This is a genomic window from Actinomadura chibensis NBRC 106107, from assembly GCF_001552135.1.
GTDB lineage: Bacteria > Actinomycetota > Actinomycetes > Streptosporangiales > Streptosporangiaceae > Spirillospora > Spirillospora chibensis.
The window spans coordinates 1-57,505 of record NZ_BCQP01000043.1 but is presented as its reverse complement, the minus strand read 5'-3'; the positions used below and the strand labels follow the sequence as shown (position 1 = coordinate 57,505).

At 70.8% G+C, this 57,505-nt stretch carries 48 protein-coding genes (1 of these 48 cut by a window edge); 26 read left to right on the top strand and 22 right to left on the bottom strand.

Annotated features, from left to right (window positions below):
• The 3 genes from ACH01S_RS24985 to ACH01S_RS24975 all read left to right on the top strand — a co-directional run.
• On the top strand, positions 1-155 hold the end of the coding sequence (locus ACH01S_RS24985) for a DUF6375 family protein (protein WP_067896183.1). 280 nt of this gene lie to the left of the window's left edge; 155 of the gene's 435 nt are visible here — the last part of the coding sequence; the start codon falls outside the window, past its left edge; its stop codon occupies positions 153-155.
• Positions 142-4,200 carry an NACHT domain-containing protein gene (locus ACH01S_RS24980; protein ID WP_067896180.1) on the top strand — a complete coding sequence of 1,353 codons (4,059 nt, stop codon included), beginning with the start codon at positions 142-144 and terminating at the stop codon, positions 4,198-4,200. The genes ACH01S_RS24985 and ACH01S_RS24980 overlap by 14 nt, the downstream gene beginning before the upstream one ends.
• 376 nt (positions 4,201-4,576) lie before the next feature.
• Positions 4,577-6,646 carry a hypothetical protein gene (locus ACH01S_RS24975; protein ID WP_067896177.1) on the top strand — a complete coding sequence of 690 codons (2,070 nt, stop codon included), beginning with the start codon at positions 4,577-4,579 and terminating at the stop codon, positions 6,644-6,646.
• Between the two features lie 731 nt (positions 6,647-7,377).
• Here the strand turns inward: ACH01S_RS24975 and ACH01S_RS44585 are convergent.
• Entirely contained in the window at positions 7,378-9,474 is a 2,097-nt protein-coding gene (locus ACH01S_RS44585; RefSeq protein WP_067896172.1) for a hypothetical protein, read from the bottom strand.
• A gap of 375 nt (positions 9,475-9,849) precedes the next feature.
• Here ACH01S_RS44585 and zwf point away from each other — a divergent pair, with 375 nt between their 5' ends.
• From zwf to ACH01S_RS24945, 4 genes are all read left to right on the top strand, one after another.
• A complete protein-coding gene (gene zwf, locus ACH01S_RS44575) occupies positions 9,850-11,682 on the top strand; it encodes a glucose-6-phosphate dehydrogenase (protein WP_187414053.1) in 1,833 nt (610 codons plus the stop codon).
• Between the two features lie 267 nt (positions 11,683-11,949).
• On the top strand, positions 11,950-12,327 hold the full coding sequence (locus ACH01S_RS24955; RefSeq protein WP_218010390.1) for a YccF domain-containing protein: 378 nt from the start codon (positions 11,950-11,952) through the stop codon (positions 12,325-12,327).
• A gap of 953 nt (positions 12,328-13,280) precedes the next feature.
• Positions 13,281-13,556: a MerR family transcriptional regulator gene (locus tag ACH01S_RS46160; RefSeq protein ID WP_083981114.1), complete on the top strand. Its 276-nt coding sequence runs from the start codon at positions 13,281-13,283 to the stop codon at positions 13,554-13,556.
• A 297-nt stretch (positions 13,557-13,853) separates the two neighbouring features.
• Positions 13,854-14,423 carry a dihydrofolate reductase family protein gene (locus ACH01S_RS24945; protein WP_067896156.1) on the top strand — a complete coding sequence of 190 codons (570 nt, stop codon included), beginning with the start codon at positions 13,854-13,856 and terminating at the stop codon, positions 14,421-14,423.
• A gap of 34 nt (positions 14,424-14,457) precedes the next feature.
• Here ACH01S_RS24945 and hypE read toward each other — a convergent pair whose 3' ends face one another.
• The 8 genes from hypE to ACH01S_RS24910 all read right to left on the bottom strand — a co-directional run bounded on the left by hypE (position 14,458) and on the right by ACH01S_RS24910 (position 21,050).
• The gene (hypE, locus tag ACH01S_RS24940) at positions 14,458-15,504 is read right to left on the bottom strand and encodes a hydrogenase expression/formation protein HypE (RefSeq protein ID WP_067896154.1); all 1,047 of its coding nucleotides are present in this window, start codon (positions 15,502-15,504) and stop codon (positions 14,458-14,460) included.
• The gene (gene hypD, locus ACH01S_RS24935) at positions 15,501-16,589 is read right to left on the bottom strand and encodes a hydrogenase formation protein HypD (RefSeq protein WP_067896150.1); all 1,089 of its coding nucleotides are present in this window, start codon (positions 16,587-16,589) and stop codon (positions 15,501-15,503) included. The genes hypE and hypD overlap by 4 nt, the downstream gene beginning before the upstream one ends.
• Positions 16,586-16,855: a HypC/HybG/HupF family hydrogenase formation chaperone gene (locus ACH01S_RS24930; protein ID WP_067896292.1), complete on the bottom strand. Its 270-nt coding sequence runs from the start codon at positions 16,853-16,855 to the stop codon at positions 16,586-16,588. The genes hypD and ACH01S_RS24930 overlap by 4 nt, the downstream gene beginning before the upstream one ends.
• A gap of 5 nt (positions 16,856-16,860) precedes the next feature.
• Complete coding sequence (gene hypF, locus ACH01S_RS24925) at positions 16,861-19,191, bottom strand: carbamoyltransferase HypF (RefSeq protein ID WP_067896147.1); 2,331 nt, start codon at positions 19,189-19,191, stop codon at positions 16,861-16,863.
• Between the two features lie 32 nt (positions 19,192-19,223).
• A complete protein-coding gene (locus tag ACH01S_RS46155) occupies positions 19,224-19,355 on the bottom strand; it encodes a hypothetical protein (protein ID WP_255220348.1) in 132 nt (43 codons plus the stop codon).
• A gap of 80 nt (positions 19,356-19,435) precedes the next feature.
• Positions 19,436-20,077, bottom strand: coding sequence for a phosphoribosyltransferase (locus ACH01S_RS24920; protein ID WP_067896143.1), 642 nt, complete (start codon positions 20,075-20,077; stop codon positions 19,436-19,438).
• Positions 20,078-20,136: 59 nt separating this feature from the next.
• Positions 20,137-20,340: a DUF1918 domain-containing protein gene (locus tag ACH01S_RS24915; RefSeq protein ID WP_067896140.1), complete on the bottom strand. Its 204-nt coding sequence runs from the start codon at positions 20,338-20,340 to the stop codon at positions 20,137-20,139.
• Positions 20,337-21,050: an SRPBCC family protein gene (locus ACH01S_RS24910; RefSeq protein WP_083981113.1), complete on the bottom strand. Its 714-nt coding sequence runs from the start codon at positions 21,048-21,050 to the stop codon at positions 20,337-20,339. Before ACH01S_RS24910 ends, ACH01S_RS24915 begins: the two co-directional genes overlap by 4 nt.
• Before the next feature lie 288 nt (positions 21,051-21,338).
• Between ACH01S_RS24910 and ACH01S_RS24905 the strand changes: the two genes are divergently transcribed.
• The 10 genes from ACH01S_RS24905 to ACH01S_RS24860 all read left to right on the top strand — a co-directional run bounded on the left by ACH01S_RS24905 (position 21,339) and on the right by ACH01S_RS24860 (position 29,692).
• On the top strand, positions 21,339-21,923 hold the full coding sequence (locus ACH01S_RS24905; protein WP_148344488.1) for an Rv1733c family protein: 585 nt from the start codon (positions 21,339-21,341) through the stop codon (positions 21,921-21,923).
• Between the two features lie 158 nt (positions 21,924-22,081).
• Positions 22,082-22,636: a hypothetical protein gene (locus tag ACH01S_RS24900; RefSeq protein ID WP_067896132.1), complete on the top strand. Its 555-nt coding sequence runs from the start codon at positions 22,082-22,084 to the stop codon at positions 22,634-22,636.
• 1 nt (position 22,637) lies between these two features.
• Positions 22,638-23,267 carry a class F sortase gene (locus ACH01S_RS24895; RefSeq protein ID WP_067896130.1) on the top strand — a complete coding sequence of 210 codons (630 nt, stop codon included), beginning with the start codon at positions 22,638-22,640 and terminating at the stop codon, positions 23,265-23,267.
• Positions 23,268-23,462: 195 nt separating this feature from the next.
• Positions 23,463-23,945 carry a Crp/Fnr family transcriptional regulator gene (locus tag ACH01S_RS24890; RefSeq protein ID WP_218010384.1) on the top strand — a complete coding sequence of 161 codons (483 nt, stop codon included), beginning with the start codon at positions 23,463-23,465 and terminating at the stop codon, positions 23,943-23,945.
• Positions 23,942-24,787: an FAD/NAD(P)-binding protein gene (locus ACH01S_RS24885; protein WP_067896127.1), complete on the top strand. Its 846-nt coding sequence runs from the start codon at positions 23,942-23,944 to the stop codon at positions 24,785-24,787. Before ACH01S_RS24890 ends, ACH01S_RS24885 begins: the two co-directional genes overlap by 4 nt.
• Positions 24,788-24,789: 2 nt before the next feature.
• Positions 24,790-25,581 (top strand): NADH-quinone oxidoreductase subunit B family protein, encoded by a 792-nt coding sequence (locus ACH01S_RS24880; protein ID WP_067896125.1) that lies wholly within the window; start codon positions 24,790-24,792, stop codon positions 25,579-25,581.
• A complete protein-coding gene (locus tag ACH01S_RS24875) occupies positions 25,565-26,860 on the top strand; it encodes a Ni/Fe hydrogenase subunit alpha (protein ID WP_067896122.1) in 1,296 nt (431 codons plus the stop codon). The genes ACH01S_RS24880 and ACH01S_RS24875 overlap by 17 nt, the downstream gene beginning before the upstream one ends.
• Complete coding sequence (locus ACH01S_RS24870) at positions 26,857-27,318, top strand: hydrogenase maturation protease (RefSeq protein ID WP_218010383.1); 462 nt, start codon at positions 26,857-26,859, stop codon at positions 27,316-27,318. Before ACH01S_RS24875 ends, ACH01S_RS24870 begins: the two co-directional genes overlap by 4 nt.
• A complete protein-coding gene (locus ACH01S_RS24865) occupies positions 27,315-28,454 on the top strand; it encodes a 4Fe-4S dicluster domain-containing protein (protein ID WP_067896119.1) in 1,140 nt (379 codons plus the stop codon). Before ACH01S_RS24870 ends, ACH01S_RS24865 begins: the two co-directional genes overlap by 4 nt.
• A gap of 98 nt (positions 28,455-28,552) precedes the next feature.
• The gene (locus ACH01S_RS24860) at positions 28,553-29,692 is read left to right on the top strand and encodes a site-2 protease family protein (RefSeq protein WP_067896117.1); all 1,140 of its coding nucleotides are present in this window, start codon (positions 28,553-28,555) and stop codon (positions 29,690-29,692) included.
• Positions 29,693-29,739: 47 nt separating this feature from the next.
• On the opposite strand, the gene ACH01S_RS24855 is transcribed toward ACH01S_RS24860, so the two are convergent.
• Positions 29,740-31,386 (bottom strand): efflux permease Rv1217c-related protein, encoded by a 1,647-nt coding sequence (locus tag ACH01S_RS24855; RefSeq protein WP_067896114.1) that lies wholly within the window; start codon positions 31,384-31,386, stop codon positions 29,740-29,742.
• Complete coding sequence (locus tag ACH01S_RS24850) at positions 31,383-32,207, bottom strand: ABC transporter ATP-binding protein (protein WP_246236821.1); 825 nt, start codon at positions 32,205-32,207, stop codon at positions 31,383-31,385. Before ACH01S_RS24850 ends, ACH01S_RS24855 begins: the two co-directional genes overlap by 4 nt.
• Positions 32,208-32,581: 374 nt before the next feature.
• Here ACH01S_RS24850 and ACH01S_RS24845 point away from each other — a divergent pair, with 374 nt between their 5' ends.
• Complete coding sequence (locus ACH01S_RS24845) at positions 32,582-33,787, top strand: NAD(P)/FAD-dependent oxidoreductase (RefSeq protein ID WP_067896108.1); 1,206 nt, start codon at positions 32,582-32,584, stop codon at positions 33,785-33,787.
• A gap of 39 nt (positions 33,788-33,826) precedes the next feature.
• Complete coding sequence (locus ACH01S_RS24840) at positions 33,827-34,180, top strand: hypothetical protein (protein ID WP_067896105.1); 354 nt, start codon at positions 33,827-33,829, stop codon at positions 34,178-34,180.
• Positions 34,181-34,351: 171 nt separating this feature from the next.
• Here ACH01S_RS24840 and ACH01S_RS24835 read toward each other — a convergent pair whose 3' ends face one another.
• From ACH01S_RS24835 to ACH01S_RS43810, 3 genes are all read right to left on the bottom strand, one after another.
• Positions 34,352-34,867, bottom strand: coding sequence for a hypothetical protein (locus tag ACH01S_RS24835; protein ID WP_148344489.1), 516 nt, complete (start codon positions 34,865-34,867; stop codon positions 34,352-34,354).
• A gap of 214 nt (positions 34,868-35,081) precedes the next feature.
• On the bottom strand, positions 35,082-37,766 hold the full coding sequence (locus ACH01S_RS24830; RefSeq protein ID WP_067896100.1) for a cation-translocating P-type ATPase: 2,685 nt from the start codon (positions 37,764-37,766) through the stop codon (positions 35,082-35,084).
• A 12-nt stretch (positions 37,767-37,778) separates the two neighbouring features.
• Entirely contained in the window at positions 37,779-37,961 is a 183-nt protein-coding gene (locus ACH01S_RS43810; RefSeq protein ID WP_148344490.1) for a hypothetical protein, read from the bottom strand.
• Between the two features lie 205 nt (positions 37,962-38,166).
• On the opposite strand from ACH01S_RS43810, the gene ACH01S_RS24825 reads away from it, so the two are divergent.
• From ACH01S_RS24825 to argF, 4 genes are all read left to right on the top strand, one after another.
• Entirely contained in the window at positions 38,167-38,541 is a 375-nt protein-coding gene (locus ACH01S_RS24825; RefSeq protein WP_067896096.1) for a hypothetical protein, read from the top strand.
• A 127-nt stretch (positions 38,542-38,668) separates the two neighbouring features.
• Complete coding sequence (locus tag ACH01S_RS24820) at positions 38,669-38,893, top strand: hypothetical protein (RefSeq protein ID WP_067896094.1); 225 nt, start codon at positions 38,669-38,671, stop codon at positions 38,891-38,893.
• 15 nt (positions 38,894-38,908) lie between these two features.
• Positions 38,909-39,760, top strand: coding sequence for a universal stress protein (locus ACH01S_RS24815; RefSeq protein ID WP_067896091.1), 852 nt, complete (start codon positions 38,909-38,911; stop codon positions 39,758-39,760).
• Positions 39,761-39,782: 22 nt separating this feature from the next.
• Positions 39,783-40,718: an ornithine carbamoyltransferase gene (gene argF, locus ACH01S_RS24810; RefSeq protein WP_067896086.1), complete on the top strand. Its 936-nt coding sequence runs from the start codon at positions 39,783-39,785 to the stop codon at positions 40,716-40,718.
• A gap of 42 nt (positions 40,719-40,760) precedes the next feature.
• On the opposite strand, the gene ACH01S_RS24805 is transcribed toward argF, so the two are convergent.
• From ACH01S_RS24805 to ACH01S_RS24795, 3 genes are all read right to left on the bottom strand, one after another.
• Positions 40,761-42,479: a GAF domain-containing sensor histidine kinase gene (locus ACH01S_RS24805; RefSeq protein WP_067896082.1), complete on the bottom strand. Its 1,719-nt coding sequence runs from the start codon at positions 42,477-42,479 to the stop codon at positions 40,761-40,763.
• 159 nt (positions 42,480-42,638) lie between these two features.
• Complete coding sequence (locus ACH01S_RS24800) at positions 42,639-43,136, bottom strand: flavodoxin domain-containing protein (protein ID WP_218010382.1); 498 nt, start codon at positions 43,134-43,136, stop codon at positions 42,639-42,641.
• Positions 43,133-44,014, bottom strand: coding sequence for a universal stress protein (locus ACH01S_RS24795; RefSeq protein WP_067896074.1), 882 nt, complete (start codon positions 44,012-44,014; stop codon positions 43,133-43,135). Before ACH01S_RS24795 ends, ACH01S_RS24800 begins: the two co-directional genes overlap by 4 nt.
• Positions 44,015-44,154: 140 nt before the next feature.
• Between ACH01S_RS24795 and ACH01S_RS24790 the strand changes: the two genes are divergently transcribed.
• On the top strand, positions 44,155-44,439 hold the full coding sequence (locus ACH01S_RS24790) for an SHOCT domain-containing protein (RefSeq protein ID WP_067896069.1): 285 nt from the start codon (positions 44,155-44,157) through the stop codon (positions 44,437-44,439).
• A 34-nt stretch (positions 44,440-44,473) separates the two neighbouring features.
• Positions 44,474-44,986, top strand: coding sequence for a CBS domain-containing protein (locus ACH01S_RS24785; protein ID WP_067896063.1), 513 nt, complete (start codon positions 44,474-44,476; stop codon positions 44,984-44,986).
• A gap of 68 nt (positions 44,987-45,054) precedes the next feature.
• On the opposite strand, the gene ACH01S_RS24780 is transcribed toward ACH01S_RS24785, so the two are convergent.
• Complete coding sequence (locus ACH01S_RS24780) at positions 45,055-48,456, bottom strand: hypothetical protein (protein ID WP_148344491.1); 3,402 nt, start codon at positions 48,454-48,456, stop codon at positions 45,055-45,057.
• Positions 48,457-48,552: 96 nt separating this feature from the next.
• Here ACH01S_RS24780 and ACH01S_RS24775 point away from each other — a divergent pair, with 96 nt between their 5' ends.
• Positions 48,553-48,735 (top strand): hypothetical protein, encoded by a 183-nt coding sequence (locus tag ACH01S_RS24775; RefSeq protein WP_067896057.1) that lies wholly within the window; start codon positions 48,553-48,555, stop codon positions 48,733-48,735.
• A 651-nt stretch (positions 48,736-49,386) separates the two neighbouring features.
• Here the strand turns inward: ACH01S_RS24775 and drmC are convergent.
• From drmC to ACH01S_RS24755, 4 genes are all read right to left on the bottom strand, one after another.
• Positions 49,387-50,091 carry a DISARM system phospholipase D-like protein DrmC gene (drmC, locus tag ACH01S_RS24770; protein ID WP_067896054.1) on the bottom strand — a complete coding sequence of 235 codons (705 nt, stop codon included), beginning with the start codon at positions 50,089-50,091 and terminating at the stop codon, positions 49,387-49,389.
• On the bottom strand, positions 50,081-52,138 hold the full coding sequence (drmB, locus tag ACH01S_RS24765) for an MrfA Zn-binding domain-containing protein (protein ID WP_067896051.1): 2,058 nt from the start codon (positions 52,136-52,138) through the stop codon (positions 50,081-50,083). The genes drmC and drmB overlap by 11 nt, the downstream gene beginning before the upstream one ends.
• Positions 52,138-55,902: a DISARM system helicase DrmA gene (gene drmA, locus ACH01S_RS24760; protein WP_067896049.1), complete on the bottom strand. Its 3,765-nt coding sequence runs from the start codon at positions 55,900-55,902 to the stop codon at positions 52,138-52,140. The genes drmB and drmA overlap by 1 nt, the downstream gene beginning before the upstream one ends.
• An 82-nt stretch (positions 55,903-55,984) precedes the next feature.
• Positions 55,985-57,265, bottom strand: a complete 1,281-nt coding sequence (locus ACH01S_RS24755; RefSeq protein ID WP_067896047.1) for a recombinase family protein — start codon at positions 57,263-57,265, stop codon at positions 55,985-55,987.
• Positions 57,266-57,505: the final 240 nt, after the last annotated feature.

Below are 57,505 nucleotides of genomic sequence, written 5' to 3'. Positions count from 1 at the left end.
TTCGCATTCGGACCGAAGAGTCTGAAGTCCAGGGATTTTTGAAGGTCCTCATCCACCTTGGGGCGCGGGTCGAGGTGTTCTCTCGCCACGATTGGAACGAGGACGGAACGCCACGACCGAGGCAGGCAGCAGAGGCCGAGGGTGGATCTGACTGATCTGGAGCGCCTTCCTGGCGCCGCCGACAAGAACTTCGAGGTGCTCACCCGGGCGATCGTGTCCCGCCGCTACGGAGGGCTGGGCACTCTCCGAGAACGACGCAATCAGCCCGGTGTCGAGTTCTACCTGCGGATCGAGCACTCCGGAACACTCGGGGATCCGGGCCGAATATGGGGCTGGTCGTGCAAATGGTTCATCCTCGCCAAAGATCACGAGTTTACGGCGGGCCAACGCAAACAGATCGAGGACTCTGTCGATAAGGCGATCAATTACGTCGGCGGGCTGACCGACTTCGTGCTATGCCTTCCTCAGCGTCCGGCAAAAAAGGACGAGGAGTGGATCGATGGCCTTGGCCCCGCCCGGGGCATTTCCACGAAACTGTGGGCTGCGGAGAACTTCGACGCTGAACTCTCCGGGTATGACGAACTCCGCTCCACTTTCTTCGGGGAACTCGTCCTAGCCCCGGACACGCTTGCGAGGGCCCATAAGCGTTCTGTAGCACCGGTCGAGGCCCGGTGGGTGCCACGGCTGCATACCTCCCATCATGTGGAAGATCGGATCGACCGGCTTCTCCTGCGTCCTGCATCGTTCGGCTGGCTGTATGAGCGCGCCGAGGGCATCAACTTCCGAACGGGCGCGCTCCGGGACGCTCTCGCCGGCATCAGCGACGACGTGCGTGCCAACGCCGAAGAAATCGCCGATGACCTGGACCGGTTTGTCCGCGACCTGCGGGCGATCATCGATGCCGGACGAAGCCTCCGGCCGAACGAGGTTCGTGAGCGTATCGCCGACCTCCAGCCACCCGCCACATCACCGCGCGCTCTTCGCCGCTTCGTGCTCGAACTACGAAGACGGCGCCTGCCGGTGTCTCTGGCCGTTACCGGGCTCGGTGCGGAGATCCGTGACGTCGTCCAATGGCTGCGGGATACGCAAACGGACGCCCAGGCCCCATTGATCGCAGTCGTCGCCGCTGCCGGGCAAGGCAAAACGCATCTAGCCGCCCAGTTGACCGCTCCGGCTGACCGGCCAACAGCTGGGGTATTTATCCAAGGCGGACACCTGCAAGCCGGTGGAAACCTCAATGACCTGGCACGACGGATCGCTGGGCTGAGGGTCGAGCGCTTCGACGACCTCTTGGAGGCGCTGAACTCAGCTGGCGCCCGTGCTGGCTTCCGGATTCCCCTAATCATCGATGGGCTGAACGAAGCCGAGCGGCCTTCGCAGTGGCGTGTGCTCCTCGCTGAGCTGGCACCGGCACTTGGCGACTACCCGAACGTGATGGTGATCGTCACTCTCCGCGAGGTACTCGCAGCTCATGTCGTCCCGGACACGGCCACGATCATGGAGCTCGAGTGGTACCAGTCCGAAGCCAGAGACCTTGTTCAGGCCTACTTCAATGACTACCTGATCAACACTACTGATACCTGGCTACCGATCAGGATGTTCCGCAACCCGCTGTTCCTCCGCATGTACTGCGAAGCAGCAAACCACGATCGGAAGGAGCCGGTGGGGGCCGAGAAACTCCCAACCTCCCTGGTCGGCGTGTTCGAGCGCTACCGCCACGGCGTGACCCAGCGACTTGCCCAAGACCCCGCCCGTAGGACGGTGCCCGCTGACCAGATCAAGCGGCGCCTCGCCACGCTAGCCATGCGGATGTGGACGCGCCGCGTCCGCCGACTCCCGTCCGATGAGGCCAAGGCGGTCCTCGACGCGAACGAGAGCAACTGGGACGAGAGCCTGTTCCGGCGTCTAGAAGAGGAAGGGGTCCTCTTCCGCGAGGAGGTCGACGGAGGTGACGACACTCAGACCGGAATCCTGTTCGATCGCTTCGCCGGGTATCTCATCGCCGACGCGTTCCTTGAGCAGATGACCCGTGCCGAGACGGAGGAGCGACTCGCGGAACCGACCTTGTGGAAGTCCCTCCTCGGCGAAGGCGGCCACCCCCTTGGCGAGGACGTCGCCATCAACCTCGTCGGGCTGGTGCCCCGCCGGTTCACCACGCACCATCTCTGGCGCCTCGCCCCGGAACAGCATCGGTCGTGGGCGCTCGCGCAGGAACTCAACTCAGAGTCTGGATTTCTCGATGACGGTACGGTCGATGAACTCGCGACGTTGCTCACCACCACGGACTGGCGGCCCCCTGAGCCTCGCGGGTACGGGCGCCGACATCCGTTCGACCGACTCTGGGAGATCCGCAGATCCCCGGCGCACCGGCTGAACGCCAACTTTCTCGACCGGATCCTTCGCCTGGTGCCGCTACCGGAACGTGACCGCAGATGGACCGAATGGGTCCGCCATCGCACCGGTAACCCGCTCCAGGACGACATCGTGGACGACATCCAACAAGCGACCAGGCGCTGGAGCGAAACCCTGGACCGCCACGACAGCGACGATTTGGACGCGCTCGCGATGGCGTGGCTGCTGACATCCACCAATCACGACGTGCGGGATCTAGCGACGAAGGCACTGCAGCGCTACGGCCGCCCCGAGCCGAAACTACTGTTCGATCTCGCTACCCAGATGCTCGATGTGGACGACCCCTACGTTGTCGAACGCGTCGTCGGAGCCGCATTCGGTGCCGCCAGTGCCCACCAGATGCCAGATCCCGGTGGGCCGTTCGAGCGCGCGCTCGCCGGATGGCTCGTCGAACTACACGACCACTTCCTCACCGGCGGGTCAACCCCAACTTCCCATGAGCTGCTGCGCAGCTACGTACGGGCGACCTACGAGCTCGCCGGAACCTTGCACCCGGGTGCGGTCCCCAGCAGGTGCGATCCATTCGTGCTGACGTTTGCGACCAAACCGCCTGCATCGGTGATGGCCGACGACGACCCGAACGCCAAGGAAAGCGTTAGCACCTTCGGCATGGACTTCGAGAACTACGTGATCGGGTCCGCATTCGAGGACAGAGGAAACTACGACTTCGACCACGTTGACTTCCGTCGCGCCCGCGGCGAGGTCATGGCCCGCGTCTGGGAACTGGGATGGCGTACTGCGTTGCTAGGCGACATCGACCGGGCAATTGCCGAAGACTCGAGCCGGTTCGGGCGTGCCCGCGCGAAGGTGGAGCGCTACGGCAAGAAATACGGCTGGATCGCCTACTACGAACTCGTCGGCCGTCTCGCAGACGCAGGGCGTAACCGGGATCGGTGGTGCGTCGGAGGCGGGCGTCACGTGCAACCCGACATCGACCCGACCTTTCCTATTGAGCCACCAGCGGCGACCATCCAGCTTCCAGCGTGGGCCCCCACCAGCCCAATAGACAACGAGGTTTGGCTCCGGACCGGTGCCGTGAACGTGCCAGCGGAGCTGTGGTCGCCGGAAGAAATCCACGGCGTCACTGGGGGTTGGCTACTGGTCGAGGGGTTTCTGCAGCATCGACGTGAGGGACGAGCGGTATTCGCATTCTTCCGCACCCTCTTGCTGGACCCGGCGGATGTGGATCCCGCGCGTGACCTCGCCCGCGGGCTCGACTACCTCGGTAATCATTTCTTCCCCGAACTCCCGGCAATCCGGGGCGTGTTCGCAGGAGAGATGCCCTGGAGCCCAAGGTTCGCGGTGCACTTCGACGAAGATGACGCCTACTCGCGTCCGACGTTGCGTCACCGCCAGCAAGGCGAGGGCATCGCGCTGGGTCAGTTGGCCGTAACACTAGCGACCGGCGAAGGAGAGTCACCGACCGCCCTAGAGCGGTCCTACGACGTGGCGTCCTTCGAGTTCGCAGACCGATTCCGACTTCGTCAGCTCCCCGGCACCCTGGATCTCGTCGGCTTCGACGGTAGATGCGCCTCAGCAACCTTCCGCACGGAAGAACCGTGGCGCGGACACCTGCTGTTCCTCCGCCGTGACCTGGTTGACGACTTCGCCGAAGACCGTCAGATCATGCAGGTCGCCTGGGGCGAGCGCGAAGTGACCGTCGACTGGCGCTCGGTGCCTTCCTGGATCCATGACGTGCATCAGACCTTCGCGCACATGTGGCGTGAAGTCAGGGTGCTCGATAAGCCCGAACCACCACTCGGGTTTCCCCCAAGGCCAGCTAGTTGAGAGACCACCGAGTCACCGCCCCAATCGCTCGGCCAGTTCGGCTGGGCCGTCTGTACCGTCCCGATGATCGATACATGTTCATGGATGGGCCGCGGCGACAGCATGTCGGTTCGTTGTCGGCTCGGCGGTTTCGGGAACGGGACGCTGCGACATCGGGCTGCACCGCAACGGGGTGGATGCGGACAAAGCGGCGCAGCACGGCATTGGACCTGTCGGGCTGCTACGTCGGAAGCGCTCTTGATCCGTAGGTTGCGTGTTCGAGTCCCACGCAACCCGCCCCGACTGACCAGGGTCGACGTGGTACCGCTGGCGGTAGTGCGGTTTTGGGGATGGATACGTGCTTGCTTCCCGGTGGGTGAGCCGATGGAATTGCTCGGTGGACACGCAGCTTTCGTTCCCCAAGCTCGTCACGGCGCTGGGAAGGGTGGGCTTCTCCGGCGTCCCGCAGGCTGCATTCAAGGTTGCCGATGGCGGGCCTCTCTTCGTCCCTCCGACCATGGTGCTACGGGAGGAGTATCTGGGGCCCGGCGGGCTTGAGGCACCGGTGGTCCTGGTCTCCGCGCGCGGCGCGGCTGGCAAAAGCCGCACGGCCGAGGAACTGTCGTACCGGCTGGGGGCACCACTGTGGAAGTTGGAGCAGGACAAGGCCGTCAGTGGCACGTCGCTGTTCTATGTCCTTGGGCAGTATCTCGGTTCCGCAGACGTACCGGGGACGCTGGCGCAGCAATCTAGCCCGATGATCCTGATCGACTCGTTGGATGAGGCTCGGGCCCTGGTGTCGGGAACCTCCTGGGCCGATTTCGTGGAGTCGATCGCGACCGCACATCAACACGGCTGCCGGTTTGTGCTGTTCGGCCGGGAGCGTACCCTCGATGAGGTCTGGTTTGATCTGGCTGATGCGGATGTTGAAACCGCCTGGCTGGAGATTTCCCACTTCGGACCGCAGGAGCGCTGCGCCTACGTCGATGGCGTGGTGAGTCGGCGGTCGGGGTCGACCACGCTGGAGGGCACCTACTACCGGGCGGCCCGGGATGCGGTCTTGGACTCGGTGGCCGGGTCGGTGTCCGGCCAGGACGCCGAGACGTTCGCAGGCTATCCCCCAGTCCTTGACGCGGTGGCGGCGGTGCTGCTGCGCGAGGACAACCATTACGCGCTCGCGCAGAACTTCGGCTCGACGGGCCAGGGCACTGACCGTCTTATCGAACTGCAGCGCGTCCTGGAGGATCTGCTGAAGCGGGATCAGGACAAGATGGCCAAGCTGGCCGACGAAATCGGCCTGGACCCCGCCGTGGTCTACCCTCCCGACGAGCAGCTGCGGTGGCTGTGTCACGACCTGGAGAACGGGCCGGAACCCGACCTGGCGCACATCACCGACCTCAAGATCCGCCGCGAATATCGGGAGAAGATCCGCTCGTTCGTGGCCGACCACCCCTTCCGCAACGAGGGCCGCTGGGCCAGCACGGTTTTTGCCGCCTACACCGCCTCCCAGCTCCTCGGGTCGCTCATCAATGGCCAGCGCCTGATCGAGATCGGCAACAACTCCAGTCTGCTGTTTGACCTGGTTGCCCTCCAGGATGACCCGATGATCGACGACTGGGCGTTTGCGGCCCTGCACGCCTCGATCACCGCCGGTGAATTCAGCGGAGCCCTGGCGACGGTGACCGCGATCGAAACCGACGACGGCTACTACGAGGTCACCATGAGCCTCCAGAAGGCGGACGCACCCTACGAGAAGACCTTCACAATGATCCCCGAGACCGAGCAGGTCTTGCACCTGCATGGCCCGGTGGAAAACCTGACTGTCTCGACCTCGGCAACGCTGGAGATCCCCGCGCGCCGAACCCCGGTCGTGCTCGGCCCCGACGTCTTCCTCCACTGCAGTACCCTAACCATCAAGGGGATGGCGGTTGAGTTCGCTCATCGCGTGGGGCCGGCAGCCGATAACGGCGGCAGCGACGGCATGGTGACGATCGAGGTGGTGAACCCCGGCCTCGACCTTCCTCACATGATCACCAGGGAGCCGCGGAATGGGACCTTCGAACTGCGGGTCCCCGAGGGCACGACGCTGCACTATCCCTGGGTCGGCTACAGAGCGACGTTGGAACTTCCTCACAAGATCAACGCCAATGACCGTGCGGTCCGGTTCCTAAATATGTTCATGAACCTCACCCGTGCGCACGGTCACCGAGGCGAGCGCGGGACCTTCATCCACAAGCTGCGAGGACGTCAGGCCCTCAAGGGCACCGACTTCCAGGCCGCTGTCCAAGTCCTACAGACCCGCGGCATCGCGCGCCTGGACGGTCAGATGATCTATCTGCGCAAGAAGCACGAGCCGTACCGCTTCAGCGGCAAGGCGATCGACGGCCAGCGTCTGATCCAGGACGTCTGGGACCACTGGGGCCCGGCCATCGACGAGATCACCCAGTGCATCGACCGCCAACGGTAAGCCTTGCGCATGCCGAAAGGCTACGTCCACGCAGGTCAAGCATCATGTTAGTACCTCGGCAGCTCCCCCGACCGAACCATGGAAGTACGAACGGGCCCACCCCGAGCCCGTCCCAGGGCACCGACCAGCATCTGGCCGCTCTCGAACTCTTTCAAACCACACAGCTCCGCCGACGAGGTCCCCGACCTGCGCGACAAGGACGCTGCACCTCGCCGCAGCGGTCAATAAAGGTGTGCCGACCGGCCGCCGCGGGGATGTGGCGGCCGGGCCCGTGATCGTTGATCACGGTGGACAGCGGGCACAACCGGTGGTCTGCGGTGTGCTCAAGGAAGACCTCGATCTACATGACGCGGGCTGCGCTGCGGGAACCTGCGGGGCGCGCACCCTGTACCTACCGAAACTCCGTCCGTACAGGTCAGGCGAGGCCACCGTCGAACAAGCCACGCGATCAACAACAGCCATGGCGGCTCGTTGTCAGCTCGGCGGTTCTGAAACGAATCGGCATGCAGCAACATTTGACGGCAGGGAAATCGGGCGAGATGCGGACAATTCGGCATACAATGACACCGTGAAACCCGTTTCGACACGACAATTTCAGACTTTTAATCCGTAGGTTGTGGGTTCGAGTCCCACGCAACCCACCACCCCCCACCTGGATGAACCGAGAAAGTGTCCGGTTTGCTGGGTGCCTGGCCTGCTTACTTTGGCCCGAGTGGTTGCTGCGGCGGTGGCTATTGGCGTTTGAGGAGGCCGGTCAGGCCGGCGACCACGGCGGTGGTGAGCACCCATCCGGCCGTGATGAACGCCCAGGACCAGTACATGGCGGCACCGTGGGCCCGCCAGGCCCTCTGCTGGCCGAGGTCCACGATCGGCAACAGGACATCGAGGGTGTAACCGAGTGCGTTGAATCCCGAAGTGTTGGCGTCGACGGGTGTCAGGTCGTGGGGGTGGGCGTCGTTGAAGATCCAGGTGCCGAGTACGAGCAGGCCGAGCAGCCAGACGGCGGCCAGCCAGGTGCGGTAGCCGTAGCCAACGGTCAGGAACAGCAGCCAGTTCACCGCCTTGCCCGCCGGGTTGAGCGTTACGCGGCGTCGCCGCTGCGCGGCGACCGCGACATCGCGGGCCGCTTGCTCCTCTCCGGCACGCCGGTAGGCGGCGGCGAGCTGATCGTAGAGCTGCGCCGCATAGCCGTCGGGGTCGCGGGCCAGCCAGTCGAGCCGGGTACGGACATCGGCCTTGTCACTGCGCAGGCCAAGACTGTCGTAGGTGAATCCGCGCAGATGGACCGAGGCGGGCCAGGTCGTCGGGTCATCTTCGAGGATCCCGACGTGGGCGTTGGTGAGGTCCACACCACCCTCGGGCCGGTGGCGAGGCAACAGCACCAGGGCTAGTGCGGTGGCTCCCTCGAAATCCAGGGCCTGGCGGCCCGGCTTGGTGAGGATGGAATCGGACAGGTCGAAGTAGCCGTCGATGCGGGCCCCGGCCAGCAGCAGTTCTCCTTCTGCCCTGAACCCTCCCCGGCAGTGCAGGCCACCACCGGCCGACAGTCGGAAGGCGTACAGCGCCCAACGGCCCGGGTTGATCAGCGTGGCGGCTTCGAAGGAGAGCAGGCCGCCGACGCGGGCGCCGACCAGCCGGACTTCTCCCTCGGCGGTGAACCCGTCGGTGGCGTGAACGTCCCCGTCCGCGACGAGACCGTCGGCGTTCAGCGCCTGCCCGCCGGGGTTGGTCAGGTGGGCGCCGGCCAGCACCAGCACCCCGCCGACGCGCGCGCCGGGAAGGCGTACTTGCCCGTCCGTGGTGAGTCCCTCGCCCAGCACGCCGTCGTCGACGGTGAGTCGATCGGCGGTCAGCGCGGTGCCACCCGGGTTGGTCAGGTGCGCGTGCCCCAGGTCGAGTCGGCCACCGATGCGGGCGCCGGGCAGACGTATCTCGCCGTTGACGGACAGGTCACGGCAGAACATGTCATGGCCGACCGTGAGCCTGGCGGCCGCCAGCGCATCGGTGCCGGGGGCGTTGAGCCGAGCCTGGGTGAGGTCCAGGGTGCCGCCGATCGCGGCACCGCGCAGGTGAACCTCCCCGTGGACCGTGAATCCGTCTCGGCCGTCCAGATTGTGTTCGACGGTGAGGCCGTCAGCGGTCAGAGCATGCCCGCCCGGGTTGGACAACCGCGCGCCGACCAAGGAGAGTCGGCCACCGATGCGGGTGCCGGGGATGTGGATTTCGCCGGTGGCGGTGAAGCCGTCCCGGCACCACATGTTCTCGGTGACGGTGAGCGCGTCCGCCCGCAGCGCATGGCCGCCCGGATTGGTCAAGTGGGCCGCCTTCAACGACAGGCTCCCACCGATACGGGCACCGCCCAGAGTGACGGCCCCCTCAGCGGTGAGGCCATCGAGGACGAGGTCGCCGGTGGTGCACAGCTGGTCGGCGGCCAGCGTGGGCACCTGGCAGCCGGGCAGGCGGATCGCGGGCGCGGAGGCCCCGCACAGGTTAACCGGTTGCTCGAAACGGCAGTCGGCCAACAGCAACGGACAGGCCAGCTCGACCGCCTCCAGGTCCAGTTCGCCGGTGATGAGGGCGCCACGCAGTTTCACCGCCCGGATCCGGCCGCCCTCGGTGGTGTGTCGCCCGGTGAGCAGAGCGATCAGCACGCCGGCCCGCACGGTCCGCTCAGCCCCCCAGGCGGCCGCGTGGGCGGGATCGTCCCGCTGAACATCGCCGGTACGCAGGTCAACCAGCGTGCCGGTGACGGCGGCGTGCAGCAGTTGTCGTTCGGCGGCGCCCAACTCCTCGTCACCGAACTGGGGGTCGACATGCGGTCCGGTCATCGCGATGACGCTCCTTGGGAGGCTTCAACTGCTCGGCTGCTCGGCGGCCCCATGGGCCCGCCCCGCGCGGAGGAACCTACGCGCCTGCGCCGCCCGCTGCCGCCAGCCCGCGTCAGCAATCCCGATCAGCCGTCACCTCTTCGACCACATCGGCATCACCGATCTGGCCACCCCTACAAACCACTCACCCTCACTCCAGCGATCACAAACTCCAGGGAGTTCCCGCAACCGACCCCAGCCGAACTCGCCGCTTCGCGGCGCGGCGACGATGGTGGCGGCCCGCGCCTGTCCGGCGACTTCTTCATCCGCCTACACGACGCACGCCCGCCATCGCGCCGACGGGACGGCCCTGGACCAGAGGTGGTCGGAGCAGCGTTGCGCGGCGCACTGGGGCGACCTGGCCCGCCCGGACGCCTTCGGCCGCTGGACCGAACCCGGCCCAGGCGGCACGCCCGCGCGCTCGACTTCTTCCTCGAACACGACACCGGCACCGAAACCCTCGCCCGCGTCGCACGCAAGCTCGGCGGCTACGCCGACCTCGCCGAGGCCACCGGTACTACCACACCCGTCCTCGTCTGGCTGCCCAGCCTCGGACGCGAGATGGACCTGCGCGCTCTGCTCGGCGCTCCGGAGATCTCCGTCGCCACCGCCGTCCACACTCTGGCAACCGGCCGCCGGGACCGGACGAAAGCATCGGCTCGCCGAGCTCGCGACCTTTTGGGGACCGATGGAGACGAGGCGACGCGTTCTGGCCCCGACCGCTATGCGACCCGCGGGACGCTTGTTCTCCGGATGGCCGAGGCGGCAGGCTGTCAGCCGAGGAGAAGGGGGCCTGCGATGGAGCGAGCCGACGCGATGGTGCTGTTCGGGATCACCGGGAATCTGGCGTACAAGATGCTGCTGCCGGCGTTGTACCAGCTGACGGCGGACGGGGTGCTGGACGAGCCGATCGTGGGGGTCGCCAAGACCGACCTCGACCTGGACGGGCTGCGAAGCCGGGCCCGCGAGGCCTGCGAGGCCAAGCACGACAAGGTGGACGACGCGGCGTTCGAGAAGTTCGCCGAAAACCTCCGGCTGGTCGCGGGCGACTACAGCGACGGCGCCACCTTCGACGCTATCCGCGGCGAGGTCGGCGACGCGGGATTCCTCACCCACTATCTCGCGGTTCCTCCCGCGCTGTTCGCGACGGTCGCCGCGGGCCTGGCCAAGGTCGGCCTGAACAGGAACGCGCGGATGGTCGTCGAGAAGCCGTTCGGCAAGGACCTGGAGTCGGCGCGGGCGTTGAACGCCGAGTTGCTGAAGTTCTTCGACGAGGACCATCTGAGGCGCGTCGACCACTTCCTCGGCAAGGAGCCGATCGAGGACCTGCTGATGTTCCGGTTCGAGAACATGCTCCTGGAGCCGATCTGGAACCGTCACTACGTCGACAACGTGCAGATCACGATGGCCGAGGACTTCGACGTCGCCGACCGTGGCTCGTTCTACGACGCCAATGGCACGATCCGCGATGTCGTCCAGAACCACCTTCTGCAGATCCTCGCGCTCCTGGCCATGGACACGCCGCCGTCGACCGACGCACGCGCCTTCATCGACGAGAAATGGCGGGTGCTGCGCGCCGTCGAGGCCGTCACGCCCGGCGATGTCATCCGCGGCCAGTACGACGGCTACCTCTCCACCGAAGGCGTCCGCGAGGGATCGACCACCGAGACCTACGCCGCGCTGCGCCTGCGCATCAACAACTGGCGCTGGGCCGACGTCCCGTTCTACATCCGCTCCGGTAAGGCACTGGGCACCACCGACCTGGAAGTGGTCGCGCAACTCCGCACTCCGCCCATCGGTTTTTTCGACGGCGCCCCGGAGCCCAATCTGATCCGTTTCCGCATCCAGCCTGACGCGGGGGTCACATTCGACCTGCTCGCCAAGGTCCCCGGGCGTGACAGCACCCGGCAAGTCCCGCTCAGCGTGGACTTCACCAAGGTCCTGGGCCCGATGGAAGCGGCCTACCAGCGCATCCTCACCGACGCGATGACCGGCGACCCCCGCCGCTTCGTCCGCTTCGACCTGGCCGAAGAATCCTGGCGCATCGTCCAGCCCGTCCTCGACCTCCCCACCCAGCCCCTCCCCTACGCCAAAGGAACCTGGGGGCCGGACGAAGCCGCCACCTTCGTTCCCGGTGGCTGGCACGAAATCTCCACCACCTTCGACTGACGCGCACGGGCCTGAATATGGGCCCGAGGGTGCTGCAATGACGATGCCGACGTGCGTTCGATTCTCAATGGTCACCGGTGACCGAGGCCAGAAGAAGCCGCCGACATTTTTGGACGCTTTTGTCGTGCCGTTGACCCGACATGGGGGGAATGGGCACAAGGGAGCGCGTTTGTCGGCACGACTCCTTTACAAGCCGGAAGGGCCGATGCGCCGGTCCCACTACGATCGTGGCGTGGCACGCTGTAGGAGGTCTCCGTGCGAACGCTGATGAACGTTCTGTGGCTGGTGCTGGCCGGATTCTGGATGGCCCTGGGATATGCGCTTGCCGGGGTGATCTGCTGCATCCTCATCATCACCATCCCGTTCGGGATCGCGTCCTTCCGGATCGCCGGATACGCGCTCTGGCCGTTCGGGCGGACGACCGTGCCGAGACGGGACGCGGGCGCCGCCTCCGTCCTGGGCAACGTCATCTGGATCATCGTCGCCGGATGGTGGCTGGCTCTCGGGCACCTCACCACCGGGGTGCTGCTCTGCATCTCGATCATCGGCATCCCGTTCGGCATCGCCAACTTCAAGCTGATCCCGATCTCGCTGATGCCGCTCGGCCACCGGATCGTCCCTACCGGCGACCGCACGTCCTTCTGACCAACCCTCGCGCGCGTCCTTCACCGGTCGGCGCTCGGCTGACGGGCGACTTCGGGTGGGGCGGCGGGCGGCGATCTCGCGGGTCCTGAGCGAGACGAGACAGTCAGCGCCCCCCGGAGCCGCCAGGGGCAGGTGATGCCGCCTCCAGGTGGGCGCGGGCAGAGACACTCTTCGGTCCAGGTCGACCAGAGGCCGGAGGGCATGCTTCGGGCTTGCCGCCATGGCCCCGACACCCCGGCGAGCGAACCGCAACAGACGATCTTCGAAAACCTGTGGTGATCGGGGTAGATATTCGCGGCGGAGTGGGGTAGAGTTCCTGTCATCGTAGAGGAACAAGTCCATGAGACGCGGCAGAGGACGAACTGCCCGGTGAGATGGATCGCGCGGACCGGGCGTGCTGGGGTCGACGCAGTACCAAGGACCCCGGCGCCGGTCTGCGCACCCGGTGGCCAACGGGCCGCCGGCAGGTTGAAGGTAGTGAAGGAAAGAACGCAGGTAAGAGGAACACGGAAGGAGGGCCTCGGCACCACCGGGATCGCCCGTCGCAGGCTCCAGTCACGCCGCGCGGGTACCGCGATCCACACGTTCGACAGTGGTTCCGCGGTCACGCATCCGCGATCCCCCGCATCCCGGGCCTTCCGCGCCCGGTGCGGACAAGGACCGGCCACAGCGCCGGATAGTTGGTGTTGTACCTCATGGCCCCGGCGCTGCATTTTGGCGCCGGGGCCCCGTCATTTTTCGGAACACATCCGGCACACGCCCAACGCGCGCCCCCCACAGACAGTACGGAAGGTTTTGTGAGAGCAGCTCACCCGATTCAGACCGGCGCCGACCCAGCGCACGGTCCCACCCAGCCCGGACCGGCACCAGACGACGCTGACACCGACACAGGCAGCGAGCCGGAGACCGGGTTGGACGACAAGCTGGACGATGAGGACTACCCGGCTTACAGCATGGGCCGGGCCGCCGAGATTCTCGGGGTCACGCCGGGGTTCCTGCGCAGCCTGGACGCCGCCAAACTGTTCGTCCCGCAACGCTCGGCCGGTGGTCACCGCCGTTACTCCCGCTACCAGCTGCACCTGGCCCAGCGCGCCCGCGACCTGGTCGATGAGGGCACCGCGCTGGAGGCGGCCTGCCGCATCATCATCCTTCAGGACCAGCTCACCGAAGCCCAACGCATCAACGCCCAACTGCAGAAGCGCATCGACCAGGGCCCCGAACGGGACTGATCCCGCAGCGACTACCGACGCTTGCACCAGCGTCCTGTTGGACCTCCCGGAGCGACGCGGCAGGCCCTGAGCCGGTGCTGTGACAGAGCGGCCGTGCCGAGCGGGACCAGGACGGCGGCGAGGTGCTCGACGGGCTTCGAGCTGAAGACCATTGCCCTCCGCCAGCGGCCCGCGCGGCGGCTGGCGGTGACCGGACCTACCGGGCGAAGGATCCTGCGAGGTCCGCCCCATCCGCGCCGATGAGTTCGCGGAGACCAGGAGGTCTACGTCCCTGAGGACAACGATCAGGAGGTCTCGATGGGCGTCGTGGTGCTGCACAAGAGCATGTCGTTGGACGGCTTCGTCGCCGGACCGGACATCGGCGCGGAGCATCCCATGGGCAAGGGCGGCATGCGGCTGCACGAGTGGATGTTCACCGACCGGCCCGACCCGCGCGACAGGGAGGTCGTTGCCGCGATCTCGGCTTCGGTCGGCGCGGTCGTGGTCGGCAGGCGCACGTTCGACGTCGGCCTGCCCCACTGGCAGGACACCCCCTATCCGGCACCTACCTTCGTGCTCACCCACCAGGCCCGCGACGAACTCGCCATGAAAAGCGCCTCGTTCGCCTTCGTCACCGACGGTATCGAAACCGCCCTCAAGGCCGCCCGGGAGGCGGCCGGTGACAAGGACGTGATCGTGATGGGCGCCCAGACGGGACGGCAGTTCCTGAGCGCCGGGCTGCTGGACGAGATGCAGATCAACCTGGTGCCGGTCATGCTGGGCGCCGGAACCCGGCTGCTGGACGACCTCGGACACATCGAGCTGGAGCGCACCCAGGTGATCGCCTCCGACGCGGTCACGCACCTGCGGTTCCGGGTCGTGAAGTAAGGGAGGCCCGGCCACGCCACAGCGGTTCAGGGGGTCAGCAGATGCGGGGGAGTTGTTCGCCTACGAGCATGTCGACGACGCGGACGCCGCCGAGCAGGGTGCGCATGTGGACGCGGCCGGGGTGCTCGTCGGTGAGGGTGCCGATCGCGCGGGCCTCGGCGCCCTCGGGGCGGGCGCGCATCGCCCGCAGGACGGCGTCGGCCGCGGCCGGTGCGACGAAGGCGACCAGGCAGCCTTCGTTGGCGACGTGCAGCGGGTCCAGTCCGAGAAGCTCGCAGGCGGCGGCCGCGGGGCGCGGGACGGGGACGGCGTCCTCGGCGATGTCGACGCCGACCGACGAGCTCTCGGCCAGTTCGTTGAGGGCGCTGGCGAGCCCGCCCCGGGTGGGGTCGCGAAGGGTGTGCACGTCCGGTCCGCCCGCGTCGAGCATGGCGGCCACCAGCGCGTGCAGCGGCCTGCTGTCGGAGGCGATCTCGGCCTCGAAGCCAAGGCTCTCCCGGGCGCTGAGGATCGCGGTGCCGTGGAGCGCGATCGGTCCCGACAGCAGGACGGCGTCGCCGGGACGGCCCCGGGCGGCGGAGGGCGCCGCGTCCAGCCGGCGGACGCCGACCCCGGCGGTGGTGACGTACAGTCCGTCCGCGGCGCCGCGCGGGACCACCTTGGTGTCCCCGCTGACGATCGGGACGCCGACCAGGCCCGCCGCCCGCGCCGCCGACGCGGTGACGGCGCGCAGCTCGGCCAGCGGCAGGCCCTCCTCGATGATGTAGGCGAGGGTCAGCGCGACCGGCCGGGCGCCGCGCATGGCGAGGTCGTTGACGGTGCCGTGCACGGCCAGGGAGCCGATGTCGCCGCCGGGGAAGAACCGGGGCGTGACGACGAAGGAGTCGGTGCTGGTCACCACTTCGGCGGTGCCGGTGTCGACGACCGCGGCGTCCTCGGTGACGCGGTCCGCGCCCAGCTCGGCCGCGATCACGTCGTGCAGCAGCTCGGCCATCAGGCGTCCGCCGGAGCCGTGGCCGAGCAGGACCCGTTCGGTCTCGGCCGCCGGTGCGGGGCAGCTCAGGGCGGTCGGATCGGTCATCGTGTTCTCCCGGCGTTGTGGAAGGCGGCGCAGGTGCCCTCGCTGGACACCATCGGCGCGCCCAGGGGGTGGCGCGGCGTGCACCGCGTGCCGTACGCGGCGCAGTCGGTGGGCAGGCTGGTCCCCCGCAGGATCGCGCCGGCGATGCAGTCGGCGTTCTCGGCGGAGTCGAGCCCGCCGACGGCGAAGCGGCGTTCGGCGTCGAAGTCCGCGAACTCGGGGGCGAGCGACAGGCCGCTCGCCGTGATGGGGCCGATGCCGCGCCATGCCCGGGTGGTCACCTGGAACACGCGGCGCACCGCGTCCTGGGCGGCGGTGTTGCCGGAGCGGCGCACCGCGCGGGCGTACTGGTTCTCGACCTCGTGGCGGCCGTCCTCCAGTTGCCGGACGGCCATCAGGATCCCTTCGAGCAGGTCGAGGGGCTCGAACCCGGTGACCACGATGGGCACCCGGTAGCGGGCGGCGATGGGTTCGTACTCGCTCCAGCCCATCACCGCGCAGACGTGGCCCGCGGCCAGGAACGCCCGCACCTGGTTGTCGGGCGCGTCGAGGACGGCGGTGATCGCGGGCGGCACCAGCACATGGCTGACGAGCATGGAGAAGTTGTCCAGGCCGAGGTCGCGGGCGCGCAGCACGGCCATCGCGTTGGCCGGGGCGGTGGTCTCGAACCCGACCGCGAAGAACACCACCTGCCGGTCGGGGTCGGCGGCCGCGAGGCCGACGGCGTCGAGCGGGGAGTAGACGACGCGCACGTCCGCTCCCCTGGCCCGCAGTCCGAGCAGGTCGCCGCGTGTGCCCGGGACGCGGAGCATGTCGCCGAAGCTGGTGAAGGTCACCTCGGGGCGGGCGGCGATCGCCAGGGCGCGGTCCAGGGTCTCCAGCGGGGTGACGCAGACCGGGCAGCCGGGGCCGTGGATCATGCGCACCTCGGCGGGCAGCAGCTCGTCGATGCCCTGCCGGACGATGGTGTGCGTCTGCCCGCCGCACACCTCCATGATCGTCCAGGGCCGGGTGGCGGCGGCGTGGACGTCGGCGAGCAACCGCCGGGCCAGCACCGGGTCCCGGTACTCGTCGAGATATCTCATCCGGCCCTCCCGGACGGGTCGCCGCCGGCCAGCTCGGCGCTCAGCGCGTCGGGGATGGCGTTGAGCACCGCCAGGGTGCGGGCGGCCTCCTCCTCGTCCACCGTGCTGATCGCGAAGCCGACATGGACGATGACGAAGTCCCCGACCTCCGCCTCCGGCGTGTAGGCGAGGCAGACCTCCCGGCGGACGCCGTCGAAGTCGATCACGCCCATGCGCGGGTAGGAGTCGTCGGCCTCGACGATCCGTCCCGGAATGCCCAGGCACATGCCGTTCATCTCCTCTCCGGGGCGCCCGCCAGCCGCGCCGCCGCGACCGCCGCCTGCCCGTAGCTGATCCCGCCGTCGTTCACCGGGACCCGTTCGCCGATGAAGACCTCGAACCCGGCCTCGTCCAGCGCGCCGACCACGGCCGTGGCGAACGCGCGGTTCTGGAACACGCCTCCGGACAGGCAGACGGTGCCGACGCCGGCGTCGGCGGCGGCGCGGTCGCACAGCTCGGCGGTGACGGCGGCGAGGGTCCGGTGGAAGGCGGCGGCGATCCGCCCGGGCGGCTCGCCGTCCGCGCGGGCCGCGAGCGCGTCGCGCAGCGTGGCCGCGCAGTCGTACACCCACAGCCCGCCGCGCCGGACCAGCCTCCAGCCGAGCGGGTCCGCGGCGTCGTGTCCGGCGGCGGCCGCCTCCAGCCGCATCGCGGCCTCGCCCTCGTAGCGGTTGTCGTCGCAGATCCCGAGCAGCGCGGCCAGGGCGTCGAAGAGCCGTCCCGCGCTGGACGCCGGGGGCGAGTTCACCCCCCGATCGATCATGCGGCGGACGACGGCGACCTCCCGTTCGGGCAGCCGCGCCACCAGGTCGGCGGCGAGGTCGGCGGCCGGGCCGCCGTGGTCGAGGGGTTCGGCGCCGAACAGGTAGCCGAGCGCCATCCGGGCCGGCCGCCGCACGGCCGCGGCGCCGCCGCACAGCGGCGCACGGGAGAAGCGTCCGAGCCGCCGATACCCGGTGTAGGTGGCGAGGAGGATCTCCCCGCCCCAGAAGGTGCCGTCGTCGCCCAGCCCGAGCCCGTCGTAGGCGACGCCGAGGAAGGGGCCGATGACACCGTGTTCCGCGGCGGTGGCGGCGACATGGGCGTGGTGGTGCTGGACCGGTATCCGGCGGCGCGCTGGCCATCGCGCCGCGTGCTTGCTGGACAGGTACTCAGGGTGCAGGTCGTGCGCCACGTATGCCGGTTCCACGTCCTCGACGCGCAGGCAGCGCTCCAGCGCGTGCTCGAAGGCGGCGTAGGTCTCCGCGTCCTCCAGGTCGCCGGTGTGCGGTCCGACGATCGCCCGCCGCCCGTTGGCGACGGTGAACGTGTGCTTGAGCTGGGCTCCCAGCGCCAGGACCGGCTCGGCGGCGGCGACCGGCAGCGGCAGCGGGGCCGGAGCGAGACCGCGGGCGCGGCGCACGGTGGACGGCTTCCCGGCCACCACGCGGACGACGGAGTCGTCGTAGCGGGCGAGAATCGTCCGGTCATGGGAGAGGACGCCCTCGACGACCGGGCCCAGTCGGCGGAGGGCCGCGTCGTCCTCGGTCACCATCGGTCCGCCGGTGCGGTTTCCGCTGGTCACGACCAGCGGCCGGGCGACATCGCGCAGCAGCAGGTGGTGCAGGGGGCTGTAGGGCAGGAACACGCCCACGTCCGGCAGGCCGTCGCACACCTGCGCGGCGAGCGGCCCGCCCGCGCGCGGCGCCAGCACGATGGGACGGGCGGACGAGGTCAGCGCGCCGACGTCGGCGGCGGTCAGGTCGGCGAGCGCCCGCGCCGCCGCCAGATCCGGGACCATGACGGCCAGCGGTTTGGCCTCCCTGCCCTTGGCGACGCGGAGCCTGCCGACCGCCGCCGCGTCGGTGGCGTCGCACACCAGTTGGTAGCCGCCGATGCCCTTGACCGCCACCACCCCGCCGCCGCGGATCGCCGCCGCGGCGGTGCTCAGGGCCTCCCCGTCCCGCCGCCCGCCGGGATGCCAGCCGAGCCGGGGGCCGCACGCCGGGCACGCGATGGGCTCGGCGTGGAAGCGGCGGTCGGACGGGTCGCGGTACTCGGCCTCGCACGCCGGGCACATCGCGAAGGCGGCCATCGTCGTGCGTGCCCGGTCGTAGGGCAGCGCCGCGATGATCGTGGCGCGCGGGCCGCAAGCGGTGCAGTTCACGAACGGGTAGCGATACCTCCGGTCACCCGGATCGAACAGCTCCCGCAGGCAGTCCTCGCAGGTGGCGAGGTCGGGCGGCACGTCCCGGGGGGCCGACCCGGCCGCGGCGCTGCCGAGGACCGCGAACCCGGTGGGCGCCACCGTGTCGGTCAGCCTCGTCGCCGTCACCCCGGTCACCGCCGCGGCTCCCGGCGCCTCGGCGACGAGCCGGGCCGCGAAGTCGTCCAGCACCGGCGCCTCCCCCACGGCCGTGATCACCACCATCCCGCCGCTGTTGCGCACGTCGCCGCGGATGCCGCAGGCCAGGGCCAGCCTGTACACGAACGGCCGGAACCCCACTCCCTGCACGGTCCCGCAGACCTCGAACCGCCGCGCCTCGGTCGTCCCGCCGCCCTCGCGTGTCCGCGTACCGGTCATGCGGCGAGTCTCCTCCGCGTCCCGCGGCCGGGTCAGGGCCGCTCGGCCGCGAAGCCGGGGACGAAGGTCCCGGGCGCGAAGCCGCGCGGGGCCGCGCACCCGCGGACGACGAGCTCCGCCGTCCCTCCGGACGGGCGCGGTACCACCGACCCTTCGGCTGCCACGGGCCGACGGTAACCCGTAGCCGGATCTTGGGAAACACACGTGAGGTAAACACTCCCCCGCGCGCCCCCTCGGCAGGTGCTCAACAAGGGACGATCCGCGCGCGATCGACCAGCCGGACGGACTCGTCCTCGGAGACCGGCCTGAAGTCCAGGTAGAAGTCGCTCGCGGCCGCGAAGAAGACCGGGGAGAGAAGGCACACCACCTCGTCGGCGACCGTCTCCAGACGGTCGACGTCGGCCGACGACGCGGCGGGCAGCGCCAGGACGACACGCCCGGCGCCCTCCGCCCGGGCGTCGCGGCAGGCGGCGTCCACGACCGGCCGGGACGCCGCGCCGTCGCCGACCACGATGACGTCGCGGCCGGTCAGCGGGCGGCGCGGGCGACCCGCGCGAAGCCGCAGGCCGAGCGCCCGGGCGTCCGCGCGCGCACGCCGCTCCAGCGCGCGGATCCGCGCGTCGCCTACCCCGGCCCGCCGGATCGCTTCCTCGTCCAGGACGCACGCCGGGCTCTCGGCGACCGCGCCCAAGGGCACATCGGGAAGCTCCGGGAGCGCGAACTCGCACACGACGAGCACGTCCAGCGGAGCGCCGAGGAACGCGGCGATCTCGGCCGCCACCGGGACGCCGCCCCGATGAAGGCCGAGAACCAGCGCGTCGCCGCCGGTGTACCGGCGCAGAGCGGTCGCGAGTTGACGTCCCGCATCGTGCCGATCGGTGAACATCGTCCCACCTCACTCGCGGCCGTTGATTCGTGCCATTCGCGGGATCGACCGCTTTCGGGTCAGCCCGGCGGGCGGGTCGCGGAATGCCGTTCGATGACGGCGTCCGCGGCCGGGAAGAACGTGCTGACATGGCCGTCGTCCCATTCCACGACATAGGGCGGCGCGCCGTTCGCACCGTGGATTTCGAGGATGCGGGCCTTCCGGTCCGCCTCCCCCACCTGGTGGCCTCGCACGATCACCCAGTCGCCGTTGTTCGCCTTCATTGGACTTCTCCTGTCGTTTCACGAACGCGGGCCGAATGCCCCGCGTCGGCCGGAGCGTCTTCGACGAGACGGCGGCGAAGGTTGCGGAACTGCCGGTGCTGCATGATGAAGTGGGCGGGCTCCCCGAAGAGCCGGGCCACGACGCGATCGAGGGCGGCGGGCCTTCCCCGGCCGCGCGTCCGGACGATCAGCCGCGTCCCGCCGTCGGGCAGCGGCTTCAGGTGGAACGCCCAGATCCCGTCGGTGTACGCCTTGGGCATGGGGCCGCGCGGGTCGAACGGCTTCCCGGACGGGAACGCCAGGTCGGCCCGCAGCACGAGCGTCCGGGGCGGATCGAGCATCTCGACGAGGAAGTAGGACGCGCCGCCGGGCACGGTCGGCAGGCGGTCGCCGACCGCCGTCCCCTGCCACTCGGGAAGGATGCGGTCGGCGCTCGGCCGCCCGCCGTGGTCGAGCAGGTCCCAGCTGTACCAGCCGCCGCGCCCGCAGCCCATCTGGACCAGCCACGGCCAGACCTTCTCCGGCGGCGCGGGCAGGGAGACGGCCATGGTCGACCGTCCGGTCGGGTCCGCGACGAGATCGTCGCCCGGATACACGGCCGCCGCCTCCTCCGCCGTCGCGCCCCAGCGCAGCAGCCGGGGACGCACGAGAGCGGCGTAGGCGCCGGCGGCGAGAACGGGAAGCGCCGCTCCGCGAACGATGGTGCTCATCATCTTCGCCTCCGCAAGCGAGCTGTCACCTTCACCTTTTCTCCGGTCCCGACCGCGGCACAGGGCCTTTCGCACTCGGCGGCGAAGGACGTTCGTCCCTCTTTCCGCGGGCGGCGCCGTTCGGGACCTTCGGACACTTCCGGCGAGGACATCGGTCCGTTGTGGCGGACGACACCGCCGCGAGACGTTGACGATTGACGGTGTCCGATCGCCCTTGACGCGTGTCGACCGTGACAGCCACCCATTTACGACGGGCCGTTCATATTGGAAGAGTCGGAGGACGCAGCCATGAAATCGCCTAAATGGTGGTCAAGGGTCGATCGTTGGCGCCGCCGCTGCGGTTTCGACGACAACGACCTGCGCCGTCCCGTGGATCGCGTCCAGTGGCTTTCGGGTCTGTTCCTCCTTGTGGTCTTCCTGGCGGTCACTCCGGCGCTCTGCGTCCAGGCCGTCCACCATGCCCGGGACGCGGGGGCACGCGCGGAGCGATACGAGGCCACCGCGCGCCACCGTGTGGACGCCACGGTGGTGAAGGTCAGACGGCTGCAGAGCGGGCGCGAGGTCACCGTGATCTGGATCGACCGGGACGGGACGCTCCGAACCGGCCGCTACGTCACCTGGCACGGCGTCGAGTCGGGTGATCACCCCAGGGTTTGGGCAGGGCCACGGCACCGGGTGAGCGACTCGCCGCCGCAGAGCCATGCGCGCACGGTCGTCGAAGTGGTGGTGACCGCGACGGCGACCGCCGTGGCGGCGGGACTGTCGGCGCTTGGCCTCTACCTCCTGTTGCGCCGCCGCCTGGACCGCAGGCGCTACCGCGCCTGGGACCGGGCCTGGGACCGTTTCGACCAGCGCCGCCACCGCCCGGCCTGAGAGCACTCGGCCGCCGGAACCGCGGGGCGGGACCTTCGGCCCCCACCGGAGGCGACCTCCGCCCCTGTGGCGCCGACCCCGGACGGGCTGCACTGGTATCGGAATCCCCCGGACCACAGCGCGCCTCGGCGGAACTCAGGGCGCGCAGGAGGTGCACCATGCTTCTCAATCCGCTGGCCCTCGTGCCCGTGCTCGCCGCCACGCTGAGCCTCGGCTCCCTCGATCCGAGCCCGACCCCGACCGCCACCAGCCCCAGCCCGACCGGTCCGCCGCCCGCGGCCAGCGTGACCGTCACGCCGTCCTCGGTCGACGCCGGCGGCGCCTCCGTGACCGTCGGCGCGATCTGCGCCGACGGGACCGGCAAGGCCGTCGCCAAGTCCGACGCCTTCACCGAGAACGGCGCGTTCAACGGGGCCGCCAAGATCACGGTGAAGACCTCGGCCACCGCCAAGCCCGGCAAGTACACCGTCAGCCTGCTGTGCGACGGGACCACGGTCAGCGCCTCCACCACCCTGCTGGTCAACCAGGTGACGCCGACCACGCCGCCCGTCAGCCCGGCGCCCACCGGGCCGGTCCCGTCCGGTCCGCCGCAGACCGGCGGCGGCTCCACCGCCGCGCCCAGCCCGCTGCTGTTCGGCGGCGTGGTGCTGATCGGCGCCGGAGCCATGGCGGGCGCCGTCGCGCTGCGCCGCCGCCGCGAGGGCGGTGGCTGAGATGCGCCGATGGGGCGGCGTGTGGCTGCCGATCGCGGCCGCCGCCGTCATCATCGGGGTCGTCCTGGTCGTCTTCGGGTCCCATCGCGGCGGCGGTCCGCCGGACGTGCCCGGAGGCGGCCGGGACGGCTCCGCGGCGACGAGCCCGGAGGCGGCGGCGCCGATGGCGCGGTCGGCTCCCGTCCGCATCCGGATCCCCGCCATCGGCGTGGACGCGCCGGTCCTGTCCCTCGGGCTGAACGCCGACGGCACCGTCCAGGAGCCCTCCCTCACGCAGCCGTCGCTGACGAGCTGGTACAACGGCGGCGCCGCACCGGGCGAGCGCGGCCCGGCCGCCTTCTACGGCCACGTCGACACCCGCGCCACCGGTCCCGCCGTGTTCTACGACCTCGGGCGGCTCAAGCCGGGCGCCGAGGTCGGGGTCCTGCGCCGGGACGGCCGCACCGCCGTCTTCCAGATCACCTCGATCGAGCAGGTCCCGAAGTCCCGGTTCCCCACCCAGAAGGTCTACGGCCGCACCAGCGACCCGACCATCAGGATCATGACCTGCGGCGGGGAGTTCGATCCGAGCACCCGCCACTACCGGGACAACGTCATCGCCTACGGCGTCCTCACCGGGTCGACCGGATGAGGGGCGGTCGCCGGTCGCGCCCGGCTCGCGGTGAGAAGGGACTTTGGTCCCTTGGTGATCTTGGCGTTCCGGGTTCTCATGAGGGTGTTCGTCGGCGCGGCCGCCGCGGAAAGCACCACGTGCCCGGCGAGGATGGGCCCGCGTCGTCCTGGTCGGAGACGGTTCAGCGGTCGTTTCGAGAGGAGGTCGGTTCCGGTGGAGCATACGAGCGGCGTCACGGCCGGCGCGCTGGCTGAGGCGCGGTTCTTCGGCGGCATGCCCGAGGAGCGCCTCGCCGCGCTGGCGGCGACCGCCGAGGACGTGGCCGTTCCAGGCGGGCACCGCTTCTTCGACGAAGGCGGACCCGCCGAGCGGTTCTGGCTGCTCCGCTCCGGCAGGGTCGCGCTCGACCTCCAGGTGCCCGGCCGGGGCGCCGTGGTGGTGGAGACCCTGCCCGCCTCGGCGGTGCTGGGCTGGTCGTGGCTGTTTCCGCCGCACCGCTGGAGGTTCGGCGCCGTCACCCTGGAACCGGTGAGGGCCGTCCAGTTCGACGGGCCGGGCGTGCGGGAGCTGTGCGCCGCCGACCCCCGGCTCGGCCACGACCTGACGCTGAGGTTCGCGGCGGTGATGCTGGACCGGCTCGAAGCCACCCGGGTCCGGATGCTGGACCTGTACGCGCACCCCGAGGAAGCGCGATGACCCCGCGAGTGACACCGCAGGCGACCCCGCAGGCGACGCCGATGGCGCCCGTCCCGTACCGGGTGACGCGGAACCGCGCGGAGACGTCCGACACGGTGACGCTGACCCTGGAGCCCGTCGCGGCGGCCATCCCGGAGCCCGCGCCCGGCCAGTTCACCATGATGTACGCGTTCGGCGTCGGCGAGGTGCCGATCTCCGTGAGCCGGACGGGGCCGGTGCTGGAGCAGACCGTCCGGGCCGTGGGGTCCGTGACCAGGGCCGTGTGCGGGACGCGGCCGGGCCGGGTCCTCGGGCTGCGCGGGCCGTTCGGCACCGGCTGGGAGCCGGACTCGGCGCGCGGACGCGACCTCGTCATCGCGGCGGGCGGGATCGGGCTCGCGCCGCTGCGGCCGGTGGTGCTGCGGGCGCTGGCCGACCGCGACGCCTTCGGCCGGATCGCGGTCCTGATCGGCGTCCGCACCCCCGCCGACCTGCTGTTCGCGGGCGAGCTCGACGAGTGGCGGGCACGCGGCGCGCAGGTCGAGGTCACCGCGGACCGCCCCGCCCCGGGCTGGACGGGCCACGTCGGCCTGATCACCTCGCTGGCGGGCGCCGCCGAGGTCGACCCGTCCCGCGCCGTCGTGTTCGTCTGCGGCCCGGAGGTCATGATGCGCGTCACCGCGGAGGCGTTCATCGGGCTCGGGACGCCCGCCGCCGACGTCCGGCTGTCGCTGGAGCGCAACATGCGCTGCGGGCTCGGCTGGTGCGGGCACTGCCAGCTCGGCCCGCTGCTGATCTGCCGGGACGGGCCCGTCGTGCCGTACGAGCGGGCCGTACCGCTCACGACCGTCAGGGAGCTGTAGCGATGGGACGACGACCGACGCTCGCCGTGTGGAAGTTCGCCTCCTGCGACGGCTGCCAGCTCACCCTCCTGGACTGCGAGGACGAACTCCTCGCCCTCACCGGCCGGATCGAGATCGCGCACTTCCTGGAGGCGTCCAGCGCCGCCGGGGAAGGGCCCTACGACGTCTCCCTGGTCGAGGGGTCGATCACGACGCCCGCCGACCTCGAGCGGATCCGGCACGTGCGGGCGGTGTCCCGGACGCTGATCACGATAGGGGCGTGCGCCACCGCCGGAGGCGTCCAAGCGCTGCGGAACTTCGGCGACGTGCGGGAGTTCGCGTCCGTGGTCTACGCGCGCCCCGAGTTCGTCGCCACCCTCGCCGACTCGACGCCCGTCGCCGCGCACGTGCCGGTGGACTTCGAGCTGCGCGGCTGCCCGATCGACCGGCGGCAGCTCCTGGAGGTGCTGACGGCCCACCTCACCGGACGCAGACCCGACGTCCCCCGCCACAGCGTGTGCTTCGAATGCAAGAGCCGCGGGAACGTGTGCGTGATGGTCGCCCACGGCACTCCTTGCCTCGGGCCCATCACCCACGCGGGCTGCGGAGCCATCTGCCCGGCGTACGGGCGGGGCTGCTACGGCTGCTTCGGCCCCTCCCCCGCCTGGGGCGGCACCAGACCCAACACCCGCGCGCTGCTGCCGTGGCTCGACATGACCGAGGACGAGGCGCACCGGGTGCTGTCCACCTTCAACGTCGCCGCGTTCCGCGAGGAACCGTCCGTGCGGGAGGCCGACGATGACGCATCGCAATGACCGGACGCTGAAGGTCGGGGCGCTCGCGCGGGTCGAGGGCGAGGGCGCGATGTACGTCCGGGTGCGCGACCGGGACGTCGAGGAGGTGCGCCTCGACATCTACGAGCCCCCGCGGTTCTTCGAGGCGTTCCTGCGCGGCCGGGCCCACACCGAACCACCGGACATCACGGCCAGGATCTGCGGGATCTGCCCGGTCGCCTACCAGATGAGCGCCTGCCAGGCCGTCGAGGCGGCGTGCGGCGTGACCGTGGACGGCGTCCTGCGCGACCTGCGCCGCCTGCTGTACTGCGGCGAGTGGATCGAGAGCCACGCCCTGCACGTCTACCTGCTGCACGCGCCCGACTTCCTCGGCTACGCCGGCGCGGTCGAGCTCGCCCGCGACCACCGCGACGTCGTCGAACGCGGCCTGCGCCTGAAGAAGGCGGGCAACACGCTGCTGGAGGTCCTCGGCGGACGGGCGATCCATCCGGTGAACGTCCGGGTCGGCGGCTTCTACCGGACGCCAGGGCGCGATGAGCTGGGCCCGCTCGCCGAAACGCTCCGGCGGGCCCGCGACGACGCGCTCACCACCGTCGAATGGGCCGCCGGGTTCGAGTTCCCCGACTTCACCCACGACCACGAATACCTCGCGCTGTCGGCCGACCGCTACCCGCTGGAGGAAGGGACGCTCCGCAGCAGCGCCGGGCGCGCCTTCACCGCCGCCGGTTTCGAGGAGCACATCGTCGAGGAGCAGGTGCCGCACTCGACCGCCCTGCACGCCCGCTTCTGCGACGGCGGCATGTACCTCACCGGCCCGCTCGCCCGCTACTCCCTCAACCGGGACCGGCTGTCGCCGCTGGCGCTGGAGGCCGCCGACCGGGCCGGGCTCGGCGCCGAGTGCCGCAACCCGTTCCGCAGCGTCCTGGTCCGCGCCGTCGAAATCGTCTACGCGGTGGATGAGGCCCTGCGGATCATCGACGGCTACGAGCCGCCGCCCCGCCCGGCCGTGCCCGTGCCGCCGCGGGAGGGCACCGGCCACGGCGTCACCGAGGCGCCGCGCGGCACCCTCTACCACCGCTACGACCTCGGCCCGGACGGGCTCGTCCGGGCCGCGCGGATCGTCCCGCCGACGTCGCAGAACCAGGCCGCCATCGAGGACGACCTGCGCCGCTTCGTCGCGACCCGCCTGCACCTGGACGACCACGCCCTGACCCACCACTGCGAGCAGGCGATCCGCAACTACGACCCGTGCATCTCCTGCTCCACCCACTTCCTCGACCTCACCGTGGACCGGTCGTGACCATCGTCATCGGCGTCGGCAACGACTTCCGCCGCGACGACGGCGCGGGCCCGGCGGTGGTCGCGGCCCTGCGCGGCCGGGTGGCCGCGACGCTCGCGGTGACCGATGGGGAACCCGCCCGGCTCATCGCGCTGTGGGCGGGGGCGGACCTCGCGATCGTCGTGGACGCGGTCCGCGCCGAGCCGCCCGTCCCCGGCCGGATCCACGACCTCGGCGCCGAGACCGCGGCGCTCGCCCGGCGGCCCGTGACCGGCCACGCCCTCGGGCTCGGCGACGCCGTCGCGCTCGGGCTCGCCGTCGGGCAGATGCCCGTCCGGCTGCGCGTCCTCGCGATCGAGGGGCGCGACTTCGCCCTCGGCCACGGGCTGACCCCGGGGGTCGCCGCCGCCGTCACCGCCGTCGCCGACCGGATCGCCGCCGCGCTCCCGTCCGCTGTGAAGGAGAGCCGTCCATCATGAACGCCACGTTGGAACTGACCGGCCTCGGGCCGCTGCACGACGCGCTCCGCCGCGCCGGGTACACCGTCATCGGGCCGACCGTCCGCGACGAGGCCATCGTCCTCGCCGAACTGGACTCGATCGACCGGCTCCCGTACGGGTGGGGCGTCCGGCTCGGCCCGGGCGGCTACCGGCTGCGCCGCCGGGACGACGGCGCGGCCTTCGCCCACGCGGCCGGGCCGCAGTCCTGGAAGCCCTTCCTGCACCGGTCGAGGGTCAAGCTCTGGGAGGCGACCCGGACCGGGGACGGCTTCGAGGTCCGGGACCGGCCGCCCGAACCGGAACGGCTGGCGCTGCTCGGCGTCCGGCCGTGCGACCTGCGCGCCATCGCCGTCCAGGACCGCGTCCTGACCGGCGGCCGCCATGCCGACCCGTCCTACGCCGCCCGCCGCGACGGCGCGTTCATCGTCGCCGTCAACTGCACCGAGCCCGGCGAGACCTGCTTCTGCGTCTCCATGGGCACCGGCCCGCAGGCGGGCCCCGGATACGACCTCGCCCTGACCGAGCTGACCGGTGAAGACGGCCCGCGCTACATCGTGGATGTGGGCACCGACGCGGGCGCCCTCGTCCTGGACGGCATCGGCGCGGCGCCCGCCGACCCCGGCGACGTGGACCGCGCCCGCGCCGAGGTGACGGCGGCGGCCGGGCGGATGGGCCGGGAGATGCCCGCCCTCGGCCTGCGCGACCTGATGGCCGACAGCCTGGACGCCGCCCGCTGGGACGAGGTCGCCGAACGCTGCCTGAGCTGCGGCAACTGCACCATGGTGTGCCCGACCTGCTTCTGCACGCGGGTCACCGACACCACCGACCTGAGCGGCGACCACGCCGAGCGGTGGCAGCTCTGGGACTCCTGCTTCGACCCCGACTTCTCCCATCTGCACGGCGGCGACGTCCGCGCGTCCGCCAAGAGCCGCTACCGGCAGTGGCTCACCCACAAGCTCGGCACCTGGCACGACCAGTTCGGCTCGTCGGGCTGCGTGGGCTGCGGCCGGTGCATCGTGTGGTGCCCGGTCGGGATCGACCTCACCGTCGAGGTCGCCGCGCTGCGCGCCGAGGCCGCCGAAGCCACCGAGGCCGCCGACCGGGGCACCGGCTGAGCTTCACGCGGGCCGGGGGTCCCGCCGCGAAGGGCGCTTCGGCCCTGACAGCGCACCGTATCGCCGCGTAAGGATGAAAGTGGCATCGGAGGTGCGTTATGAAGCAGACCTTCAAACTGGGAACGCTCTTCGGCATTCCCGTCGGGATGCACTGGTCCGTCCTGGTGATCATGGCGTTGATCGCCGACCTCCTCGCCCGGTCGGTCCTGCCCCAGGCCGATCCCGCGGCCGCCGCCTCGACGCGCTGGGCGGTGGGCGTCGCCGCCGCGGCGGTGTTCCTCGCCTCGCTGGCCGCGCACGAGTTCGCGCACGCGCTCGTCGCCCGCTGGCACGGCGTCCGGGTCGAGTCGGTCACGCTGTGGATGCTGGGCGGCGTCGCCGTCCTGGCCGACGAGCCGCCCGACGCCCGCGCGGACCTGCGCATCGCCGGCGTCGGCCCGGCGGCCAGCGCGGCCGCGGCCGTCCTGTTCGGCGCGGCCGCGGCGGGCGGCGTCGAACTGGGCGTCCCGCACATCATCACCGCCTCGCTGGCCTGGCTTGCCGCGAGCAACGCGCTCATCGCCGTGTTCAACCTGCTGCCCGGCGCGCCGCTGGACGGCGGCCGCATCCTGCGCGCGATCCTGTGGCGCCGCGGCGGCGACCGGGCGAGCGCCGACCATGCCGCCGCGCGCGCCGGGACGGCGCTGGGCCGGGTCATGATCGGCGGTGGGCTCCTCGTCATGCTGCTGGTGAACTGGTTCAACGGGCTCTGGCTGGCCGTCGTCGGCTGGTTCATCGCCGGTTCGGCGCGGTCCGAGGACCGCTGGACCGATCTGCACGAGGCGGCGGAGGGGATGACCGTCGCCGACGTCATGACGCCGTATCCCGACCACGGGTGGGCCTGGCAGCCCGCGGGCGCGTTCGTCGAGGGCGTCGCCCTGAGGTCGCGGCAGTCGGCCTTCCCCGTGCTGGACGTGACCGGCGAGCCGGTCGGCGCCGTCACGGTGGACGGGCTCGGCCGCGTCCCGTCCGAGCACGCCGACATCCCGCTCCGGGACATCAGCGTCCCGCTGCCTCCCGACCGCGTCGTCGCGCCCGAGGCCCCCATGATCACGCTGCTTCAGCTGGCGCCCGTCGCGGCCGACCTGATCGCGGTCGTCACCGCCGACCACCGGCTGGTCGGCATCGTCACCACCGCCGACATCGAGGGGATGCTGCGCCGCGGCCGGCTCCGGCACGGCGACCCGGCGGCCGTGTGAACGCGGCGGCGCTCCTCCCGGCCGCCGCCGACCGTCGGGTCCCGGGCTCAGTCGCCGGCGAGGTCCCGGTGCTCGAAGAGCAGGTGCCCGGCCGCGGTGAGCAGTGCCGCCGCGGCGAGCATGACGAGCGCGGGGACGGGCCTGAACGGTTCGGCCGGGACGTTGGCCAGGTGGTGGAACGGCGACGCGTCGAGGACGAGGCGCGGCCAGTCCAGCGCGGGCCCGATCGTCTCGATCAGGTAGGCGGCGACCGCCACCGCCGCTGAAACGGGCACGGTCAGCCGTGGCCGCGCGCCGAACAGGAGCACCGCCAGCCCCGTGGCGAGGGCGGCGACCGGGAGCGGCGCGAGGGTGGCCGCGACCGTGTCGGCGAGGCCGACGCGGGCGTTCGTCGCGGCGGCGCCGGCCCACATCGCGACGGCGGCGGCCGACGCGAGCAGCAGCGCGGACGCCAGGGTCAGCAGGACGTGCCCGCCGAGCCAGCGGCGGCGCGTGACGGGCCGGGTGAGGACGTGGTCGAGGCGCCCGGCGGCCTCCTCGGCGCGGGCCGCGCCGATCCGCCAGCACGTGAACAGCGCGATCAGCAGGCCGATCAGGATGCCCATGGCGCCGACGAACCCGGCGGCGACGTCCCCGGCGTCCCAGCCGAGCGATTCGAGCACGCGCCGGTAGTCCGGATCGTCGGCGGCGAAGTCGATGACGGTCGCGATCAGGGCGCCGGCGACGAACGCGTACCCGGCGATGCCGAGCAGCCAGCCGACGAGCATCCCGCGGGCGCCGCGCCAGGCGAAGGCGGTGGGGCCGCCGAGCAGCCGGAGCCGCGGGTCGGCGCGGTCCGGCTCGGCGATCAGCGCGCCTCCGGCGTCACGGCGGGTCCGCAGGACGACGGCGACGGCGGCGAGGACGGCGGGAACGGTCAGCGAGACGGCGAGCGCCGCCCAGTCCGGGTCCCGGTAGGGGTGCAGCTCGTCCAGCCAGCCGAACGGGGTGAACCACCGCAGCCAACCGCGCGAGTCGGCGCTGTTGGCCGCCATCCGCAGCAGGAACAGGACGCCGAGCACGGCGGCCGACACGCCCGTCACGCGCCGCCGCACCTGGAACAGCTGGGCGGCCACGGCGGCGACCCCCGCCGACGTCGCGGCGAACCCGGCGAGTCCCAGCCCGAACAGCACCGAACCGGCCACGCCCGTCCCCGCCAGGGCCAGCGGGACGGCCGCCGCGGCGCCCGCCGCGACCGCCGCGCCCGCCAGCACGGCGAACTGGGCCCCGACGACCCGGACCGGACGCACCGGCGCGGCGAGGACCAGCTCGGCGCGGCCGGACTCCTCCTCGCCGCGCAGCAGGCGGCCCGCCGCCAGCAGCGCCCAGATGCCGACGATCGCGGCCAGCACCCAGCCCGCGTCCCAGACGATGTAGCCGCCGGTCGTCTCGATCGCGTGCGGAACGCCCTGCAGCATCCGCACGGCCGGGTCGTCCGCCAGCGCCGCCAGCTTCCGCCGGGACGCGGCGTCGGGATAGGTCCGCTCGTAGGTGGCGACCTGGACCACGACGTAGAAGGCGATGGCCGCCACCAGCCAGCCCACCCCGCGCCGGACGAGCCGTGCGGCCAGCAGGCCGACCCTGACTCCGGTCGCGCGGCGCCCCTCGGCGCGCGGTCGCGTGGCGAGGCGGCGCGCCGGTACGGCCCTGGTCATTTCGCCGCCTCGTAGTAGCTCAGGAAGATGTCCTCAAGCGTCGGTTCATGACTGCGCAGCCGGACCAGGGGGCACGCGCTCAACCGCGCCAGCACGGGCGCGGGCGAGCCGGTGACCGAGACCCGCACCCCGCCGTCGACGGCCTCCACCCCGGTCACCCCTGGCACTCCGGCGAGGTCCGGGACGGGCCCGTCCACGATCGCCTCCAGCACCGTCCCGCCGAGGGCGCGCAGCTCCTCCAGGGCGGCGACCTCGATCAGCCGCCCCTCCCGGAGGATGGCCACCCGGTGGCAGACGTCCTGGACCTCGTCGAGGATGTGGGACGACAGGAACACCGTCTGCCCCCGGGCGGCGGCCTCGGTGGCCAGCGCCTGGAACTCGGCCTCCATCAGCGGGTCGAGGCCGGAGGTCGGCTCGTCCAGGAGCAGCACGTCCGGCCTCGTCATCAGCGCCGCTATCAGCGCGAGCTTCTGCCGGTTGCCCTTGGAGTAGGAGCGGGCCCGCATGGCGGGGTCGAACCGGAGCCGCTCGATCAGCTCGTCCCGGAAGGGCACGTCCACGTCTCCGTGCAGGTTCCCCAGATAGGTCAGCGTCTCCGAACCGGTGAGCTGCGGCCAGACGGCGACGTCCCCGGCGACATAGCCCACGTGGCGGTGCGCGCGCTCGACGTCGCCGACGGGCACGTCCATGATCCATGCCCGTCCGGCCGTCGGCCGGGCGAGGCCGAGCAGCAGCCTGATGGTCGTCGACTTCCCGGCGCCGTTCGGGCCGAGAAAGCCGAAGATCTCTCCCCGGCCGACCTCCAGATCGAGCGAGTCCACCGCCAGGACGGACCCGTATCGCTTCGTCAGACCCTCGGTCCGTATCGCCACCCTGCCCATCGCGCCTCCCGCGTGCTCGCTCTGGACGCTACGCACGGGATCACCGCATGGCCGCGGCCAATGGTCCCTGCGGATCCGGCCGTTCGGCACCTGCTCCGGCGTCTGGTCAAGAACGACGGTGGTCCACCGCGCGTGGTCGCCTCGGGCGGGCTCGACATCGCGTCCGCCGCCGCGTTCGAACTCGTGGCAGGCCGGGGCCGCGCGAGTGCGTCGAGGACCGAACGTCCTCCGCGGAAGGGACCTTCGCGCGTACCCGGGCCGGCCGCACTCCGCGAGCCTGGAAGTGCAGGCCCTCGCGGGAGAAGGTGAGCGCGATGCGGAAGAAGGTCCTGGTCCTCGGCGGGAACTTCGGCGGGTTGACCGCGGCGATCAGCGTCAAGCACGCCCTGGACGGCGACGTCGACGTCACCGTGGTGTCGGCGTCCGACCGGTTCCTGTTCAATCCCTCGCTGATCTGGCTGCCGTTCGGCAAGCGCTCCGCGCGCGACATCACCTTCCCGCTCGGCCCGACCTTCGAGGCGCACGGCGTCGAGTTCGTGCACGCCGAGGCCACGGCGATCGCACCGCTCGCGAAGCGGGTGAGGACGACGGCGGGGACGTACGAGTACGACTACCTGGTCGTCGCCACCGGCTACCGCAACGACGCGGCCGTCCTTCCCGGGTCGACGCCCGCGAACGGCGTCCACACGATCACCACGCTGCCCGACGCCGAGGAGGCCGGTGCGGGCTGGCGCCGCCTCCTGGACGATCCCGGCCCGGTCGTCATCGGCGCGACGCAGGGCACGGGCTGTTTCGGCGCGGCGTACGAGTTCCTGTTCAACACCGCCTACCAGCTCAGGAAGGCCGGGCTCAAGAAGCGGGTCCCGCTGACCTACGTGACCGCCGAACCGTTCCTCGGCCACTTCGGCATCGGCGGGCTTCCCGGCGGCGAACGCCTCCTCAAGCTCTTCTGCAAGAAGGAGGGCATCCGGACGATCACCGGAACGGCACTCGCCGAGGCGTCGCCCGGCAAGCTCCTGCTGGCCGACGGCGGCGCCCTCGACTTCACCTACTCGGTGATCATCCCGCCGTTCCTCGGGCAGCGGGTCATCGCCGCGACGCCCGGGCTCGCCGACGCCAAGGGCTTCGTCCCGGTGCGCGACACCTACCAGTCGGTCGCCCATCCCAGCGTCTACGCCGTCGGCATCGCCGCCGCCGTGGACGTCCCGTGGACGACGGCGATCCCGGTCGGCGTGCCCAAGACCGGCTTCCCCACCGAGGTCCAGGCGCGCGTGGCGGCGGCCAACATCGCCGCCCGGATCCGCGGCGAGGAGCAGACCCGTCGCAAGAGCTTCGGTGACATCCCCGCCGTCTGCGTCATGGACGCGGGCAACAACGGCGTGATGATCCTCGCCGACCGCATGCTCCCGCCCCGCAAGGCGGGCGTGCTGATCCCCGGCCCCCAGGCCCACGCGGCCAAGCTCGCCTTCGAGAAGTACTTCCTCTGGAAGGCCCGCAACGGCCACGTCCGCCTGCCCTGAACCGCCGGCCCGCCCGGGCCGTGACCGCGAGGAGGCGACGTGAACGCCCGGCACGAGGTGACCGCGCCCCTCCGGCTGCTGCGCACCTGGCGGCTGCTCACCGCCGTGAACGAGCAGCTGCACGCCGACGACGCCGACGACGCGGGCGCGCACCGGGCGGCCGCGATGTTCAACGTCCTGCGGGACGAGGTGCTCCGCTCGGTGTCCCCGCCGTTGGCCGAGGAGGTGCGCGGGCTGCTCCCGCCGCTCGACGAGCACTCCGACGTCGCGGGCACGCGCACGGCCTGCGCGGCCGCCCTCGCCTGGCTGGACGGTCTCATGACCGGCGTCCTCCCCCACCTCGCCGAGGGCAACGGGAACCCGCCCAAGCGGCCGATGACCGGAAACCCCTGATCGACCCTTCAGCGGCTCGGACGGCCGGCGGAACCGGATCCGGCGTCGCCGTAGGCCCTGCCGGGCCCAGATAGGCGCCGTGGCCGGAGCGCGCGTGTAGATGGTCTGCCCGGACGCGGTGACCGTGCGCTCGGGGATCGGCGGGCCGGACTGGTAAGTCCGGTTATCCCATCAGGACCAGGACGAAGAAGCCGAACGGGACGACGAGGGCGGCCGCCTGGATCCGGCCGCGGCCGGTGAGCCGGTCGCGACGTCTGAGGGTCCGGGTCGCCCACTCCGGCCGAAGGCGACGGCGGAGGAGGTCAGCGGACGCCGGTACACGGCGAGCAGCACCTTCCACATGGCGGTCGTCAGCACCCGGAACCGCAGGGTGCTGCGGCTGAGCGCGGCCGCGTCGTCGGCCGCGGCCGCTTCGGCGATCTCGTCGGCGGCCATGGCGAGCCGGTCGAGGCGGCAGGCCAGGAAGCGGGTCACGGGGGTCTTCCGGCCGGTCCCGTTGAGAGAGCCGAGCACCACGGCGGCGGCCGCTCGCGCCTGCGCGAGGACCTCTTCGGCCGCCTCGCCGGCGGCCGCCGACCGCGGCCGCGCGGGGGCGCCGTCCACCGCCGTACTCAGCCGCGCCAGTCCCGCCGCGCATCGCCGGTGCTGCCGTCCCAGCGGCGCCGGAACCTCGATTACTTCTTTCACGGCCTGTCCCCTCGTCTGGTGGAAGCGCCGCTCGTGAATATCAGGATGGCCGGAGACCGGCCCGGCCATCAGAGTCGAAAGTCCCGAAAACGCGGTCAAGGAGCATGGGCTCCCGGAGATGATCGGGACGCCGTCTTATTGGAGTTTCGGCAACGCCCCGTATGGGACGGACGTTAATGGCGCGGCCGTCCAAATCCGAGCCGTACGCCGTCCATTACCGGAGCATGACGCCCTTGTCCGCGGACGCGCGGCGGCGGCGTCGGCGGAGTTCGTCGGCCGCCCAGACGATGATCGGGAACGCGGCGATGATGGCGAGGACGTCCCAGGGCAGGGCGGCGGTGCCGAGCAGGTTTTGCAGGGGCGGCAGGTAGATGAGGGCGGCGGCGAAGAGCACCTCGAAGCCGATGCCGGCCAGCAGGAGCGGGTTGGTGGTCAGCCCGACCTGGCGGAGGGAGGCATGGTCGGTGCGGGCGGCCATGGCGGTGCCGATCTGGCAGGCGACGAGCCCGGCGAACGTGGCGGTGGTCGCGGTCAGGTAGGCGTGGTGCAGGGCGTCGCCCTTGCCGGTGGGATCGCCGGGATGCCAGCCCGCGCGCCACAGCACGTAGAAGAACACCGACATGACCAGGGTGGCGGAGATCAGGCCGATGAAGCCCCAGGCGCGGAGCAGCATGTCCCGCGAGATCACCCGTTGGGAGGACGGGCGCGGCGGGCGGTCCATGATGCCGGGCTCGGCGGGTTCGCGGCCGAGCGCCAGCGCCGGGAGGGTGTCGGTGCCGAGGTCGATCGCGAGGATCTGCAGGACGGTGAGCGGCGGCGGCACCAGCCCGCCGCTGAGCGCGAAGACCAGGAACGGGACGATCTCCGGGACGGCGTGCGCGAAGATGTACAGGATGAACTTGCGGACGTTGTCGTAGACCCGGCGTCCGGACTCGATCGCGGTGACGATGGTGGCGAAGTCGTCGTCGGTGAGCACCATCGTGGACGCCTCGCGGGCGACGTCGGTGCCCGAGCGTCCCATCGCGACGCCGATGTGGGCCTGGTGCAGGGCGGGCGCGTCGTTGGCGCCGTCCCCGGTCATCGCCACGATCCGGCCGTGCGCGCGCAGCGCGTCGGCGACCTTGAGCTTGGTCTCCGGGGAGGACCGGGCGAAGACGATCTCGGCGTCGCCGGTCAGCAGCTCGTCCAGTTCGTGGTCGTGGATCCGCTCGGACTCGGCGACCACGTGCAGCCGGGGCTCGCCGATGCCGACCTCCGCCGCGACGGCGGCCGCGGTGGCGCCGTTGTCGCCGGTGACGATGTGGACGCGCAGGCCCGCGCCGTGGCAGCGGCGGACGGCGTCGGCGACCTCCGGGCGGGGCGGGTCGTACAGTCCGGCGAGCCCGACGAGGCGGAGCCCGGTCTCGGCGTCCTCCCGGCGGGCCGGCGCGTCCGCGCCGGGCGGCAGGTCCCGCACGGCGACGGCGAGGACGCGCAGCCCGCGCCGGGCGAGGTCGGCGACGACGGCCATGACCGCGTCGCGATCGGCGCCGGACGCGCGGGCCAGCACCGCCTCGGGCGCGCCCTTGACGTAGACGGTGAGACGGTCGTCGTGCCGGGCGACGGTGGACATCAGCCGCAGCCGCGCGTCGAACCGGAACAGCGCGCGGCGGCGGCCGTCCCGGGCCGCGAGCCGCGCGGGCAGGTCCGGGCCGCTGCCCTCGACCAGTGCGATCTCCGTCGGATCGCCCTGCAGCTCGCCGTCCTCGGTGTAGGAGGTCGTGGTGCATTCGGTCATCGCGCGCGCCAGTTCGGCGGGCGGCGTCCCGGAGGCGATGCCGGTCCGCGGGGTCCAGTACGCCTGGAGGCGCATCCGGTTCTGGGTGAGCGTGCCGGTCTTGTCGGTGCAGATGACGCTCGTGGAGCCGAGCGTCTCGACCGCGCTGAGCCGTTTGACCACCGCGCCCTGCTTCGCCAGGACCCGGACGCCGACCGCCAGCGCCAGCGTGATGGTCGGGAGCAGGCCCTCGGGGACGTTGGCGACCAGCAGCCCGATCGCGAACATCAGCGCGTCCCGCAGCGGGAGGCCGACCAGCGTGCCGATCAGCAGGAACACCGCGCCCATGCCGACCGCGACCGCGGCGATCAGCCAGGCGACCTTCTTGACCTGCGTCTCCAGCGGGCTGTCGCGGCGCGGGGCGCGCTGGCTGAGCGCGGCGATGCGGCCGAGCTCGGTGTGCCCGCCGGTCGCGAACACGATCGCCCGCGCCTCTCCCCCGGTGCAGGTCGTCCCGGAGAAGACCAGGTTCGGTTCGTGCACCAGCGTGACGCCCTGCTCCGACGGGGCGGCCACGCGTTCCACCGGCGCGGACTCGCCGGTCAGCATCGACAGGTCGATCTCCAGCGCCCCGTCGGTCAGCCGGGCGTCGGCGGGGATCTTGTCCCCTTCCGCCAGGACGATGAGGTCGCCCGGGACGAGTTCGGCCGCCTCCACCGCCTGCCGGCGTCCGTCCCGGACGACGTCGGCCCGCTCGGGTAAGTACGCCGCCAGCGCCTCGACCGCGCGCTCGGCCTGGTGCTCCTGGAGCAGCGCGAACACCGCGTTGATCACGATCACCGCCAGGATCGCCCAGCCCAGCACGTGCGTCCCGGCCACGAACGCGAGCGCGCCCGCGCCCCACAGCAGCAGCGCCAGCGGATGCAGGAACTGGGCGGACAGCAGGCGGGGCAGGGACCGCCCCTCGCGCCGCCGGACCCGGTTCGGCCCGTACACGGCCAGCCGCCGGGCCGCCTCGCGTCCCGACAGGCCGCGGTCGCCGGTGTGCAGTTCCCTGCGGAGCAGCGCCAGGGGCTCGCGCGGATCGGCGGTCGCCGTGCCCGGGTCCGCGGAGTGCCCGACGCCTGAATGGTGATTTCGCACGGTATCCCCCGGTCAGCGCAGGCGGCGCGGCAGGGCCGACGGGCGCGGTTCGCGGATCAGGCGGACTCGTCCGGCCACGGTGCTCGCCATGCCCCGGTTCGGGCCGAAGAACCGCAGGTAGAGGCTCTCCTCGCTCAGCCCGATGCCATCGGTCGGCAAGGCGAACGGCCACGCGTCCGAGGGCCTGTCTGTCATGCCCTCAGGATCGAACGGGCCGGACGCGCGGATCAGCGCCCCAAGGTCACCGGCCGCGGGGACCTTCGTCCCGCGCCATCGTCTGCGCCACGGGCGGCGGCGCCGGGCCCAACGGCCGGGTCCCCCGGGGCCAAGGTCCCTAGGGCCGACCGCCGCGCGCGGCCAAAGTTCATGTCACCGGCCCACGCGCAGAAGGAGGCTCCCAATGCCTGGCACAGTTCCAGAGCAGTTCGACATCCAGGTCACGGCCACCACGGATGTGGCCCAGGACGATGTGCGACGCGCCCACGAGATCGTCACCCGCGTGCTGGCGCACGCACCGCGCCCGGTCCTGCACGTCAGCGTGACGCTCAGCGTGCACCACGACCCCGCCGTGCCCAGGCCCAATCTGGTCTCGCTCCGCGTCGATCTCAATGGGGTCCCGGTCAACGCCCACGCCGCGGCGGCCTCGATGCAGGAGGCCATCGGCCTGGCCGGTACCCGGCTGCGGGCCCGCATGGAGAGTTCGGTCCAGCGCCGGGACACCTTCCGCAAGACCCCGCGGCACGCCGGGACGACCGGCAAGGGCGACCGCCGATAGCTCGGATGAAGGACGGACGCCGCCCGCACCGGGACAAAGGTCCCTACGGACGGGCGGCCGCGCGGCGGACGCTGGGATCGGCGAAGCGTCGGCAACGGGCGGCGCGCCAACGCAGAGGAGCGTCACGATGGCGAGGCAGATCATCCCAGAGTCCCCGGTCCTGGTCCTCGAACACCGGGTGGCGGTACTGGAGCGGCAGGTCGCCGCGCTGACCGAGGCGGTACGCCTGCTCGCCGCCGCCCTGGAGGGCACTCCCCTCGACTCCCCCGACAGCGGCGCGGCGGCCCCGGCGGCGCGGCGCGCGCACGAGCTGCTCCTGCTGCCGCCGCTGGCATCCCACCGACCGCACTGACCTGAGGAGACGGACATGTCCACGCGACGAACCACGATCCTGGCCGGAGCCGACGGCTCCGCGTCCTCCGACCACGCCATCGGCTGGGCCGCGGACGAAGCCGCACACACCGGCACGGCACTGCGAATCCTCCACGTCGTGGAGACGGCCACCCTGGACCGTCCCGGGCACACCACCGACGGCATCTCCGAGGCCCTGGTGAAATCCGGCAACCGGATCCTGGAGGACGCCCGCGCCCTGGCGCTGCGCCGCCGTCCGGCTCTGCGCGTCGAGACCATGCTCGTCCACGACCGCACCGTCGCCGCCGGGCTGCGCCAGTACGCCGACGAGGCCACCGCCGTCGTCGTCGGGCACCGGGGCCGGGGCGGCTTCACCGGACTGCTGCTCGGCTCCACCAGCCTGCGCCTGGCCGGGCACTACCCCGGCCCCGTCATCGTGGTCCGCGACGGCGGCGACACCGCCACGGACGAGGTCGTGGTCGGCCTGGACCTGGCCGAAGACCCGGCCCCGGTGCTCGACCACGCCTTCGCCGCGGCCGCCGTCCGGGGCGGGCTGTTGCGGGTGGTGCACGCCTGGCGCCCGCCGGCGCTGGCGATCGAGGCGCGGGTGGAGTGGCCGATCCTCGCCGACTCGCTGCGCGGCCGCCTGGCCACCGCCCTCGCGCCGTGGCGGGAGCGCTACCCGCAGGTCAAGGTCGTCAAGGACGTGGTCGCCGGGCACCCGATCGAGGCGCTGGCCACGGTCTCCGCGGGCGCCGCCCTGGTCGTCGTGGGCTCGCGCGGACGCTCCGTCCCGCTCGGCTCGGTCAGCCACGGCGTGATCCACCACGCGCACTGCCCGGTCGCCGTCGTCCGCCCCTACGAATGACCCGACACGACGAGGTGATCCCATGAAAGACCTGCTCCGCATCGCCGACCTCACCGCCGACGACCTCACCCTCCTGCTGGAGCTGGCCGACGGCTTCGAGGAGGAACCCGGATCCGCGGGCCACCTGCTCGCCCACCAGATCGTGCCGATGTACTTCGCCAAACCGTCCACCCGGACCCGCCTGTCGACCGCGGCCGCGGTCGCCCGGCTCGGCGGCACACCCGTCCCGGTCGGGCCCGGCGAACTCCAGCTCCGCCGGGGCGAGACCATCGGCGACACCGCCCGCGTGATGAGCTCCTACGCAGCGGCCATCGTCATCCGCACCTTCGCCGACACCGACGTCGCCGACCTGGCCGTGGCCGCGGCCGTCCCGGTCATCAACGCGCTCACCGACGGACACCACCCGCTCCAGGCCATCACGGACCTGCTCACCATCCAGGAGCACTTCGGGACCCTGCGCGGCCACCGGATCGCCTACCTCGGGGACGGCGGCAACGTCGCCCGCAGCCTGATGGAGGCCGCCGCCCTCGCCGGGATGGACGTCGCCGTCGCCACCCCGCCCGGATACGCGCCGCCGGACGCGGCCATCACCTTCACCGCCACCGAAGCGGACAGCGGCGGTGGCGGCTTCGTCCTCACCACCGACCCCGCCGAGGCCGTCAAGGACGCCAGTGTCGTCTACACCGACGTCTGGCTGTCCATGGGCGACCCAGACGGGGAACAGGCACGGCGCAGGAAGGCGCTCGCGCCTTACCAGGTGAACGAGCGGCTGATGGGACAGGCCCGCGACGACGCCGTCTTCATGCACTGCCTGCCCGCCCATCGCGATGAGGAGGTCACCGCGGGCGTCATCGACGGAGGCCGCTCGCTGGCGTTCCGGCAGGCGGCCAACCGGCTGCCCGCCGCCCAGGCGGTGCTGTACGCGCTGCTCACCGAGCGGCTGAAGGGGCGCCGATGAGGATCGTCACGGCTCTGGGCGGCGTGTCAGTTCGTACCCCGGTCACGCGTCCTTGAGGGGGACGCGCCAGGACAGCACCGTCCCGCCGCCGGGCCGTGGTTTGGCGGTGCACGAACCGCCCAGGCCGCTGGCCCGCTCATCGATGTTGCGCAGGCCGCTGCGGCGGCCGCCCTCGGGGATGCCGACGCCGTCGTCCTCGACCAGAACCGTGACGTCGTCGCCGACGTCGATCTTCACGGCCGCCTGGGTGGCCTGGGCGTGCCGAGCGACGTTGGACAGCGCCTCCCGCACCACGGCCAGGAGATGCTCACCGGTCTCGTCGTCGACGGCCGTGTCGAGCAGGCCGTCCAGCCGGACGGACGGGGCGAACCCGAGCTGCTCGGTCGCGGCGTCCACCAGCGCGTGCACGCGGCTGCGCAGCGACTCCTCCACTTCGGGCCCCTGCAAGGCGAAGATCGTGGAGCGGATCTGGCGGATGGTGTCGTCCAGGTCGTCCACGGCGCGCTGGACGCGCACCGCGACCTCCTTGCGCTGGATGAGCTTCATCGCCGCCATCAAGCCCATCGCGGTCGCGAACAACCGCTGGATCACCGTGTCGTGCAGGTCCCGGGCGATCCGGTCGCGGTCCTCCAGCAGGGTCAGCCGCTCGGCGTCACGGCGCCGCTCGGCCAGCTCCAGCGCGACCGCCGCCTGCCCGGCGAACGCCTCCAGCAGCCGCTGCGTCCCCGCCGAGAACACCGCGCCGCCCGGCCGGTTGATCACCGACAGCACCCCGCGCGCCGAAGCTCCGAGGCCGAGCGGCACCACCAGCAGCGGCCCGATCGGCACGTGCACCGGGACGTTCGCCTCCTGCGCCGCCTTGCTCCCATCGGCCAACCGCAGCGCCACGCCCTCGGCGAACACCGGACCGGCGACCGAATGGTCCAGCGGCACCCGCAGCCCTTCGAGCCCCTCGGCGCCTTCGCCGTGCGCGGACTCCACCAGGAAGTCCCTGCCGCCCTCCTCAACGAGCGCCACCGTCGCGAGGTCGGCGTCGGCGATCTCGCGGGCGCGCTGGGCGACCAGCGCGGTCACCTCATGCGGATCGGTCCCCGACAGCAGCGCCGTGGAGATCTCGCCCGAGGCCTCAAGCCACCGCTCCCGCCGCCGCGTCTCCTCATACAGCCGCGCGTTCTCGATCGCGACCCCCGCCGCGGTCGCCAGCGCGGTCACCACGACCTCGTCCTCCTGGTCGAACTCACCCCCGCCCGCCTTCTCGGTCAAATACAGGTTCCCGAACACCTCGTCCCGCACCCGGATCGGAACGCCCAGGAACGACCGCATCGGCGGATGATTCGCCGGGAAACCACTGGAAGCGGGATGCCCGCCCAAATCCGGCAGCCGCAGCGGATGCGGCTCGCGGATCAGCAGCCCGAGGATCCCGTGGCCTTCCGGCCAGTGCCCGATCGCCTCGATCTCGTCCTCACCGACACCGACCGTGACGAACTGGACCAGCCGCTCGCCCTCCTCACCGATCACCCCCAGCGCGCCGTAACGTGCGTCCACCAGCGTGATCGCGGCCTCGGTGATCCGCCGCAGCACCGACTCCAAATCGAGCTCACTGCCCACCGAGACAACGGCCTCCAGCAACGCGTGCACACGATCACGCGTCGACCGGGCCGCCTCCAACCGCGCCTGCAACTCGGTCAGCAAATCGTCCAGTTGCAGTTGCGGCAGGATCAGCCGCGCCCTGTCCCGCCCCGCGCCAGAATCCTCAGCCACACCGCCAGTATCGCCGACCGAATGTCGCTGGGTAAGAACCCAGAACGCCGCTCCACCCTGCACACACAGTCACCATTCGCGGCCCCGACTGCAGGGGCAGCGTCTCGAACCGCGGAAAGGGCCGGGGTTGACCGGGGTCACTCCGAGGGCGGCGCGTGCTTATACCTCGGCTCCGCGCAGAGCCCGGGCGATGTCGCACGCCCACGCGGCGACCTGGTCGCGGTCGCGGAAGTCGCCGCTGGACCGCTTGGCGATCTTGGACGCCAGGAATCCGCCGGCGTCCGGGGAGAGGCGTCCGCCGAACGTGGCGTGGCCGCGGGCGTGCAGCCGCCGGGCGAACTTGGCGACACCGGCCGTCGGATCGATCTCCCTCTCCTCGGCGGTGTGGTCAAGCGGCCCGCTGCTGAACAGCCACACCGGGCGATGCGCGAGCGCGTCCCCGTAGTGGCGGACGAAGTGCCGCGCCTCCCGATGCCACCGCCCCGCGTACAGGGCGCCGCCGACGACGGCGGCGTCGTAGCCGTCCAGCGCCGCGACCTCCCCGGCCGGGCGGACATCGGCGTTCAGCCCCGCCTCGCGCAGCGCGGCGCCGATCCAGTCGGCGATCTCGGCGGTCCCGCCGCGCTCGGACGCGTACGCCACCAGCACTCGCATCATGACTCCTCCGATTCCGGGTCGCCCTCGTGGACGACCGCGACGGGGCTCGGCAGCTCGTGCAGCACCGTCCTGGTGACGGCGCCGAGCAGGGTCGCGGGGGACGACCCGATCCCGTGGTCGCCGACCACGAGCAACGCCGCGTCCTGGGCATTGTCGGCCAGGACGCGCCCGGCGCGCTCCCTCACGAACCGCTCCTCGATCGCGACGTCGGGGTAGTCGACCAGGCACGGCCCGACAGAGCTGGTGAAGCGCGCCTTGGCCTGCTCCTTGACGGCCTGGGGGTCGGTGAAGGGGAGCCGGTCGGGCCCGGGCAGCGCGCCGGGGTCCCACCACGCGCACACCAGCCTCACCATCGCGCCCCGCAGCCGCGCCTCCCGCAGCGCGAAGCGCAGCGCCGCCTCGCTGGCCGGGGAGCCGTCGATCCCGACGACGACCCGCTTCGCGCGCTCGGGCCCCTCCCGGGCGGGCACCACGACCACCGGGCGCGCGGCGTGCGCCGGGACGTGCACGGCCGCCGACCCCAGCGGGAGCTTGTCGAACCCGCCCGTCCCCCGGGCGCCGACCACGATCAGCGCCGCGTCCGCCGACGCGTCCAGCAGCGCACCGGACGGCGTGCCGCGCAGCAGCACGGGCCGCACCTCCAGCCCGGGAGCGGCCTCCCGGGCGAGCCGGACGCCGTCGTCCAGCGTCAGCGTGCCCATGCGCCGGACGATCTCCAGCGCGTCACCGTCCTGGGAGCGCTGGGGATACGGCCAGTTCCACGCATGGCAGACCCGCAGCGGCACCCCTCGCAGGACCGCCTCGGCCGCCGCCCAGCGGACCGCGCTCGCGGCGGCGGGTGAAGCGTCGAAACCGACCAGGACCTCTCGTCCGTCCATTCTCGTCCACCTCCTTTCCTCTGAGCCTCACCGCCCGCGGACGCGTTGTTCAGAGGCCTGGGTCCGCCGATCCGCGGGACCTTCGGCCCTGGGAGCGCACGCGCGCGGGACGCAGGCTGGAGACGTCAGGAGGTTCCGCCATGAACATCGGGTACGCGCTGGCGATCGCCGGGGACGGCGACCGCTGGGGGCACATGGGAAACGACGGCTGGACCGGCTGGATGTGGCTGTGGGGAACGCTGATGACGCTGTTCTGGGTCGCCGTGATCGGTACGGCGGTATGGCTGGTCGTCCGCGCCGCGACGCAGCGCCGGGCCGAGCCGCCGCCGGAACGGGAACGCGCCCGGGAGATCCTCGCCGAGCGGTACGCGCGCGGCGAGATCAGCACCGAGGAGTACGACGAACGGCTCGCGAAGCTGCGTTGATGTACGGGCGGCACAGGGCCGAAGAGGGGGAGCCATGACCGAGCCGCTGGAGCGGCGCGCCGTCGCCGAACTGATGTCCCGCGACCTGCTCACCATCGCCGAGGACGAATCGGTGCTCATGGCCTGGGAGCTGATGTGCAAGGCCGAGGTGCACCACCTGCCGGTCGCCGACGTCCAGGGCGGCTTCCTCGGGGTCGTCGACGCCCAGACCCTCACCGCGGCCTGGAACGCCACCACCCCGCGCGACGCCCGGCGTCCCGTGACCACCCTCCTGCCGCACCGCCACCCCGCCGCGGTGCGCCCGCGGGCCACCGTGGCCGAGGCGGCCCGGGCCATGCTGGAGGCCGGCACCGACTACACGCCCGTGACCGACGAGCACGGCGCCCTGGTCGGCCTGGTCACCGCCCGCGACCTGATCGCCGCCCTCGCCGGTACACACCGTGAGATCGCACCGCGCAGCGCGGGCATGCCGTCCCTGTACCGGGTCGAGCCGGTACTCCCCCAACCCCCGGGCCACCCGGACCGAAGCCGAATAGGCCCCGACTGACCACTACACGGAGCCCGGCCCAGCAAGAGCAGACGATGGGCTCATGAAGACGGCCCGTCGCTTCCAGCTCAGTCGAGGTCGTGCCAGTCCCAGCGTGGGGACGGGGTGCCGTCCGGCTCTCGGCCGTACGGGTACAGCTCGGCGACGCGAGGGCTGATCGCCTGTGCGAGGTCGAACTCGCCGGAGTCGGCGGCCCGGTCGGCGAGGGCCTCGACCTGCCCGGTGAAGCCGTGTTCTCGCAGCGCGCCCGCCAGGTCGCCGACGGTTCCCCGGCGGGAGAGGCCGGCGGTCTCGCTGATCCAGTCGGCGAGGCGGTCGGCCTCCTGGAGTGCTCCGGCCGAGACGAGCAGGCCGAGCAGGCGGGGCAGGAAGTGGCGTTCCATCCGTGTGTCCGACCAGCGGAGGCACGAGGCGGGACGGCGTTCGAGCAGCGCCGTGACCTGCGCGCCGGCGTCCAGATCGAGGAGCGTGCCGAGCAGGTCCGCGACCTGATCGGCGGAGGTGAGGCCCGCGGTGGCGACGAGGCCGTCCGCGACGCCTGCGAACGGCAGGTTCAGTTCGTGCAGTGCTTCCAGCAGGCGGGGGCCGTTCAGCCGGATCTCGGGGGCCGGGTGTTCCAGCCGCCGGATGAGGGTGGTGATCTGGCGGGTCGCGTCCAGGTCGACGAAGAGTCGCAGGAGCGCGATGACCGCGTCCGTGTCGGCCATGGCGATGTGCCGCGCGGGATCGCGGTCGAGCAGTGCGCCGACGCGGTCGGTGCCGCCGGTGTCGCGCAACGCCGCGAGCAGGACGACGATCCCGGCGGGATCGTCGAGTCGGACGGTGGAGACGTCGACCTTCTCCAGAGCGGCCGCCAGGGCGTCGTCGCCGAGCTCGGGGAGGATTTGAGCCAGCACGGCCGGGTCGTCGAGGTCGGCCGTCGCGACGAGATGGGACCGCAGCCGCCCGGCGTCGGGCTCGGACAACACGGGCAGCACCCACTTCAACTCCTGGAGCTTGGTGAAGGGCCGCGTGGTGCCTGTCACCACCCGGTCGATCAAGCTCGTTCTGGTGTCGTCGTCCAGCGCCTCCAGCACCCAGCGGAGAGCTTCGAGGTGAGAGCCGAGGGTGGTGAGAACGGCGGGGCTGGCGAGTAGTTCCGGCAACGCGGCCTTGAGGACGCCCATCTCCAGGAGCCCGGCGAGGAGCTCGAAGGCATTCTCCGGAACGCAGTCATCGATCATCCTGCCCAGAAGCGACCGTGCCTGGTCCTGCGCACCGATATCGCCGAGGGTTCGCACGAGCCCCGCCGCCCACATCGGCTCGCTGATATCGACGGCCCCGACCGGAACGTCATCGAGATAGGCGCGGAGGGACTCGGGGGCCGCACGCTCCAAGTCCCGCAGGACCATCGCGAGGGCCCTCGGGTCCCGTGTGCCGGTCGTGTTCACGGAACGTATCGCCAGTCGTTCCGCGGCCTCCTCCCCCTCCAGGATGTACAGGGCTCTCCCCAACCTGTCGGGATCGCGGACGGCGGAGTCCGCGATGCGTTCCGCGAGAACGTCGGCCTGGTCGTGAGCATCGATCCGCCGCAAGGTCCGGAGCAGGGCGCGGGCCGCGTCCAGATCCGCGAGGGGCACGTGTCGCGCCGGATCGCGGGCGAGCAGTTCCGCCGCTTCCTCGCCGTGCAGATACTGGTCCAGCAGGTCACTCAGCGGTCCGGGCGAGCTCAGGCCGACCTCGGCGGCGACCCGCCGGGCGAACTCCCGAGCGAGGCCCGCCTTCTCCGGGTCCTCCCATCTGTCGATCCTCCAGAACAGCAGCGTCGCGTGCATCGCGTCCGACAGGCTGGAGCGCCGTACGGCCCAGGCCAGCGCGTCGGCCATCGTCTCCGGGGCGTAGTGCTGGATCCAGCCGACCGCCCAGTGTCCGCCGACGCCGCCGTCCGCCTCCGCGGCCCGCCTGCACCAACCGGTCGCGAACCTGACCAGACCCCGGATGTAGGCGGCGGGGATGAGGTCCTGCACCGCCTCTGGGGGTGCGGTTTCGGCGGCGGCGTACCAGAAGGTGTCCGGAGGGAGGACGGCCGCGCGCTCCTCCTGTCCGACCTCCTCCAGGGAATCGGCGAGCCGATAGACAGGACCGTGTTCCCGGAGCGAGCCCCTGGGCCGGACCTTGGCCAATGGCCCTGGTAGTCCGTGTACAGATGTCCCGGCGTACTCCAGGGCTTCGGAGAACCAGCCGTCCTTCGTTCGGCCCCATTGCGCGTCTGTCAGGTAGCCGGGGGTCGCCGCCTCCAGGAACGCTAGCGGCAACTCGGGGCCGAGACCGAATCGGCGAGCGTCCATGGCGGCGTGCAGGAGGACCTTCACCTCGAAAGGGGCGGTCTGGTACCGCAGGAGCAGTGCGGGCACGCCCGCGAGGTACTGCGTGATCTGCCCGCCGGACGCCTTCTCGACGGCCTGGGCGATACGGGGATCGTGGTCGGCGGCGCGCCGGGCCTGGAGCAGCGCGCGGCCCTCGAACGCGTCCGGAACCGCGATGCCGCGACCGGCGAGCAGCGCGCGAGCCGACCCGTGCAGGTCAGGGTCGCCGTCCTCGGGCTCGTCGGTGATCGTCCGCCAGTACTGCGGCCAGATGGTACCGAGCAGGAGGACGGGGGCCCGATCGGCGTCCCGGAGCAATTCCCGGAGCCGCGCCGCGACCCGCTCCCCCAAGCCGGCATGGAGCAGGTAGTGCTGCGATTCGTTCAGCCAGACCACCGTGCGGGGAACGACGCGGTCGAGGTCGGCGAGCACACCGTCGGGACGTCCGGGGCTGATCGGATGCCAGAGCCGCCAACCGTCCGGAAGCCGCTGGACGGCCTCCCAGCAGGCCCGCGTCTTGCCGGTGGACGATCCGCCGACCAGCACGGCGACGCCGCTGGCACCCCGCTCCGCACGGCTGACGACCTCGTCCAGTCGCTCGTCGTGCGGTCGTCGAACATAACTGGGCAGGACGTGTAACCCGGCCGACGCCTCGCCCAGGTCGATCGCCCGGTGCACCTCCAACTCCAGCGGATCGGCGGCGAACTCGTGGAGCGGACGTCCCGCCGCGTCCTCGGCCAGTGCCCGCGCGGCCTGCCCGCCGCGCACGGCGGCTCCCACCGCGTCGGCCCGCCGCCGGGCCTCCGCGTCATAGGCGTCGCGCCACGCGTCCGCCTCGAAGAAGGACGCCAGTTCGTCGTCCAGCTTGCCGCGCGCCTTCGCCTGCGCCCAGACGAGCTTGACGACCACCAGCACCGGATCGACCGTCTTGGGGAACTTCTTCCCGCCGAGCCAGGACGAGACGGTCGTGGGCGTCACTCCGACCCGTCTCGCGATCGCCCGGTTGGACGGCTCGCGCTCCAGCAGGCCGTCGCGCACCTCGACAAGCCGCTCGATGCGCCCGAAGTAGCCCGCCTCCGTCATCCCCGTCCACTCCCGTCCGCCCCCGGCGTACTGGACCCCCATCGACCCTAATGCGGGACGGCAGGTCAGCGGAGTGTGGAAGCGAACCTCATCGCGAAGGTGGGTGGACCCCCAGGTGGACCACCAGCGTCCATCCCCATGAGCAGCGTACAGATTCTTCTTCTCCTCCTCGCCCTGTCGGTCGCCTTGAACATCGCGTTCGGCACCGCCCTCACCTCCCGCGCCAACGGCGCCTCGGTCCCGGCCGCCGTCCTCGCCGGAGGCGGCGCCGCGGCGACGACCCTCATCATCTTCTTCACCGCCCTCCCCGCCTACCGCTAGCGCAGGACCGCACCGACCGCCTCCCAACCCCAGCACTGGGAGGCGGCCCGAGTGCCGCCGGACATGAATGCTCGCCAGCTCGCGTGGACGCCTATCCACAGGCGCCGTACGACCATTCGGCTCGTTGTCTGCTCGGCAGTTTCGAAAGGACTGGCAAGGACCGGGAGCTGGCGGCATGGGATGGCGCTGGACGTGGACAGAGCGGAATAACCTGATACTGACGCATTGCTCTGATCCGAGGGCAGGCGACTTGATCCGTAGGTTGTGGGTTCGAGTCTCAAGCAACCCACCACCCCCGACCAGGGCAACCGCGCTCTACGCCGCGCTGGTTGATCATGCCTGGGGCCGGGACGGGCCCCTGGGACAGGATGCAGGAACAGAAGCCCTACAAGACCTGGGCGGGGCACTGGTGTGGGTATCGGCGGTCAGCACGATGCTGGAATGCCCCAGCATCTCCTGCACCACCTTCAACTCCACACCCGCCGTTTGTAGGCACAGAGCAGCCTCATGCTCCTGGAGTTACCTTCTGCGGGCGTTACGGTCACTTCACCGTACGCAATCAATCCGCCCCGTCGCGCATTCCGAAGGCTTTATCCATATACGTGCGCATCACAGGGCCAGGCCTCCAGCGAGCGGGGGCGCATCAGATTCTCAAGCCAGTTCGTACAGCGTTCCGTGCTTACTGGTCATGGTGGCCTCGACGGCTCCTGCGAGGGCGGAGTCGCGTACGAGGAGGCCGAATTCGATGTTGCGGTTTTCGGCGCTGTAGGAGAAGTTGGCGCTGGTCAGCAGCAGTATTTGATGGTCGATGATGACGAACTTGGCGTGGCTGACGATTTGCCTGCCGTCCGGCAACGTGGCGGACTTATAGATCGTGGCGCGGGGAAGTTGGGCCTTGACCGTGGTCATATCGGCTATGGCACCGTCGACGTAGACGGTGACGGCGACACCGGGCTGCTCGGAGGCGTGCCTGAGCACCGTCCACATCTGGGAAGTGGGTTCGAAATTGTAGGTCGCGCAGGTGACGGACTGGCGGGCGGCTTGTACGAGGCGGTGAAACTCGCCGGTGAGGTGACCGGTCGTGGCCTCGTTGCCGGGCATGGTCCAGACCGGTACCAGATCATGCGGAACGGCCTTGGCCCCGGCGATGGCGTGGAGCACGGCGGCGGACCGCTCGGGATCGGCATGGCCGATCTGGGCGGCCTTCAGTAACTCGCGTACGCGGTCGCGACGGGAAACGCTGATGGCACCCAGCGCTTTGACCACATGCTGGCCGCTGGAAAGCTGGATCGCGAGGCCCGCGGCTTCACCGGCCGTGAGGTATTCACCGAGCGCGCTTTGGGGATTAGAGGTCACTGACGCTCCCGAAGAACCCGGGCACGGGCTCTCCCGTGGCGGTGGGGAGGCTGAGCAGGAAGCGTCGCTCCAGGAAGCGGTTGGCCTTCTCGCAGGAGGTTTCCGAGGCGAACGTGCAGCAGTGGCAGGCGGCTCCGTGCAGGAAGTCTTCCGGGTCGCTGGGGGTGCGCATCGCACAGACGGGGTCGGATGAGCATCGTGCGGCTCGGCGGAGTGCGGATAGAACCAATCTTTGCAGGCGCTGGGGTTCGGAGAGCGCGACGAGTCCGCCGAGTGTGCCTTCGCTGTCGGATGCGGTTGTGCAGATGAGGAGGCCGGCGGCGGCGTCACGTTGTGGTGTCCGAGCCCATCCGTAGATGCGTTCGCTGAGGCTGGCCGCGCCGTAGCCGCAGGACATCGCCATTTCGCGGATGAGGATGTGCGCGAAGGTGTGCAGCAGCCAGTAGCGGGGCGCGGGAAGTCGTGTGTCCGGGTCGACGCGTTCGGCGGTCTCGGAGAACCGTCGCTGGAAGTTGCGGCGGTGCGCTTGACGGTGTGCCCGCCATGTGGACGTGCCGAGAATCATCTGTTCCCACGCGTGGACTTTCTCAAGGTCGAGTTGCAGGAAGATGCCTTCGCCGCGGTCTTCGGTGGCGGGTACCCAGGCCGGTTTGCCTGAGCGGGTGAGCTTGACCAGCCGGCTCTCCAGATCGTTGACGCGGTCCATCTCGTCGAGACGGGTGAAGCCGAGAACGGCGTTGACGCGTTTCATCTGGTTGACCGCGACCACCCGGCTGATCCCGTCGTGCAGTTCCGGTCCGCGCGCCGTCTCGGTGACCATCAGGCCGCTTGAGTTCTGCTGCTGTGGGAACAGCGCTGGTTTCTGCAGGTACCGCCACTCGGGTACGAGCAGTTCCACGGGGTCCCAGTTGGCCAACTTCTCCTGGCGGACCTCCTCGGAGTCGGCCGGGGCGAGTACATGCGCGACCGCGCCGGCGATGTCCTCGTCGGTGACGTCGTCAACGTCGATGTCGCGCGCTTTGGCGAGTGCTCGGATCACCGGGATCTGGTCGCCGAATTGTCGCACCTGCTCGACGCCGAGTTCGCCGCGAAGCTTGGCGGCCAGTGCCTCCGCCTCCTCGGCATCGGTGCGCGGCATGACGATGATCCGCTGAGTGGAGGCGAACCACAGGTTGGACGCACCCATCATGATCATCGCTGGGCGCGCGTTGCAGCCGGTGTCGAAGGCGTTGAGGTGGGGGTGGCGGCCACGGCACTGCTGTGGGATGCGCCCGCGCCCGGTGGCGCCTTGGGCCTCGGCCATACCGCGGGTCGCGCCGCAGGGGACGCATCCGATGATCGAACCGACGCTCTTACCGACGTTGGCGTCGCGCATCTTCAGGTCCGGGTTCTCGGCCTTGGGGCATGAGGCGCCCCGGTGCACCCATAGCTTGTAGGGGAACTCGTCGAGGTGCCCATTGGCGCAGGTCATCAGGTGCGGGGCCGGGACCGCAGGGCTCTCTCGCCTGCGTCCAGTCGAGGCTGTGCGCTTCCCGCCTCGGCCTGGGCAGTTCTTATGGGTGAACTGGGCCAGATCGGGGCGGAAGGGGTGGGTGTTGGTGTAGCTGAACCTCGTCAGGGGGCCGAGGTAGTCGCACCCGGTGCAGCGGAACCACTGCGGGAACACGCGCGCCGGCACACCGAGGTCGTTGCCTTCGGTGGACGTCCCGCCGCGTTTTGGTTGCCATGGGTACGGCCTCAACGCGTCGACCTGCGAACCCAGATGCAGCCGGACGACCTTGAGCAGCCGGGGCTCCAGGATCGTCGGGACGTGCTCACGGCGTTTCCAGATCGGTTCCCAGTCGTCCAGACCAGCGGGCATCACGGAGAATCCCGGCAGGTCCATGATGGCGCCGGGACCGTAGGTGTAGAGCAGCGAGGACGGGCGTGCGGAACCGACCTTGGCGCGGTTCTTGGTGACGCCTTCCTCCACGTCGCTGAGCGGGTCGAGCACCTCCTCGGCGTCGTGCAGCATCTCCGATGACCCAGGGGCGGGAGTGTCGGCCATCAGTCGTCCTCCTCCGCGGGCAGCGTCCACTCCGGCGCGTCATCGGGTGTCCGCGCGAACAACCGTTCGGGCAGCGGGCTGACCAGCACGTTGACCTCCGGCTGAACCTCACGCATCGAGTTCGCGATCACGAACGGCGCTTGCGACGTGCGGCCCACGCCCGCTTGGGAGTTCTCTGGGCTGATGATCAAAGGCAGGTACTGGTCGCCGTCGCCGGTGCGTTCGTAGACGAGCGTCCTGCTGGAGTCGCTGGCGTGTTTGGCGCGCTGGCTCCATCTGTCGATGCGGTTGACCAGCAGGTCGCTTGCCTGCTTGGCGGCTTCGTCGCTCTGGGCGGCCGCGGCGATACGTGCCTTGAGCCGCTCGGCCAGTGCCTCAACGGCGTCCCGCTGATCTTTGATCCGCCAGGCGTTCCGCTCCGGTGACAGCCCGTCGGTGAGCGGCGCCTGTACGACACGCGCTGCGCTTACCAGTAGCCCATCGATTCCCCGTGCCAGTGATGTCGGGGAGTACGGCGTGACCGACAGTGCCTCGACCTGGGCGTAGAAGGTGTCGTGGTAGTGACGGAACTGCTCGAAATGCGCCAGGTCTCGGGGCCGTGCCCAATTCCCCAGGGATACGACCAGGCCAGGCCGTTCGGAGGCGTCACGCCCGACCCGGGACGACGCCTGGATGTACTCGGCTGTGTTCTTTGGCTGCCCGACTACCAGCATCAACCCCAGGCGCTGCACGTCTACGCCGACCTGCAGCATGGACGTCGCCAGGACGACATCGAACGGCATCTCGGTCCGTTTGGGCACCTTCTTGCCGGCCTCCTGTGCGGCCAGCCGGGCGCGGAGGGCCTTGGTCGTGTCGTAGCCGACGTCGAATTCGAGCCCGAGGCGGTCGAGGGTGCGGCCGACCTCCGCTGACGCGATCCGGGCGGTCAGCTCCCCAAGGTGGAGAAGTCCGAAGGAAGTGCCCAGGCGCGGAGTGAAGCCGGAGCCCTGACGGGGCCGCTTGACGCGCGTCTGCACGTCGTCGGCCATGTACCTGGCCATGCCCGCCAGTTCCCGGGTCGCGTTGAAATAGCCGACCAGGGTCATGTACGGGTCGGCCGCCGCCTCGGCACGGTCGAAGAGCAGCTGGCCGGCCGACAGCAGGACCTCCGACACCCGGATCTCCGCGCTCGACAGGCGCACTCCCTGCGCGCTCACACCGACGTAGAGGCGTCCGGGGTTGTCGCGGTCGATCGGCACTTCCTGCGAGAAGAACGTGTCGGCCACGTCCAGCACCTGCGGAGGGAAGATGTCCACCTGCCTGCCGTACAGGCCCCGCACCTGATCTTGAGCATTCCGCACTGTCGCGGTCGACGCCACGATCAACGGCCGCACCGGGTCACCGTCCGGGGTCTCCCACGATGACAGTGTCTCGACAGCGACCTCGAACAGGCCCACCGAGGTGCCGAGCGCCCCGGTGATCAGGTGCAGCTCGTCCTGAATGATCAGATCTGGCGGACGAAGTCGATCCACCGGCCGTACCGTCGCGGCCGGATGCCCGTCCTTGCTCTTCGGGTGCGTCGTGTTGACATCGCACTTGACGTAATCCGGGTGCACATACCCGTGCCTGCCGCAGCGCCGGCTCACGTACCCGAACAACGCCGCGGCCTCGCCCTCGCGGGCCAGCCGGGCGAACTTGTCGACCGTGGCGATCACGAATGCGGGGGCGAGCCGGTAGACCTCTTCGTCCACGGTGAGCACGGGCAGGCCTTCGCTGACGGCGCCGCCCTTGGCGAAGGGGCAGCGCGCGAGTTCGTCACCGCAGTACACGAAAACGCGCCGCACGGTGACATCCGTCTTCACCTGCGCCGCAGTGATCGGAGTGCCGCACCACGGACACCGCTGGATCTGCAGCACCGTCAACCGGTGCGAGCCGTACTCGTTGGCCTTGGTCAGTTGCTCATCGGCTTCCTCGAACCGCTTGGGGCTGACGTCCGTGCCGACCCACAGCCCGATCCGGAACGGCTCGGTACCCCACGTGCCCTCGTCTTCCAGCCGCGCCAACTCGGCGGCGCACATCAGGGCCGTTGCACGCTGGAACTGTTGCGCGGTCAGCAGCCGCAGTGTGTATCGCATCAGCACCGCGACACCGTCACGTCCATCCAACGGCCCATCAGCCGATGCCACGATGCCCCTGCGGCGGCGGATCGCGAACGTATAGGCCGCGAGCCCCAGGTACGCCTCTGTCTTACCGCCACCCGTAGGAAAGAACAGCAGCTCCACCCGCGCCTGATGATCGGCGCTGCGCAGCGGAGCCGTCGGATCGGTGAGCGCGCCGAGCTGCATCAAGATGAAGGCCAGCTGGAACGGACGCCACGACGCCGCATCCGCGCCCTTCGCGGCGACTTCGGCTTGTGCCTGCGCGATCGTGATCGCGGAGTCCGATGCGCGAGTCGCGGCGACCTGCGAGGCTATGCGCTGGTCACGCATCACCCGGTTCATGAACTGGAAGCAGCGCAACGCCTCCTGGTCGCTCGCGACTTGCTCGAGACCGTCCACCAGCCGCTGGTGAGCCTGCCTGGCCTCCCACAGCGCGAGCTCGGCGCTCTCCCGTAAGTGCGCGGGCAGTGAGGCGGCAGTCCGCGTCTGCTTGTCGAGCCAGACCTCGTAACCGTCGATCAGCGGGCGCAACCCTGCACGCACCTCGTCGGACGTCGCCAGCGACAGTGCGTCCATCGACATGACGGCCCGGCCGAGCAGCTTCACTTCCTCAGGTGCGTCGGCGGCCCGCGCATCGGCGGCCGACAGCGCCCTGGTCTGCGGCGTCTCGGCCACCGGCAACCAAGTAGTCGACACCTCGGTCGCCCGCCTGGCCCCCTTTCGCACCACCCAGTCAACCGAGCAGGTACGGCCGATCGCGAACTCCAGCCGATTGCGATACTGCAGATTGAGCCGCTTGACCTCGTCGTCATGCTCCGGCCAGACGTGGTCCATCACATCTCGGACGGGCAGGAACACCTCTGCTCCGCCCGCGTCGACGCGGAGCTCGGTTTGGAACATCCACATGTTGATCGGGATCGGCGTCGGCGTCTCACGGTCGTTGCACAACGCGATTTCCACGAGAACGCGCCCGAACTCCGGGTCCTCGTACCGGTCCACTCTCAGACAGATCGACTCGCGGAGCGAAACGGTCGAGGTACGACCGGGCTTCAGGTCAGCGAGCGTTATGGCGCGCCGCACCTTGATCGGGGTCCGTTGGTAGTGCCGGATCCGACGGCCGGCCTTGGTCACCTTGCCCGTCTCGATCGACGCGTAGGCCCCCCAAGACGCTGTCACTGTGAACGACTCAAGATCGGTCGGAACCTGAAACCGCAACCCCATCGACGCGGGAACCATCAATCCTTGCTTCGGCGTCCGGTCCTCAGTGTCGTCGTCTTCGGCGTCGGCCCCGGTCTCATCGGCGGCGAACGCTGGAACACCACGCTGGTCATGGGCAGCGTGATCATCAGTTCGCGTCTCGATCAATTGACCGCGCTCGGGGGACCCTTCCGAGCCATCGTCCGCCTGCGCGGAACCTGCGAGCTTGACCGGCGCGATATGACCCACGAGGTACTGCGAACGCGGACTGAACGGAAGCGTCTCCTCCGGCCCGCGGATCGGGCCGAGCAATTCACGCCGAAGGATGTCCACGAGGTTCTCGCGCACCGCATACGAAGAACCGTCTAGTTCGAAGTTCAGCTCGTACGGCGCCTGCGGCCCCGCGGCGTCAGCAGTTCCCTCCGTCATAGGTCACAGTGTGCCGCAAGGAGCCGACAACGAGTTAGCTCCTCGGTGGCCCCCTCCGGGAGACGGTTCGGTAGAGCGGAGATCAACCGCTATCATGCCGCTTCCAGCGAAGGAGAACACGCTCCTCATCGAAGTAGCGCCCTACGATGCCTCGGCGGATACGCAGGCTGTCCAGCTGGGATAGAAGAATCTCTCGCCGCGCTGCCTCGTCGGTGCCGGCTGCGTCCCAGCACACCTGAACGGTCGACTCCGCGAACTGCTCGTTCCCCCGCTCTGACAGAAGGCGCTGTACGAGGTAGGGGTCGAGCGTTGTTCGGCTTAGCGTCTGTTTGCACCTCGGACAGTAGAGGACAGGTCGCTTTTGATTTGTGCCTCGGCACATGTACACATCGCAGTCGTCGCAGTGGGCGACACGCGACAGGAACGGGCTCGTCCTCTCCCGGTCGCGCTGTTTGCGGGCCTGCGGGCTGGTGCGCGAGTCGAGGATGTGCTGCAGTTGAGAGAACTCCTCGACCGTGATGACGGCCAGCGACTTATTGACGACCGGGGTGCCTTGCTCGTCGCGGACCACCGCGAACGGATCCACGCGCTTGGCGCTCCGAGCTCGTCCCGGATTGTGCGGGGTCATCCCTGCCAGAATCGGGTTACGTAAGAGCCCGTCCACTGTTTGCCGGTTCCACGCAACGCCGCCTGCCCGCCGGTTGGTCTCCAGGCCATCGGGAAGTGGTGCGTTCTGGACGGTCAGCCACGTCGCGATGGAGTTGACGGTGGAGCCACGGAGGGCCATCGCGACGGCATCGATCAGCCACCCGATACGCTCAGGGTCCTTGACCAGCACCCGGCCTGGTCCGTCCGGGTTCGCTGCCGAACGGTAGCCATACGGGATGCCACCACCCACAAAGCGACCGTCCTTGATCAGCTGAGCCCGAGCCGCACGCACCCGTGCCCGGATGGCCTCGGCCTCCATCTCCCCGAACACGGCGAGCATCACCGCGAATGCGCGTCCCTGCGGGCTGGTCATGTCAATCGGGTCCTCGACTGCGACGAGACCCGCGCCCCGCTTCTGCAGCATCTCGTCCGCGTGGAGGAAGTCCAGTACCCGCCGCGCGAGCCGGTCCACCTTCCATATCACCACGGCATCGAAGTCGTCCGCGGCCAGGAGCGCGGTCCAGCCCTTCCGATCCTCGGGGCGGCTGGCGGTTGCGGAGACACCGTCGTCAACGAACTCGCCCACGACCTCCCAACCGCGAGCTTCAGCGTACCTGCGGCAAGAACGGAGCTGGCGAGCGATTGAGACAGACTCTTCCTTGGTGACGCTGAGCCTGGCGTAGAGGGCGCACCGGCGGGCGTGGTCGACGTTCATGATTCACACTGTCGCGCCATGTTCAGGCAATGATTGCTAGCCGTGAAGGTGCGACCTCTCTCTTGCGAAAGAACGGCACTCTGGGCTTGATCGCCACGAACACGGTGGCCCAGGGCGACACCCGCGAGGTCGGTCTGGACGCGATGGTCACCGACGGCCTCACCATCACCCGCGCCATCCAGTCCCGCTCCTGGCCCGCCGCCACCGCCAACCTGGAATACGCCGCAGTCTGGGGCACCC

Excerpts from the sequence above, each read along its gene's own strand:
- ACH01S_RS24775 (WP_067896057.1), top strand. The coding sequence starts at position 48,553 with ATGAGCAGCGTACAGATTCTTCTTCTCCTCCTCGCCCTGTCGGTCGCC.
- ACH01S_RS24905 (WP_148344488.1), top strand. The coding sequence starts at position 21,339 with ATGAAATCGCCTAAATGGTGGTCAAGGGTCGATCGTTGGCGCCGCCGC.
- ACH01S_RS24885 (WP_067896127.1), top strand. The coding sequence starts at position 23,942 with ATGACCCCGCGAGTGACACCGCAGGCGACCCCGCAGGCGACGCCGATG.
- ACH01S_RS24915 (WP_067896140.1), bottom strand. The coding sequence starts at position 20,340 with ATGAAGGCGAACAACGGCGACTGGGTGATCGTGCGAGGCCACCAGGTG.
- ACH01S_RS24785 (WP_067896063.1), top strand. The coding sequence starts at position 44,474 with ATGACCGAGCCGCTGGAGCGGCGCGCCGTCGCCGAACTGATGTCCCGC.
- hypF (WP_067896147.1), bottom strand. The coding sequence starts at position 19,191 with ATGACCGGTACGCGGACACGCGAGGGCGGCGGGACGACCGAGGCGCGG.
- ACH01S_RS24755 (WP_067896047.1), bottom strand. The coding sequence starts at position 57,265 with ATGAACGTCGACCACGCCCGCCGGTGCGCCCTCTACGCCAGGCTCAGC.
- drmB (WP_067896051.1), bottom strand. The coding sequence starts at position 52,138 with ATGGCCGACACTCCCGCCCCTGGGTCATCGGAGATGCTGCACGACGCC.
- ACH01S_RS24800 (WP_218010382.1), bottom strand. The coding sequence starts at position 43,136 with ATGATGCGAGTGCTGGTGGCGTACGCGTCCGAGCGCGGCGGGACCGCC.
- ACH01S_RS24825 (WP_067896096.1), top strand. The coding sequence starts at position 38,167 with ATGCCTGGCACAGTTCCAGAGCAGTTCGACATCCAGGTCACGGCCACC.
- ACH01S_RS24955 (WP_218010390.1), top strand. The coding sequence starts at position 11,950 with ATGAACGTTCTGTGGCTGGTGCTGGCCGGATTCTGGATGGCCCTGGGA.
- ACH01S_RS24945 (WP_067896156.1), top strand. The coding sequence starts at position 13,854 with ATGGGCGTCGTGGTGCTGCACAAGAGCATGTCGTTGGACGGCTTCGTC.
- ACH01S_RS24930 (WP_067896292.1), bottom strand. The coding sequence starts at position 16,855 with ATGTGCCTGGGCATTCCGGGACGGATCGTCGAGGCCGACGACTCCTAC.
- ACH01S_RS24820 (WP_067896094.1), top strand. The coding sequence starts at position 38,669 with ATGGCGAGGCAGATCATCCCAGAGTCCCCGGTCCTGGTCCTCGAACAC.
- ACH01S_RS24910 (WP_083981113.1), bottom strand. The coding sequence starts at position 21,050 with ATGAGCACCATCGTTCGCGGAGCGGCGCTTCCCGTTCTCGCCGCCGGC.
- hypE (WP_067896154.1), bottom strand. The coding sequence starts at position 15,504 with ATGACCGATCCGACCGCCCTGAGCTGCCCCGCACCGGCGGCCGAGACC.
- ACH01S_RS43810 (WP_148344490.1), bottom strand. The coding sequence starts at position 37,961 with ATGACAGACAGGCCCTCGGACGCGTGGCCGTTCGCCTTGCCGACCGAT.
- ACH01S_RS24795 (WP_067896074.1), bottom strand. The coding sequence starts at position 44,014 with ATGGACGGACGAGAGGTCCTGGTCGGTTTCGACGCTTCACCCGCCGCC.
- hypD (WP_067896150.1), bottom strand. The coding sequence starts at position 16,589 with ATGAGATATCTCGACGAGTACCGGGACCCGGTGCTGGCCCGGCGGTTG.
- ACH01S_RS44585 (WP_067896172.1), bottom strand. The coding sequence starts at position 9,474 with ATGACCGGACCGCATGTCGACCCCCAGTTCGGTGACGAGGAGTTGGGC.
- ACH01S_RS24900 (WP_067896132.1), top strand. The coding sequence starts at position 22,082 with ATGCTTCTCAATCCGCTGGCCCTCGTGCCCGTGCTCGCCGCCACGCTG.
- ACH01S_RS24920 (WP_067896143.1), bottom strand. The coding sequence starts at position 20,077 with ATGTTCACCGATCGGCACGATGCGGGACGTCAACTCGCGACCGCTCTG.
- ACH01S_RS24880 (WP_067896125.1), top strand. The coding sequence starts at position 24,790 with ATGGGACGACGACCGACGCTCGCCGTGTGGAAGTTCGCCTCCTGCGAC.
- ACH01S_RS24895 (WP_067896130.1), top strand. The coding sequence starts at position 22,638 with ATGCGCCGATGGGGCGGCGTGTGGCTGCCGATCGCGGCCGCCGCCGTC.
- ACH01S_RS24780 (WP_148344491.1), bottom strand. The coding sequence starts at position 48,456 with ATGGGGGTCCAGTACGCCGGGGGCGGACGGGAGTGGACGGGGATGACG.
- argF (WP_067896086.1), top strand. The coding sequence starts at position 39,783 with ATGAAAGACCTGCTCCGCATCGCCGACCTCACCGCCGACGACCTCACC.
- ACH01S_RS24855 (WP_067896114.1), bottom strand. The coding sequence starts at position 31,386 with ATGACCAGGGCCGTACCGGCGCGCCGCCTCGCCACGCGACCGCGCGCC.
- ACH01S_RS24875 (WP_067896122.1), top strand. The coding sequence starts at position 25,565 with ATGACGCATCGCAATGACCGGACGCTGAAGGTCGGGGCGCTCGCGCGG.
- ACH01S_RS46160 (WP_083981114.1), top strand. The coding sequence starts at position 13,281 with ATGGGCCGGGCCGCCGAGATTCTCGGGGTCACGCCGGGGTTCCTGCGC.
- ACH01S_RS24790 (WP_067896069.1), top strand. The coding sequence starts at position 44,155 with ATGAACATCGGGTACGCGCTGGCGATCGCCGGGGACGGCGACCGCTGG.
- ACH01S_RS24815 (WP_067896091.1), top strand. The coding sequence starts at position 38,909 with ATGTCCACGCGACGAACCACGATCCTGGCCGGAGCCGACGGCTCCGCG.
- ACH01S_RS24860 (WP_067896117.1), top strand. The coding sequence starts at position 28,553 with ATGAAGCAGACCTTCAAACTGGGAACGCTCTTCGGCATTCCCGTCGGG.
- drmA (WP_067896049.1), bottom strand. The coding sequence starts at position 55,902 with ATGACGGAGGGAACTGCTGACGCCGCGGGGCCGCAGGCGCCGTACGAG.
- ACH01S_RS24845 (WP_067896108.1), top strand. The coding sequence starts at position 32,582 with ATGCGGAAGAAGGTCCTGGTCCTCGGCGGGAACTTCGGCGGGTTGACC.
- ACH01S_RS24865 (WP_067896119.1), top strand. The coding sequence starts at position 27,315 with ATGAACGCCACGTTGGAACTGACCGGCCTCGGGCCGCTGCACGACGCG.